Below are 57671 nucleotides of genomic sequence, written 5' to 3'. Positions count from 1 at the left end.
ACCCACAAGCGCGGCGACTCCAGTGCCGCACTGGCGACGGCACCACGCCGCCTGCAAGGCAGCCTGCATATCGGCGGTCAGGAGCACTTCTATCTGGAAACTCAGGTTTCCTCGGTGATGCCGACCGAAGACGGCGGCATGATCGTCTACACCTCCACGCAAAACCCCACCGAGGTGCAGAAGCTGGTCGCTGAAGTGCTGGGCGTCTCGATGAACAAGATCGTCATCGACATGCGCCGCATGGGTGGTGGCTTTGGCGGCAAGGAAACCCAGGCAGCCGGCCCGGCGTGCATGTGCGCAGTGATCGCGCACCTCACCGGCCGCCCGACCAAGATGCGTCTGCCGCGCATGGAAGACATGACCATGACCGGCAAGCGTCACCCGTTCTACGTCGAATACGACGTCGGCTTCGATGACGACGGCCTGCTGCACGGTATCGAGATCGACCTGGCCGGCAACTGCGGCTATTCGCCGGACCTCTCCGGCTCCATCGTCGACCGCGCCATGTTCCACTCCGACAACGCCTACTACCTGGGCGACGCCACCATCAACGGCCATCGCTGCAAGACCAACCTCGCCTCGAATACCGCCTACCGCGGCTTTGGCGGGCCGCAGGGCATGGTCGCCATCGAGGAAATCATGGACGCAGTGGCCCGCGAGTTGGGCAAGGACCCGCTCGAGGTGCGCAAGCGCAACTACTACGGCAAGACCGAGCGTAACGTCACCCACTACTACCAGACCGTCGAGCACAACATGCTCGAGGAGATGACCGCCGAACTGGAAGCCAGCAGCAACTATGCAAAGCGACGCGAAGAGATCCGCGCGTTCAATGCCGCAAGCCCGATCCTGAAGAAGGGCCTGGCGCTGACGCCGGTGAAATTCGGCATCAGCTTCACCGCCAGTTTCCTCAACCAGGGTGGTGCACTGGTGCACGTCTACACCGATGGCAGCATCCACCTGAACCATGGCGGCACCGAGATGGGTCAGGGCCTGAACACCAAGGTCGCCCAGGTGGTGGCCGAGGTGTTCCAGGTCGATATCGACCGCATCCAGATCACCGCGACCAATACCGACAAAGTGCCGAACACTTCGCCGACGGCAGCAAGCAGCGGCACCGACCTCAACGGCAAGGCGGCGCAAAATGCCGCGCAGACCATCAAGCAGCGCCTGGTGGAGTTCGCCGCGCGCAAGTGGCAGATCTTCGAGGAAGATGTCGAGTTCAAGAATGGCCAGGTGCGCCTGCGCGACCAGTACATCAGCTTCGATGAGCTGATCCAGCAGGCCTATTTCGGCCAGGTCTCGCTGTCGTCCACCGGCTTCTACCGCACGCCGAAGATCTACTACGACCGCAGTCAGGCGCGCGGGCGGCCGTTCTACTACTTCGCCTATGGCGCGGCCTGCTCGGAAGTGATCGTCGATACCCTGACCGGCGAATACAGGATGCTGCGCAGCGACATCCTGCATGACGTGGGCGCCTCGCTGAACCCGGCCATCGACATCGGCCAGGTCGAGGGCGGCTTCGTCCAGGGCCTGGGCTGGCTGACCATGGAAGAGCTGGTCTGGAACGACAAGGGCAAGCTGATGACCAACGGCCCGGCCAGCTACAAGATCCCGGCGGTGGCGGACATGCCGCTGGACCTGCGGGTCAAGCTGGTGGAGAACCGCAAGAACCCCGAAGACACCGTGTTCCACTCCAAGGCCGTGGGCGAGCCGCCGTTCATGCTCGGCATTTCGGTCTGGTGCGCGATCAAGGATGCGGTGGCGAGCCTGGCCGACTACCGGGCGCAGCCGCAGATCGATGCTCCGGCGACCCCCGAGCGCGTGCTCTGGGGCGTGGAACAGATGCGCAAGTTGAAGCAGGCGGCGTCCCTACCGGAGCCCGCCGTGGAAACCGCGCACTGACCCGTGGGGTGGACAACGCTCCGCTTGTCCACCATTGGCGCAATACGAACGTATCGGTGGAAGACGCTTCGCGGTCTTCCACGGGGCGGCCACCCGCACTACTAGGGACACAGACATGAGCAACACGGCCTGGATCGAAGCACTCGCCGACCTGCAACACCAAGGCGAACCTTGCGTACTGGTGACTATCATCGAAGAGCGCGGCTCAACGCCGCGCAATGCCGGCTCGAAGATGGTTGTCAGTCGTGAGCGCCTGTACGACACCATCGGCGGCGGCCACCTGGAATACAAGGCCCAGCAGATCGCCCGCGAAATGCTGGAAAGGCGCAGCCATGACACCCGCCTCGAGCGCTTCTCCCTCGGCGCCAGCCTCGGCCAGTGCTGCGGCGGCGCCACTGTGTTGCTATTCGAACCCATGGGTCAACCGCAGGCGCATATTGCGGTTTTCGGTGCCGGTCACGTAGGCCGCGCCCTGGTGCCATTGCTAGCTAGCCTGCCGTGCAAGGTGCGCTGGATCGATTCTCGCGATAACGAATTCCCCGCCGAGATTCCGCACGGCGTGGAAAAGGTGGTCAACGACGATGTGGTCGAGGAAGTGGATAACATGCCCGCCGGCAGCTACTTCATCGTCATGACCCACAATCATCAGCTCGACCTGGAACTGACCGCCGCGATCCTTTCGCGCAACGATTTCACCTACTACGGGCTGATCGGCTCGAAGAGCAAACGCGCCAGGTTCGAACACCGCCTGCGGGACCGTGGCTTCGGGGCCGAAACGGTGCAACGCATGCGCTGCCCGATGGGCATCTCCGAGGTGAAGGGCAAGCTGCCGGTGGAGATCGCCGTGTCCATCGCCGGCGAGGTGATCGCCACCTACAACGCGCATTTCGGTGAAAAGGGCGGCGAGAAAACCGGGGACGGTGAAAAGCCGGTACCGATGCTGGTCCCCGCTTCGCGCCGCGCCCAGACAAACTGACCACCCGACCTTGTGGCAGGCACACCTCCGGCGACGGCCTGCCCATGTCAACGCATCACCTCACACAACGATTTTCGAGAGTCACCATGCCAAGCACCAAAGCCTACCGTGCCGCCCTGCTCCACTGCCTCGCCGACCCGCGGGACGTGGGCATCGAGCAATCCCATGAATATTTCGAGGACGGCCTTCTGGTCGTCGAGGATGGCAAGGTCGCGCGCATCGGCCACGCCGCCGAGCTGCTGCCGACCCTGGCAGCCGGCACAGAGGTTGTCGAATACCCGGACGCGCTGATTACCCCTGGATTCATCGACACCCATATCCACTACCCACAGGTCGGCGTGATCGGCTCCTACGGCGCGCAGCTGCTGGACTGGCTGGAAACCTACACCTTCCCCAACGAGGGCCGCTTCAGCGACATGGCACATGCTCGCGAGCAGGCCGACTTGTTCCTTGGCGAGCTGCTACGCAATGGCACCACCACCGCACTGGTATTCGGCACGGTGCACAAGCAATCGGTAGAGGCCTTCTTCGAAGCGGCGGAAAAGCTCAACCTGCGGATGATCGCCGGCAAGGTGCTGATGGATCGCAACGCGCCGGACTTTCTCACCGACACCGCCGAGTCCGGCTATGCCGACAGCCGCGAGCTGATCGAGCGCTGGCACGGCAAGGGCCGTCTGCACTACGCCGTCACTCCACGCTTCGCCCCGACCAGCACGCCGGAGCAGCTCACCCTGGCCGGCAAGCTGTTCGCCGAATTTCCCGATCTGTACATGCACACCCACATCTCCGAGAACAAGCAGGAGGTCGAATGGGTCAAGGAGCTGTTCCCCGAGCGCAAGGGCTATCTGGACGTCTACGACCACCACGGCCTGATCGGCCCGCGCTCGGTCTTCGCCCACGGCGTTCACCTGTGCGATGACGAGTGCAAACGCCTCGGCGAGACCGGCTCGGCCGTTGCCTTCTGCCCCACCTCCAACCTGTTCCTCGGAAGCGGCCTGTTCGACCTGGCCAAGGTGGAAGGCTATGGCGTGCGCGTCGGTCTGGGTACGGACGTGGGCGGCGGCACCAGCTTCTCGCAGCTTGCCAGCCTTAACGAGGCGTACAAGGTGTTGCAGCTGCAGGGCCAGAAGCTCGATGCGTTCAAAGCGCTGTATCTGGCGACCCTGGGCGGTGCGCGGGCGCTCTATCTGGACGACAAGATCGGCAACCTGCAGCCGGGCAAGGACGCCGACTTCGTGGTGCTCGACTACAAGGCGACGCCGCTGATCAGCTACCGACTGAGCCAGGCCTCGACGCTGCAGGAAAAGCTTTTCGCTCTGATGATCCTCGGCGACGACCGCGCGGTGAAGGAGACCTACGCCGCCGGCGTTTCGGTGCACCGGAAAGCGTAAGCCGAATACCGCTGTGGAAATGGGTTTCGATGTCGCGAGTATTGAGACACGCGAATCTGGTTGGCTAAAGCGGAGCGCCGCCCGGCCCACCTTACGCAGCCCCACAAGTGAAGACCGCGTGCCGCACCGCGGGCTTCGTCCACTGTAGGGTGGGCTTCAGCCCACCGCGACGGGGCCGGAAACGATTGGTGGGCTAAAGCCCACCCTACCTCATGGCAACGGAGTGCCGCCGGTCCACCCTATGCCTGTCCTGGCATGCAGCTCGTAGGGTGGATGTCGCTTTCACATCCACCACCAAGTTGCGCCACGCTCAATGAACAGCGCGATCCGTCTTACGGCTTCAGCGCAGCCATCAGCGTGTCCAGGTTGTGCTCGAACATGCCAAGGTAGGTACTGGCCGGCCCCTCACTGGCCAGTGCGTCCGAATACAGAGTCCCACCGACCTTAGCGCCAGCCTCGTCGGCTATTTGCTGGATCAGTCGCGGGTCGCGAATGTTCTCGACGAAAACCGCCCGTACCCCTTCGCTGCGTATCTGCCGAATCAAGGCCGCGACGTCAGCCGCAGAAGGTTCGTCATGGGTGGATAGCCCTTGCGGTGCGATGAAGGCCAGCTGCCAGGCCTGCCCTAGATAACCAAATGCATCATGGCTGGTGACAACCTTGCGCTGACTTGCGAGCAAACCAGCAATCTGGGCGTCCGCTTTTTTCAGCAGCGCATGCAGACGGGTCAGGTAAGCGTCGCGGCGCTGGTTGTAAGCATCGACATTGGCCGGGTCCAGTTCACCGAGTGCCTTGGCGATGTTGTGCACGTAGATCTTGGCATTGGTCAGGCTCTGCCAGGCGTGCGGATCGGGTACTCGCTCACCGTCCTCATCCAGCATCAGCGGAACGACGCCCGCACTGGCATTGATGCGCTTGCCCTTGGGCTCGCTGCTGGCAAGTACGCGCTCCAGCCACGGCTCGAAACCCAATCCGTTGGCGATGATCAGGTCGGCACGCAGCAGCGCCTTGGCATCGTTCGGGCTGGGCTCGTAGACATGAGCATCGGCATCGGCATCGACCAGGTTGGTGAGTTCGACATGATCGCCACCCACCTCGCGGGTCAGGTCGGCGAGGATGCTGAAGCTCGTCACCACCTGCAGTTTTTCAGCGGCTTGCAGTGAGAGCGGGAGCCACAGGGCCAGCACAAAAAGCAGGTAACGCATGTGAATACCTCAAACGGTGATGGGGAAAGGAGTCGAGCGCAGCAGCCCATTTACCGGGCCTGCCACCAGCGAGAACAGATAGAAGACGCTGGCTAGGAGCACGATGCACGGCCCGCTGGGCAAGCTGGCGTAGAAGGAAAGAACCAGACCGAGCCACACGCACACCGCACCGATCAGCGCGGCAAGCGGTAACAGGACCGGCAGTCGACGACTCCAGAACCGAGCTGCGGCAGCGGGCAGCATCATCAGCCCCACCACCATCAGCGCGCCGATGGCCTGAAAGCCGATCACCAGATTGAGTACCACCAGCGTCAGAAACGCGGCGTGTGCCAGCGGACCGAAACGGCTGATACTTCTCAGAAACAGCGGATCGAGGCTGTCGAGCGCCAAGGCGCGAAAGATCACCAGAAGCACTAACAAGCTGAACCCGGCAGTAGCGAGCATGCCGTACAGCGTGGTCGTATCGACAGCCAGCGCCGAGCCGAACAACAGGTGCAACAGATCCAGCTTTCGCCCGGCCAGCCCGAGTAGCAGTACGCCGCTGGCCAGAGATATGGGATACAGCGCGGCCAGGCTGGCGTCCTCGCGTAGCCCGGTGCGTCGGGTGACCCACGCCGCCGCGCCAGCCATGCCGAGCCCAGCCACCAGACCGCCAGCAGTCAGCGCTGGCAGGCTCAGGCCGAACAGCCAGAATGCCAGCGCTGCACCAGGCAGGATGCCGTGGGCGATGGCATCACCCATCAGGCGTCATTCGACGCAGAATCAGAAAGACGCCCAGCGGCCCGGCGCTGCAAGCCAGCGCAACACTGCCGAACAGCGCCCGGCGCATGAATGCAAATTCGATGAAAAGCGCCCAGAGAATATCCGGTGTCACGCGACCTGCCCGAGCCCTTGGCGCTCGGCTGCGAACTGCCGGATCGGCGCCCTGATGCAGCCGCTGCGAGCGATCAACAACCCGTCACAGTTGTATTGGCTCAACCCGGCGAGGTTATGGCTGACCAGTACCAGCGTCCTTCCTTCGCGCTGCCAACGCTCGATGTGTTGCCAAAGCAGATCCAGGCCAACATCGTCCAGCGCCGCCTCGGGCTCGTCGAGCAACAGCACCTTGGCATCGGTCAGGCTCAGCCTTGCCAGTAATGCGCGCTGCAGCTCGCCGCCGGACAGTGCATGCAGCCCCTGGGTTTGCAGTTCGAGCAGCCCCCAGTCCTTCAGGGTCTGTCGCATCCGCGCCTGCCGCTCGCTACGCCCGAGCCGGCTGCGCCAGAACCCCGCAGCCACCAATTCCGCAAGGCGAATAGGGAACTGCCGATCCACAAGTTGCTGTTGCGGTAGATAAGCCACCCCGCCCATGCGCGGTACGCCCACATCGACCCGCCCAGCCAGCGGACGATCCAACCCGGCCAACACCTTGAGCAGGCTGCTCTTGCCCGAGCCATTGCTGCCGATGACTGCGGTCAGGCTGCCCACAGCCAATTGCAAATCCAAAGGTGGTGTAAGCGGGTGCCTACCTGCACCCCATTGCAGGCGGTGGCATTCGATCATGGTTACCTCGGTGTTCAGCATTCAAGACCGGACAATGCGCACCGCTCGCCTCCGATAAACAGGAACGAGAGACGACAATGCGCAACATGTAATAGTTATAACATAACAATAACAAGATAAACTCAAGCTGACGCACTGAACAGCGCGGCTATGCGCATCGGATCGGAGTCGGGAAGCGCACTGGTGTCGCGATCAGTGCTGAAGCGGGTTGCAGCGTGCGGTCCTGGCGGGCGATCGGCGCTGGAGGCCGTTATGGCTCTGCCGCCACCGCGGCAGGTGATGACTGACGGCGCTGACTCAGGACGAGTCAGCGCGCGGGGGTGACACTATCGAGCCGTGCGGGGTTTCTTCTTGGCCAGGCTCAGGTGCGAAAAGACCGCATGCAGATCACCCGAGGCGCTGTCTTCCTCGAGGTTCAGCTTGCTGTCAATGTGGTCCATGTGGTGCATCATCAGGTGCACCGCCTTGTCGCTGTCGCGGGCGGCGATGGCGTCGATCAGTTCATTGTGTTCGTCGTACGAGCAGTGCGAGCGATTGCCGCTTTCGTACTGGGCGATGATCAGTGAGGTCTGCGAAACCAGGCTGCGCTGGAAGCTAACCAGCGGCGCGTTCTTCGCCGCCTCCGCCAGCTTGAGGTGAAATTCGCCGGACAGGCGGATGCCCGCCCCGCGATCGCCTCGATCGAAGCAGTCACGCTCATCGGTCACCATCTGCCGCAGCTCGGCGAGCTGCGCAACACTGGCGTGCTGCACGGCCAGTTCGGTGATGGCTTTTTCCACCAATCGACGGGCGAAGAAAATCTGTCTTGCCTCCTCGACGCTCGGGCTGGCCACCACCGCGCCGCGATTGGGCCGCAGCAGTACCACGCCCTCATGGGCCAGACGCGACAACGCACGGCGGATGATGGTGCGGCTGACGCCGAATATCTCGCCGAGCGCCTCTTCGCTGAGCTTGGTCCCCGGCGCCAGACGTTGCTCGAGGATGGCATCGAAGATGTGCGCATAAACGATATCGTCCTGCGTCCCGGTGCGAGTCTTGCCTGTCTTGGTCGGCTTCTTCAGGGGCTGCAACTGTTCGTTCATCGATGGCTCGCAAGTGAAGTGTCGGCAAGGCCGAACTTTACTGCGTTCGCGGCTTCACTGGCAGTCGTCGGACGAACAAAACGAGCAAAAACATCGTTGGGCTTGTGCACAATCAATTTCCTACCGTTCTGTCCTCCAATCACCGCCATATCCGCGATGTGCGCCACGCGAGCCAGCTCCCGTGACAAGCGAGGGCGATTTAGTGTTTGCAATTCTTGTATACAAAAGCATAATCCGGACAGCCCTTCCTGACCTTTCGGTCAACTAACAGAACGAAGGGCACACCATCACCCGCCCCTCGGGAGTGTCGTGCTCCGGGTGATCGACAACAAGAACGATGAGGAAAGCCCAGTGGAAAGCATCAAGCGCAAGCCCCAGGCAGCACCCTTGCAACGCACCGCCCCCGGCTGGCTGGACCGCCTGTTCAAGCTAAGCGAACACCGCACCAGCATCCGTACCGAACTGCTCGCCGGCCTGACGACCTTCGTCACCATGGCCTACATCATCTTCGTCAACCCGAACATCATGGCCGACGCCGGCATCGACCACGGCGCCGCCTTCGTCGCGACCTGCATCGGCGCGTCGCTCGGCTGCCTGTTGATGGGCCTGTACGCGAACTGGCCGGTGGGCCTGGCACCAGGCATGGGCCTGAACGCCTTCTTCACCTACACGGTCGTCGGCGAGATGGGCTACAGCTGGCAGATCGCCCTGGGTGCGGTGTTCATCTCCGGCGTGCTGTTCATGATCATGAGCCTGTCGCGCATCCGCGAATGGCTGCTCAACAGCATCCCCATGAGCCTGCGCTTCGCCATGGGCGCCGGGGTCGGCCTGTTTCTCGGTCTGATTGGCCTGAAGACCGCCGGCATCGTGGTCGACAGTCCGGCCACCCTGCTCACCATGGGTTCGTTCGGCGAACCCACCGCCCTGCTCGCCGCGGTGTGCTTTCTGATGATCGCGGTGCTCAGCCACCGCAACGTCTTCGGCGCGATCCTGCTGAGCATGCTGGCGGTCACCGGTGTCGGCTGGGCCTTGGGGCTGGTGGAGTACAACGGCCTGGTATCGATGCCGCCGAGCCTGGCGCCGACCTGGCTGGCGATGGACATCGCCGGCGCGCTCAACGTGGCGATGGTCAGCGTGATCCTGGCCTTCCTCTTCGTGAACATGTTCGACACCGCCGGCACCCTGATGGGCGTCGCCCATCGTGCCAACCTGGTGAACGAGGACGGCAAGATCGAGAACCTGTCCCGCGCGCTGAAGGCCGACAGCAGTTCCAGCGTGGTCGGCGCCTTCGTCGGCTGTCCGCCGGTGACCAGCTACGTGGAAAGCGCCTCGGGCGTCGCCGCCGGCGGCCGCACCGGGCTGACCGCCGTGACCGTCGGCGTGCTGTTCCTGATCGCCATGTTCTTCGCCCCGCTAGCCGGCATGATTCCCGCCTACGCCACCGCCGGCGCGCTGATCTACGTGGCGATGCTGATGATGAGCGGGCTGGCCAACATCGACTGGAAGGACCACACCGACACCATCCCGGCCATCGTGACCGTGGTGATGATGCCGCTGACCTTCTCCATCGCCAACGGCATCGCCCTGGGTTTCTTGACCTACGCAACGCTCAAGCTGTTGACTGGCCAGCGCGACAAGGTCTCCATCAGCCTCTACGTGCTGTGCGTGATCTTCATCGCCAAGTTCGCGTTTCTCTGAACGAGGCGCGCCTCACCGCCCCGTCGCATGCGGCGGGGCTTTTTCATTTCTCAGGAGACTGTGATGAGTCTGGAAACCTGGTTGTTGTATGCGAGTGCCGCGCTGGTGGTGATCCTCATCCCCGGGCCGCTGTCGCTGTTGATGATCAGCAACAGCCTGAACTACGGAGTGCGCCGCTCCTGGCCAGCCTTTCTCGGCGGCGTGACCGCTTCCATCGCCCTGCTCAGCGCCTCGGCATTGGGGCTTGGTGCGCTGTTGATGGCCTCGGAGCGCCTGTTCAGCGCGCTCAAGCTGATCGGTGCGCTGTACCTGTTCTACCTCGCCTGGCAGAGCTGGCAGGCGGCACGTCAGGCACCGGCTGCCCGCGAGATCGAAAGCCCTGCCCTCGCCCCGCGTTTCAGCAGGCTGTTCGGCCGAGCGTTCATTCTGGGGGGCAGCAACCCGAAGGACATGCTCTTCTTCGCCGCCTTCCTGCCGCAGTTTCTCAACGCGGGGCAACCGTTGCTACAGCAGCTGCTGGTGATGACCCTGACCTGGGCCATACTGGATCTCTGCTGCAAGCTGGCCTATGGGCTGGGAGCGCGGGGAGCGGCGCGCTATCTGCGCACCGGGAAAGGGCATGCGTGGTTCAACCGGACCAGCGCGGCACTGTTTGGAGGCGCGGGAGCGGCGTCCTTGATGAGTCGGTGACTCGGCTGGCGTTGGCAGCGCCGGCTCGCGACCTGACGGAGGGCAACACGCCTGCCGCGGTGCAACCTGCAGTCCGTCCCGAGAAACGCGCGGCGCATCCGTACCGCCCCCTTCGCGGTCCACGCCACCCGACGCAGGTGCCGCAGACGGCTCTTGTCACGCGCTTCGACTCTCACCAATAAAAAGCCCGCCATTACGGCGGGCAAAAGGGACTCCAGAAGAGTCAGCACTGAACAAACGTCGCTTCAGCTACCCCGGTAGGTCGAATAGCTGTACGGCGAAATCAGCAACGGCACGTGGTAGTGATCCTGCGCGGCATCGATGCCGAAGCGCAGCACCACCTCGTCGAGGAACGCCGGCGTCCCCAGCGTCACACCGCGACCACGGTAGTAGTCGCCAGCGTGGAAATGCAGCTGATAGACCCCGGACCGGTAGTCCGCGCCGTCCAGCAAGGGGCTGTCGCAGCGGCCATCGGCGTTGGTCTCACGCGTGGCGACCAGCGTCAGGCCCTGATCTTCTACGCGATACAGCTCCACCTTGATTCCGCTGCCCGGGCAACCGTGGGCGGCATCGAGTACGTGTGTGGTCAAACGGCCCACGGGCACCTCCGCTCTGTTGAATGGAAACTGACCCGGAGCATAGCCAGCGCGAACAACAGACTCAAGACAATTTGTAGATATTTTTGTACACAGTTTTAGAGGCACGCTGTTGGCCCGTTCTCTGCAGATACCGTCTGTCGTGGCGGCCTGCTCGAAAACTGCCGACCGCAGCGCTACACGGCAGGCGCTACGAAAAAGCTATTTACAAGCCACGCATCGACTTGTATACAATCTGGCCATCCGGTCGTTACATCACGACCCGCCACACAGGAAGCAGCCCAGTGAGCGCCGACTACCCACGCGACTTGATCGGTTACGCCAGCAACCCGCCCCATCCGCAATGGCCGGGCGACGCCCGTATCGCCCTGTCCTTCGTGCTGAACTACGAGGAAGGCGGCGAGCGCAGCGTGCTGCATGGCGACAAGGAATCCGAAGCCTTTCTCTCCGAGATGGTCGCCGCACAGCCGCTGCAAGGCGTGCGCCACATGAGCATGGAGTCGCTGTACGAATACGGCAGCCGCGCCGGCGTATGGCGCCTGCTCAAGCTGTTCGACAAGCACGACATCCCGCTGACCATCTTCGCCGTCGCCATGGCTGCCCAGCGTCACCCCGAACTGATCAAGGCGATGGCCGGCGCCGGACACGAAATCTGCAGCCACGGTTACCGCTGGATCGACTACCAGTACATGGATGAGGCGCAGGAGCGCGAGCACATGCAGGAAGCCATCCGCATCCTCGGCGAGATCACTGGCGAACGGCCGCTCGGCTGGTACACCGGCCGTACCGGCCCGAACACCCGGCGCCTGGTACGCGAGGAAGGCGGCTTTCTCTACGACTCCGACACCTACGACGACGATCTGCCCTACTGGGACTCCGAGTCGACGCCGGACAAGCCGCATCTGGTGATCCCCTACACGTTGGACACCAACGACATGCGCTTCACCCAGGTGCAGGGCTTCAACAGCGGCGATGACTTCTTCACCTACCTGAAGGATGCCTTCGACGTGCTCTACGCCGAAGGCTGCGAAGGCGCGCCGAAGATGTTGTCCATCGGTATGCACTGCCGGCTGCTCGGGCGCCCGGCGCGCCTGGCGTCGCTGGCCCGCTTCATCGAGTACGTGAAGGGCCATGAGAAGGTCTGGTGCGCCCGTCGTGTCGACATTGCCCGCCACTGGCACGCCACCCACCCTTTTACCGCGGAGCGCAATTGATGACCCCGTTCAAGACGATCAAACCCTCGACGCTGGATCGCGACGCCTTCGTCGCCGCCTTTGCCGATGTCTACGAGCATTCGCCCTGGGTCGCCGAGACGGTCTATGGCGCCGGCGTCGACGAGACGCTGGACGACATTGAGGTGCTGCACACCCGCCTGTCCCAGGCGATGCTCGCCGCCGACCATGACACTCAGCTGGCACTGGTCAATGCGCACCCGGATCTGGCCGGCAAGGCGGCCGTGCGCGGCGAGCTGACTGCCGCCAGCACCTCCGAACAGGCAGGCGCTGGCATCCATGAGTGCACACCGGAAGAGTTCGCCCGCTTCACCGAGCTCAACGAGGCCTACAAGGCCAAGTTCGGCTTCCCCTTCATCATGGCGGTCAAGGGCAGCAACCGGCACCAGATCCTCGCCGCATTCGAAGAACGCATCCACAACAGCCCCGAACAGGAATTCGCCCGGGCGCTGGCGGAAATCAACAAGATTGCCCTGTTCCGCCTGCAGGCGATGTAACGAGCACCAACCGCAACAAAGGCAGTAATGACAGAAACCGCTTCTCATCCAAGGCAGACGAGTCCATGAAAGCTTACGCCGTACCCTTCGAAAAATACGTCAACCTGGCCGATGCCCGCCTGGGCACCCGCGCCATCTCCGTCACCGACGATTGGTTCGCCGACGTCAACCGGTTGTTCCAGCCAACACCGGCCGTATGGAAGGAGGGCGTTTTCGATGACAACGGCAAGTGGATGGATGGCTGGGAGTCGCGCCGCAAGCGCTTCGAAGGTTACGACCATGCGGTGATCCGCCTGGGCGTGCCGGGACAGATCAAGGGCGTGGATATCGACACCAGCCACTTCACCGGCAACTACCCGCCGTCCGCCTCGCTGGAAGCCTGCTTCGTCGCCGACGGCGATCCGAGCGACGACACCGTCTGGACGGAAATCCTCCCGGCCGTCGAGCTCCAGGGCAACAGCCACCACTACCACGAGATCGCCTTCGACAAGCCGGTCAGCCACCTGCGCTTCAACATCTACCCGGACGGCGGCGTGGCGCGTCTGCGCGTGCACGGCATTCCGTTCCGCGACTGGAGCAGCGTCGGCGACAACGAACAGATCGACCTGGCTGCGGCGCTGAATGGCGGTCGCGCCCTGGCCTGCTCGGACGAGCATTTCGGCCGCATGAGCAACATTCTCAACCCGAACCGTGGCGAGAACATGGGCGACGGCTGGGAAACCGCCCGCCGCCGCACCCCGGGCAATGACTGGGTCATCGTCGCCCTCGGCCATCCGGGCGAGATCGAGCGCATCGTCGTCGATACCCTGCATTTCAAGGGCAACTACCCGGACAGCTGCTCGATCCAGGCGGCTTACGTCAAAGGCGGCACCGACAGCCAGATCGAAACCCAGAGCCTGTTCTGGCGCGAGCTGCTGCCGAGCCAGAAGCTGTCGATGCACGCCGAACACGAGTTCAGCGAGCAGATCGCCAAGCTCGGCCCGATCACCCACGTGCGTCTGAACATTTTCCCGGATGGCGGTGTGAGCCGGCTGCGGTTGTTTGGCAAGGTGGCGAAGTAGTAAGCGCCTTTCCCCTCACCCCGGCCCTCTCCCCAAGGGGAGAGGGAGGAACGAGGTCAGCCGTTTCTCCGCGCCAGTTCCCTCTCCCCTTGGGGAGAGGGGGAGCAGCCCCACGCGAACAACGAACCTTCAATAAAGAACGAGCACACCATGCGCACCCTGACCATCGAGCCACTGACCAAGGAAGCCTTCGCCCCCTTCGGCGACGTCATCGAGACCGAAGGCAGCGACTACTTCATGATCAACAACGGCTCGACCCGCCGCTATCACAAGCTGGCCACGGTCGAGACCGCCGCGCCCGAGGACCAGGCGATCATCAGCATCTTCGCCGCCGAGGCGCTGGAGATGCCGCTGGTCATCCGCATGCTCGAACGTCATCCGCTGGGCAGCCAGGCCTTCATTCCGCTGCTCGGCAACCCCTTTCTGGTCGTGGTCGCGCCACTTGGCGATGCGCCTGTACCGGACCATGTCCGCGCCTTCCGCAGCAACGGCAGGCAGGGCGTCAATTACCACCGCGGCGTCTGGCACCACCCGGTGCTGACGATCGAAAAGCGGGATGAATTCCTGGTGGTCGATCGCAGCGGTTCTGGCAACAACTGCGACGAGTACTTCTTCACGGAGGATCAGCAACTCCTCCTCGACCCCCAACGGAAATCGACCTGAGTCCCGTTGCGCTTGCGACGTGTTCAAGCCGACTCCAATAAGAAGAAATGACGGTCGCTAAGGCGGCTGTGCAAAGAGGTAATCAACGTGGACGCACATCTGACCGAATGGCTGAACCTGAGTATTCGCTGGATTCACATGATCGTCGGCATTGCCTGGATCGGCGCTTCCTTCTACTTCGTCTGGCTGGAGAACAACCTCAACCGCGCCAACCCGCGTGAGGGCCTCTCGGGCGACCTCTGGGCCATCCACGGTGGCGGTATCTACCACCTGGAGAAATACAAACTGGCGCCGCCACAGATGCCGGAGAACCTGCACTGGTTCAAGTGGGAGGCCTACACCACCTGGCTGTCCGGTGTGGCCCTGCTGATGGTGGTGTACTACCTCAACCCGAGCCTGTACCTGATCGCACCGGGCAGCGAGCTGTCGCCTGCGGCGGCCATCGCCATCGGCTTCGGCTCGCTGATCGTCGGCTGGTTCGTCTACGACCTGCTCTGCGATTCACCGCTGGGCAAGACCCCCGCCCTGCTCGGCCTGGTGCTGTTCGTGCTGGTGATTGCCGCGTGCTGGGGCTATTCGCAGATATTCAGCGGTCGCGCGGCCTATATCCACACCGGCGCGCTGATCGGCACCATCATGGTCGGCAATGTGTTCCGCATCATCATGCCGGCCCAGCGTGCGCTGGTCGCCGCCATCGAACAGAAGCGCACGCCCGATCCGGTGCTGCCGGCCAAGGGCCTGCTGCGTTCGCGGCACAACAACTATTTCACCCTGCCGGTGCTGTTCATCATGATCAGCAACCACTTCCCGAGCACCTACGGTAGCCAGTACAACTGGCTGATCCTCGCCGCGCTTGGCGCGCTGTCGGTGCTGGCACGCCACTATTTCAACACCCGCCATAACGGCAACCGCTTCGCTTGGGCGCTACCGGCCGCTGCACTGGGCATGATCTGTCTGGCCTACGTCACCGCGCCCAATCGCCAGCCGGCCGCACCGAACCTGGCCGCCACCACGCCGGAACAGGCCAGCCAGGCCGCGCAGCAGCAGCCGCAACAGGCCGTCGAACAACCGGCGGCCGCCGCCAGCGATGGCGTCGCGTTCGCCGAAGTCAGCAACGTGATCCACGAGCGCTGCACCGTCTGTCATTCGGCGCAGCCGACCAGCCCGCTGTTCAGCGCCGCCCCCGCCGGCGTGATGTTCGACACCCCGCAGCAGATGCGCCAGCAGGCGGCCAAGATCCATGCACAGACCGTCGCCAGCCAGATCATGCCGCTGGGCAACATCACCCAGATGACCCCGGAAGAGCGCCAGTTGATCGGCCAGTGGATCGCCCAGGGCGCCCATACCGAATAACGGCCCGCCCCGGAGAAAAGCCGAAGCCCGCTCGATGCGGGCTTCGGCTTTTTCAGACCTCGAGTTCGGTTCTTCGCATTTCATGGGGACATGGGTTGCCTGACACTGGACTGGCAAGGTTGGGTGATGGTGCTGCTGTTCGGTTTGGTCTGGATTTTCGTCGTTAAATCGATTATCGAGTGTGCTGATACTTCTGGTTTCGCCCTGCTGGGCGAGTCCCTTTTTCTTGTTTGGCCAAGAAAAAGGAACCAAAAAGAAGGCCACCCGACATCCGGCCCCGGCTGCGCCGGGGTTCCCTCCTTCCGGTGCCGCTCCGGGGGCCGTCACGATGGGACGTCCCTGCCCCATCGTTCCTCGCTCGGCGTCCATGCCTCGCGTCCCCCTGCGCGACACCTCCACTCGGCCTCCTGACGGGAATAGGAGTCCGAGTCGCCTGGAAGATCGAAAAGCTTGTGGGCTGTTCTGCCTTGGCCTTTCTGGCACGAACTGCCAGGCGACGCCAAACGCCCCATCAGGAGGGTGAGTGGAATCGTTGCACAGAGGGGCGAGCCGCAGGGATGCGGCGAGAGAACTTGGCGCCCCCTCGTAAAGGGCCATGGATGGCCCTTGTACGACGACCCTCGGAGCGACGATGGAGCGTAGCGGAGTAACAGCCACAGGCTGGCCCGAAGGGCGAACGAAGCGAGCAACGAACCCCGGCGCAGCCGGGGCCGGATGCAGGGGCAAGCGTTTTTGGTTACTTTTTCCGCGACTGGAAAAAGTGACTCGCCCAGCAGGGCGAAACCAAGCTATCAGACGGCTCGGCAAAGGCCAATGAAAGCGAAACTTTCATTAAAAACACCCAACCTTGCCAGTCCGGTATCAATCTTTGCCTCTCCAGGAAAGCGCAATGAAACGCCAGTCCCCCTGGCAGGCCTGTACCATCGCAGGACGCACGTCCACGGATCCGCTGCAAGCCAATCGTCCCCCTGCAGTGTTCGGAAACACAACTCTTGCGTTAAATCATGCCGGCCGACGGGTGGTTGGGTAAGCTCGAAGGCGCCAGGCGAATCGGCCTGCCACGAACACGCCGCACCCCATGGACCACCCAGAGGCGCCGGTCATGAACGATCGCTCGACCATCCACCCCAGCGAACATTCGCAATCGAACTGGCACACCCTGCCGGCCGCCGAAGTCGAAACGCAGTTGCAAAGCAGCCCGGGCGGGCTGGCGGACGACGAAGCGGCGCGGCGCATCGCCCAGTACGGTCCCAACCGCCTCGCCCCGCCCAAGCGCCGCGGTGTGCTGACGCGGCTGCTGATGCAGTTCCACAATATCCTGCTCTACGTGATGCTCGGCGCAGCGGTGATCACCGCCATCCTCGGGCACTGGGTCGATACCGGCGTGCTGCTCGCCGCCGTGGTGATCAACGCCATCATCGGCTTCATCCAGGAAGGCAAGGCCGAAGCCGCGCTGGATGCCATCCGCGCCATGCTCTCGCCACACGCCACCGTGGTGCGCGGCGGCGACCGCCGCCAGATAGACACCGCCGACCTGGTTCCTGGCGATCGGGTCTTGCTGGTTTCCGGCGACCGGGTGCCGGCCGACCTGCGCCTGGTGAAGGCGAAGGAACTGCGTGTCGAGGAAGCCGCGCTCACCGGCGAATCCCTGCCGGTGGAGAAAAGCATCGAAGCGGTGGCGGCCGATGCGCCGCTGGGCGATCGCTACGGCATGGCCTATTCCGGCACGCTGGTGGTGTTCGGCCAGGCCACGGGCATCGTCGTCGCCACCGGCGCGGCGACCGAGCTGGGCAAGATCAACCAGATGCTCACCGGCATCCAGAACCTGGCCACGCCGCTGCTGCGCCAGGTGGATCATTTCGGCCGCTGGCTGGCCTTCGCCGTGCTGGCCGCCTCCGCCGCCACCTTCGTCCTCGGCACGCTCTGGCGAGGTCATCCGGCCGCCGACATGTTCATGATGGTGGTGGCCCTGGCCGCTTCGGCGATTCCCGAAGGCCTGCCGGCGATCATGACCGTCACCCTGGCCCTGGGCGTGCAGCGCATGGCCCAGCGCAACGCGATCATCCGACGCCTGCCGGCGGTGGAAACCCTGGGCTCGGTGACGGTGATCTGCTCCGACAAGACCGGCACCCTCACCCGCAACGAGATGACCGTGCAACGGGTGGTCTGCGCCGATCACGTATTCGACGTCTCCGGGGTGGGCTACGAACCGCTGGGCGACTGCCGGCTCGACGACAGGATCGTCGACCCCGAGCACTACCCCGCGCTGGCGCTGGCGATCCGCACCGGCGTGCTCTGCAACGACGCCCACCTCCAGCAACAGGCCCACCAGTGGCGCGTCATGGGCGACCCCACCGAGGGCGCGCTGCTGGTCCTGGGCGGCAAGGTCGGCTTCAGCCAGCACGTCGCCGACGGCGCCTGGCCGCGTCTGGACTCGATTCCCTTCGAGTCGCAGCACCGCTTCATGGCCTCCTACCACCAGGACAGCGACGGCGCGCCCTGGATCTTCGTCAAGGGCGCGCCCGAGCGCATCCTGGAAATGTGCGGCAGCCAGGCCGGGCACGCCGGCGACCAGCCCATCGACCGCGACTACTGGCGGCGCATGGCGACCGACACTGCGGCCAAGGGGCTGCGCCTGCTGGCGCTGGCCTGCAAGCGCAGCGCGCCGGCGAACGACCAGCTGACCTTCGCCGATGTCGAAGCCGGCTACACCCTGCTGGCGCTGGTCGGCATCATCGACCCGCCGCGCGAGGAAGCCATCGTCGCGGTGGACGAATGCCACCGCGCCGGCATCCGCGTGAAGATGATCACCGGCGACCATGCCGAGACCGCGCGGGCCATCGGCGCCCAGCTCGCCATCGGCGTCGGCAAGCCGGCGGTGACCGGCGCCGAAGTGGCGCTGATGGACGATGCCGCCCTGCGCCAGGTCGCCATGGACGTCGACGTGTTCGCCCGCGCCAGCCCGGAACACAAGCTGCGCCTGGTGCAGGCCCTGCAGGACGACGGCCAGGTCGTGGCCATGACCGGCGACGGGGTCAACGATGCCCCCGCGCTCAAGCGCGCCGACGTCGGCGTGGCCATGGGCATGAAAGGCACCGAAGCGGCCAAGGAGGCCTCGGACATGGTGCTGGCCGACGACAACTTCGCCACCATCGCCTCCGCCGTACGCGAAGGTCGCGCGGTCTACGACAACCTGAAGAAGTTCATCCTGTTCATGCTGCCCACCAACGGCGGCGAGGCACTGGTGGTGATCGCGGCGATCCTCTTCGAACTCACCCTGCCGCTGACGCCGGCGCAGGTGCTGTGGATCAACATGGTCACCTCCAGCACCCTGGGCCTGGCGCTGGCCTTCGAACCGGCCGAGCGCGGCATCATGGGCCGGCGGCCGCGGCCGCCGGGCGAGGCCCTGCTGTCGGGCTTCTTCATCTGGCGGGTGCTGATGGTGTCGGTGCTGATGATGAGCGGCGCCCTCGGCCTGTTCCTCTGGGAAATGAACAGCAGCGGCAACGTCGAAGCGGCGCGCACCATGGCGGTCAATGCCGTGGTGATGGCGGAGATGTTCTACCTGCTCAACAGCCGCTCGATCCTCGCCTCGGTCGCCAATCGCCAGGGCCTGACGGGCAACCCCTACGTGCTGCTGGCCATCGCCGCCTGCATTCCCCTGCAACTGGCGTTCACCCACGCGCCGATCATGCAGTCGATCTTCGGTTCGACCTACCTCTCGCCGCTACAATGGGCCCAGGTGGTCTGCGCCGGCCTGCTGGTGTTCTGCGTGGCGGAGCTGGAGAAGCTGGTGATCCGCCGTTCCCCGTTGGCCGCACGGATCGCGCCGACCGCGGTGTCCTGAGCCCGCGGCGTAACCGAATCCAGGCAGAAGCCTCCTGCCTGGATTCGCGGCCGCTGATGGCGCCGCGACCGGTGAGCAATTGGCACAAGCAAATTGTGCACAATATTAAAATTAATTGTTTATCGCCCTGTCTACAGATTGCTATAGTCAGAGCATCCTGAGTGTTCGTCCGTTTTCGTCGCTCAGCGAAGACGAGGCGCCGTGAAGCCTCGCAAGCCCATGACCGAACAACAACAAGATGGCAGGCTTAACCATGACCGCAACCGCCACCAGCAGCGGCATCGCTCCTTCGCGCCCGCACCCCGCTCTTCCAGCCGGACGACCATCCCGCTTCCGCCCTCCCGTTCGCCCCAGCGCCGCCTCGCCTCCGGACGTCGTCACCACTGCCGGCTGAGTCGCCGCGCTCGCACTTCCCGCCGCCAGGCCCTTCGCGGAGAATACGCGCCGGTCGCCGCTCGGCTTCATGAAAGACACCACAGGAAAACCACACCATGCATTCCAAGACTGCCCCGCTCTGCCTCGCCCTCGCCGGCGGCCTGCTCGCCGCCCCGGCCATGGCCGGCGACCTGCTGCACTGGCAGAACAACAGCCTCACCTACCTCTACGGCCAGGACTACAAGGTCGACCCCGACACCCAGCAGACCGTCACCTTCGAGCACGCCAGCGGCTGGGCCTGGGGCGACATGTTCTTTTTCGTCGACAACATCTGGTTCAACGGCGTCAGCGGCAGCGACGGCCACACCTACTACGGCGAATTCAGCCCGCGCCTGTCGCTGGGCAAGGTCAGCGGCCGCGACCTGTCGTTCGGCCCGGTCAAGGACGTGCTGATCGGCGCCACCTACGAACGCGGCGAAAGCTCGGCGGACGGCGTGCCGAACCAGAACTACCTGCTCGGCCCGGCCGTAGACCTCGAGCTGCCCGGCTTCGACCGCTTCGCGCTTAACCTTTACTACCGCAAGCCCGATGGCAGCACCGGCAAGCCGTCCGGGCAGTGGCAGGTCACTCCGACCTGGGCGATGACCTTCCCCGTTGGCAAGTCCGACATCCTTTTCGACGGCTTTATCGACTGGGTAGTCAACGATGCAGGCTCCGAGTCTCGTGGCGACTTCATCTCGAAGAACCTGCATATCGTGCCGCAGATCAAGTACGACCTGGGCAAGGCGCTGGACCACGAGCCGGGCCGGCTCTACGTAGGTATCGAGTACGACTACTGGTCCAACAAGTACGGCATCGAAGACGGTGGATTCGTCAGCCGCAACTTCGTTGGCAAAACCGACCAGAACACCTTCAGCGCCATCGTAAAAGCGCACTTCTGAGTGCTGTCGCGAAGGGGTTCCACGCCCCTTCGCCTCTCCTCCGGCGCTTCGGTTGAGGGGCTTGCGACCGGGGTGCTAGCATGCGGGCGCTTGTTCGTATCGCCGGCAGCCAGCGAAAGGCCCCCATGTCCAGTATCCGTGAGCGCAACAAAGAGCTGATCCTCAAAGCCGCCAGCGAAGAGTTCGCCGAAAAGGGCTTCGCCGCGACCAAGACCAGTGACATCGCGGCCCGAGCCGGGCTGCCCAAGCCCAACGTCTACTACTACTTCAAGTCCAAGGAAAACCTCTACCGCGAGGTGCTGGAGAGCATCGTCGAACCCTTGCTCGAAGCCTCGGCGCCGTTCAACCAGCCTGGCCATCCTGCCGAGGTTCTGCGCGCCTATATCCGCACCAAGATCAGGATTTCCCGCGACCACGCTTGCGCCTCCAAGGTGTTCGCCAACGAGATCATGCACGGCGCCCCGCACCTGTCCCCGGAGCGCACCACGCAGCTCAACACCCAAGCCGCGCACAACATCGCCTGCATCCAGCGCTGGATCGACGATGGCCTTATGGCGAGGGTCGATGCCAATCACCTGCTGTTCAGCATCTGGGCAGCGACCCAGACCTACGCCGATTTCGACTGGCAGATCAGCACCGTCACCGGCAAGGCCCGGCTCGACGACGCCGACTACGACGCGGCCGCCGAAACCATCATCCGCCTGGTGCTCAAGGGCTGCGAGATCGCCGAACCGAGCTGACGCCTTACGGCGACGTGCCATCTGATCCAGCGACTCAACGTCCGCATTGCCGACCCGCCGGGCAAATTGGACGGGCGAAATTCGCCGTGACGCTTGTCCTATGGTGATCGCGCCGCCGTGGCGCCCCGGACCTGCACGCTCACAATGCCCGAATACCTCGCGCCGGTTCCTCGCTGGGAACCCCACGAACGCCCGTCGATGCCCGGCTCGCCGGCGGTCCTGCTGCACAGTCCGCCGCGGCGTCTGGCCTATGCCGCAGTGGCGGTGCTGGTGGGGCTGACCGGCGGGCTCGGCAATGCCCTGTTCATCGCCAACCTGCCGGCGATCCAGGGCGACCTGGGCCTGACACCCGAACAGGGTGCATGGCTGCCCGCCGCCTACTTCATGGTGAATGTCTCGACCAATCTGCTGCTGATCAAGGTGCGCCAGCAATACGGCCTGCGCGTCTTCGCCGAGATCGGCCTGGCCGTGTATGCCTTGCTGACCATCGCCCACGTGTTCGTCGAGGGCCTGGGCATGGCGATGTTCGTGCGCGCCGCCAGCGGCTTCGCTGCCGCCGCCACCACCTCACTCGGGCTATTCTACATGCTGCAGGCCTTCCGCAAGGTGGACCTGCCGCGAGGCGTGATTGTCGCCTTCGGCATGACCCAGGTCGCCACGCCGCTGGCCTGGCTGTTATCGCCACCACTGGTGGATATCGGCCAGTGGCACCGCCTGTATGTGTTCGAAAGCGGCCTGGCCCTGTGCTCGCTGGCTGCTGTGGTGGTGCTCAAGCTCCCGGTGGGCGAGCGCATCAAGGTCTTCGAGCCGCTGGATTTCCTTACCTTTGCCCTTTTCGCCCCCGCCCTGGCGCTTGTTGCAGCAGTGTTCGCCCAGGGCCGCGTGCAGTGGTGGACCGAAGCGCCGTGGCTGGGCTACGCACTGATCGCGGCCCTGCTGCTCAGCTGCCTGACCTTCATGATCGAACATCACCGGCGCAATCCGCTGCTGCAGACGCGCTGGCTGGGCACCGCCGAGATGCTGCGCTTCGCCTTCGGTGCGCTGGCGCTGCGTTTTCTGCTGTCCGAACAAAGCTATGGCGCGGTCGGCCTGCTGCAGACGCTCGGCATGGGGCCGGACCAGCTGCGCCCGCTGTACGCGGTGATCCTGCTGGGGCTGGTGACGGGGATCGCCGCCAGCGCGATGACCTTCAGCCCGAGGACGGCTTCAGCGCAGATCCTGCTCTCGATCGTGCTGATCGGCGTGGCGAGCTTTCTCGACGTGGACGCAACCAGCCAGACCCGCCCTCATGACCTTTTCCTCAGCCAGGGCCTGCTGTCCTTCGCCAGCGGCATGTTCCTCGGCCCGCTGCTGATCACCGGCATCGGCAAGGCGCTGGCCAACGGGCCGAACTACCTGGTCAGCTTCATTGTGTTGTTCTCCATGACCCAGAGCCTGGGCGGGCTGGCCGGCCCGGCCGTGTTCGGCACCTACCAGATCGTCCGCGAGCAGCACCACTCGGCACATCTGTCCGAGCAGATCGTTCCGGCAGACCCGCGTGTCGCCGCCCGTCTCGCCCAGCAGAGCCAGGCGCTGGCCGCGACCCAGCTCGACCCGCAGCTGCGCCAGGCGCTGGGCGGTGCTCGCCTGTCGCAAACCGTCACCCGCGAAGCCAACGTGCTGGCCTTCAACGACGTGTTCCGCCTGATCGGCCTGCTCGCCATCGCCGTGCTCGGCTGGTCACTGTTCCATACCCTGCGCCTGGCGCGACAGAAGAAGGCTTCCGCCCCATGAGCGATGCGCGCACACCCGACGACCAAACCACACCGACCACGGACGCTGGCGGCACCCCACCCGAGCCACCCAAGACCATCCAGCCGAGCCGCCGCTCGGTGCTGCTGATGTCGTTGGTCGCCCTGGTCGGGGTGCTGGCGATTCTTTACGCCTGGCAGCTCTGGCCCTTCTCCGGCAGCCAGGTGACTACCGAGAACGCCTATGTACGTGGTCAGCTCACGGTGCTCGCGCCGCAGGTCGCCGGCTACGTCACCGAGGTGCGTGTACAGGACTTCGAGCAGGTCCGCCAGGGCCAGGTGCTGGTGCGCATCGATGACAGGCAGTACCAGCAACGGGTCGCCCAGCGGCGCGCCGAACGGGACGCCGCACGCTTCGAGCTGGAAAACCTCGACCAGCAGCTGGCCGCCGACCGCGCCACCCTGGCCGTCCGCCGCGCCGACCTGTTCGCCGCCGAAGCCGAACTGGTTCGTGCGCGGACCGATGAGCGCCGTGTCGATGAGTTGGCCGAGCGCGGCTCCGTCTCCATTCGCGAGCGCGATCAGGCCCGCGCCAGCGCCCTCGCAGCCAAGGCAAACGTACAGAAAGCGCGTGCTGCCATCGAGATCGCCGAGCAGACGCTCAAGGCCAGCGATGTCTCCCGTGGCGGCCTGCACGCGCGGGTACAGATCGCCGAGGCCACCCTGCACCAGGCCGAGATCGACCTGGCCAACACCGAAATCGTCGCCCCCACCGCCGGCCGTGTCAGTGAAGTGGGGGTGCGCCTGGGCCAGTACGTTTCAGCCGGGTCCCAGCTGCTCTTCCTGGTTCCGCCCAAGCTCTGGGTGATCGCCAATTACAAGGAAACCCAGACGGCAAACATGCGCGCCGGGCAGCCGGTCATCTTCGAGGTCGACGCGCTGGACGGTGCGCGTCTTACCGGGCGCGTCGAGCGCCTGGCTCCGGCAACTGGTTCCGAGTTCAGTGTCCTGCGCCCGGACAATGCCACCGGCAACTTCACCAAGGTCGTACAGCGCCTCCCGGTGCGCATCGCCATCGATCCCGATCAGCCACTGCTCGAGCGCTTGCGTCCCGGCCTGTCGGTCATCACCCACGTGGACACCGCTGCGCAATGAAGCTGTATGGCCTGTTTGGCGCGCTGACGCTCGGTTTGCTCTGCGCTTGCGTACCGCACCGTGAACCGATACCCCAGCAGGCTCGGCTAGAGGAGATACCTGCTCAGTGGCGCAGCCCTGCCGATGGCACAACCCCCATCGAGCGATGGTGGCAGGGTTTTGGCGACCCCGCGCTGGCGGCGCTGGTCGAGCGGTCGTTGGCGCGCAACACCGACCTGCTGACCGGGGCGGAGCGCCTGAACGCCGCCCGCGAGCAGATCCGACTGTCTCGCGCGGCCCTCTTGCCGAGTTTGGATGCCGTGCTCGGGGCCGAGCGCAGCCAGGATTTCGGCGCAGCCGGCCTGACCACCACCACTGCCGCGCAGCCTGGCCTCCAGCTCAGCTATGAAGCGGACCTGTGGGGACGCCTCGCCCGTCTGCGCCAGGTTGCCGAATTGCAGTACGAGGCTTCGGCGGCCGAACAGCAAAGTCTGCGCCTGGCGGTCGTCGCCACTGTGGCGCAGGGCTATGTGTCCTTGTTGTCGCTGGATCGCCAGCTCGCGCTGACCCACGAAACCGTGGAGTCGCGGCAGGCGGCGCTGCACCTGGCCGAGGATCGGGCGCGGATGGGCTACACCTCGGAGCTGGAGCTGACCCAGGCCCGCGCCGAGTTCGAAGCCGCGGCGCAGCTGGTACCGCAACTGGAACAGGCCATCGTCGAGCAGGAGCATGCACTACGTCGGCTCGCCGGCGACTCACCCGGCCCGGTGGCGCGCGGTACGCTGGATGCGCTGCATCCACCCGCAGTGCCCGGCGCCCTCCCCGCGGCACTGCTGCGCCAACGCCCCGATCTGTACCAGGCCGAACAGCAGCTGGCGGCCAGTGACCTGTTCCTCGACAGCGAACGTGACCGCTTCCTGCCGCAAGTGCAACTTTCCGCGAGCCTCGGGCGCCTCTATGTCAACGCGCTGGATTACGACCCGGTAAAGGTCTGGAACCTGGGCGCCAGCGTGCTCGCCCCGCTGTTCGATGGTGGCCGCCGCGAAGCCGGCGTCGCGGTGGCCACGGCCGAGCGTAATCAGGCGGCCTATGCCTATCGCGCGGCAGTGCTCACCGCCTTCAGTGAAGTGGAGAATGCCCTCTCCGGCCTGGATCGCCTGGCCAGCCAGAGCGACCGCATCGAAGCACGCCGCACGGTACTGACACGCTCACTGGAGATCGCCGAGGACCGCTATCACGGTGGCTATTCGTCCTATCTCGAAGCGCTCGATGCCCAGCGCAACCTGTTCGATACCCAGCTGACGGAAGTGCAACTGCGGGAGGCGCGAATCAACCGCCTGATTCAGCTCTATCGCGCGCTGGGCGGGGGCTGGCAAGCGCCAGAACATGCAGCTGACGGGTCCTGATCGCCTTGTGCAACGGACGGCTGGCAGAAAGGTGAGGCCTGTATAAAAGCAAAAAAAACGCCAGCAGACGCTGGCGTTTTTCATGCCGCTACAAGCGGATGCGCTGACAGTCAGCTGCGGGCGCGCGCCGCGTCGCGCAGTGCCTTGACCTGATCATGGTTGCGCTGCACGCCCTGATACTGGCGTTCCACGACGATCCGCACTTCGGCCGGCAGATCTTTTTCCAATGCCTTGCGGTAGCTCTTCACCGCAACATCTTCACCACGCTCGCACTCGTTGAGGATGGCCTCATCGTCCTTGCCGGTGATCATCGACTTGAGGTCGACCCAACGGCGGTGCATATCGGCCGCCATGCTGGTGCTGGTTTCCGGATCACCGCCCATCGAGCGGACCAGCTGCTGCAGCTCGGCAGCGGCCGTGGCGCAATCGCGCGAACGTTGATTCATGATGCTCTTGAGTTGCGGATCGCGCAGGTCTTCGGCGCATTCGAGGAAGCCTTTTTCGCCATCCTTGCTGGTTTCAATCAGGTCGTTGAGCACTGAAATCGTGTCTTTCGTATCCATCTTGTACCTCCTGACAAGTCGACTCGGAAAGGGCCACATCGCTGCCGCCCGCGTTATAAAGTCGACTGCCCACGCACCACAAAGGTTCAGCGAAACCGCCCGAAGGCAGTGCAGGGCTCAGCCGAATCGCCCCAAAATCGCGCCTCGCAGCGCGGCTCAGCCTGCAGCGACACGAGCATGGAGGGGCATTGGCCGGCCTAACAGGTAACCCTGCGCCTTGTTCACTTCCAAGCGCCGCAACATGGCCAGCTCTTCGCGCGTTTCGACGCCTTCGGCCACCACCTTGCAGCCTGTCTCCTCGGCAAAACGGATCAGTGCAGCAGCCAAGGCGCGGCTGCCAGTGTCGCTATCGATATTACGGATCAGGCTACTATCGAGCTTGATCACATCAGGCTTCAGCTTGAGGATGTGGCGGAAGCTGGCGTAGCCGGCGCCCGCATCATCGACAGCCAGGCGCAGTCCTTTGCTGCGCAGCGGCTCGAGCGCTTCAGCGAGCAATGCATAATCCTGTACGCAAGCGTGCTCGGTGACCTCCAGCATCAGACGCACCATTGGCTGGTGGGCCAGCACATTGTCCAGCGCCCCGGCAAGAATGGTGTCGGGCGAGACGTTCAGCGACAGGTAGCTGTTGGGCGGCAACCGATCCATGCCTTTCAAAGCCGCTTCAATCAGTGCTACCTCCAGCTCTTGCTGCAGGCCCACCTGCCCCGCCTCATCGAACCACTTGTCCGGCGTGCGTTGCGGCTCTGCGCTGAACCGAGCCAGCGCCTCATGGCCAACGATGCGGTTCTCTACAAGATGCACGATTGGCTGATAGACCACGCCATAGGCGCGGTTGGCCAACACCGCTGCGACCCGATTGCGCTTCGCCTCGCGTGCATCCAGTCTTTTCGCCTGGGATTCGAGCAACCGCCCGGCGAATGCTGCAAACAGGCGCAACGTGTTGAGATCGCGCTCGTTCAGGCTACTGTCCGGCCGTGTGCTGAAGCAGCAGAAAGTACCGTAGAGCGCACCATCGCTGAAGCGGATAGGCACGCTCAGATGGGCGCCAACCGGCAGCTCGGCGGTAACCGGCAGGAGCAACGCTTCAGCGAGCTGCGTGGCGTCGTTGATCAGCTCGGGCAGGCGCCCGTCAACAACCCGTTGGCAGTAGCTTTCCTCTAGCGGACCGGAGTCACCAACGCAGAGCGTCAGGTGTTCGGTCCGGCCGTCGACGTGTCGGAAGATGCGGGCACCCTCGCTGAACTCGGCAACGAACGCCACCTCCATTCCCAAGTGGTTGCGCACGGCGTGCAAGGCCTCGCATAGCATCGTGCCGATCGACAGGTTGCCGGCCTCCAGCTTCGCCAGCATCGCTGCGGGGTCCAACACTTCGCGGGTTGAATCTAGGTGTCTGAGCATCCATACCTCCTGCAACAACCGAATCAATATCGATTGGCCACTACCTAGGCCTGTTCGAGACATAGAACAGGCCAGGAACTGGCCAATAGCCAGCACCGGAACATGCCAGCCGACAAGCGGTGGCATGGCAGCTCCAGATGCTCAGGCCGACCGTCGCCAGGCGCGAGCGACCATAGATTTATCAGCCCTCATCGACTGCAAGGCGTACCCATGTCGGGGCATGGTCACTGGCATGTGCCTGGTCGCGCACCCAGCGGTCGACGCCGGCATCCTGCAGCCGCGGCGCGAGGTCCGGGCTGAGCAGCAGATGGTCGATGCGCAGCCCGGAGTTCTTTTGCCAGTGCTGGCGAAAGTAGTCCCAGAAGGTGTAGATGCGCTCGTCCGGGTACGTGGCGCGCAACGCGTCGGTCCAGCCCTGCGCCAGCAGGCGCTCGAAGCATTCGCGGCTTTCCGGCTGCAGCAGCGCGTCCTTCTTCCAGGAGCGCGGGTTGTAGATGTCCTCGTCGGTCGGTACCACGTTGTAGTCGCCGGCCAGCACTACCGGGTGGCCGCTGGCGAGCAGGCCGGCGGCGTGCTCTATGAAGCGCTCGAACCAAGCCAGCTTGTAATCGAACTTCGGCCCCGGTTGCGGGTTGCCATTGGGCAGGTAGAGGCAGGCAACGATCACGCCCTGCACGGCCGCTTCCAGATAGCGGCTGTGGCTGTCATCGGGATCGCCCGGTAGCCCGCGGCGGATCTCCAGCGGCTCGCAATCGCGGGCCAGGATCGCCACGCCATTCCACGACTTCTGCCCCTGCCAGATCGCGCCATAGCCGGCCGCGCGGATGTCATCGATGGGAAAGTCGGCGTCCTGCGCCTTGAGTTCCTGCAGGCAGACCACATCAGGCTGCTCGCGCGCCAGCCATTCGAGCAGATTGGCCCGACGTGCACGGATGCCATTGATGTTGTAGGTAGCGATTTTCAGACTATCCACAAGCGCGTCTCTCACAGGCGGTTATATCCACCTTAGCTGTGACAGCGCAGTGAGGCTTCCCGATCCGGTGCCAGTGATCGGAATCAGGCCGCCGTTTCGGCGAAACGCAGGGTGAATTCGGTCATCTCCGTGTTGCTATGCACAACCACCTCGCCGCCGTGCAGCTGCATGATCGAACGCACAATGGCCAACCCGAGGCCGCCGGAATCGCCCGGCTCGGCGCGTGACGGATCGCAGCGGTAAAAGCGGTCGAACAGCCGCGGCAGATGCTCGGCTGCAATCGCCGGCCCCTGATTGATCACACTGACCGACCGCCAGCCGTCCTCTGAGCCGCTGACGATGCGCACCGGGCTGTCACTGGCGCCGTAGCGCAGCGCATTGGCAATCAGGTTCGCCAGCGCCCGGCGAATCAGTTCGGGGTCGCCACACAGCTCGCCCTCGGTTTCATCGAGCAGCTGAATGCCGCGCTCTTCGGCGACGCCTTCGAAGTAGTCGCACAGTTGCTCGACCAGTGTCGGCAGTGCAAAGCGCTGCCGCTCGATGGCCGCCGCCGGCTGCTCGGCACGGGCGAGAAACAGCATGCTGTCGATCATCCGCGCCAGACGCTCGTACTCTTCCTGATTGGACACCAGCAGCGCGTGATAGGCCTCGGCATCGCGGTCCCTGTGCAACAGCTGCTGGGTCTGCCCCATGAGATTGCCGAGCGGCGTACGCATCTCGTGAGCCAAGTCCTCGCTGAAGCGCGACAGCCTGGCGAAACCCTGCTCCAGTCGGGCCAGCATCTGGTTCAGCGCGGCACGCAGCGGTTCCAGTTCGCTGGGCATCGTCGAGTCGTCGATGCGCAGGTGCAGATGCTGCACGTCGATGGCCAGCGCCTGTCGGGTCAGGTGCCGCACCGGGCGCAATGCGCGCCGGCTGATCAACCAGCCGAGCACGGATGCCAGCATCGCGCCAACGCTCAGTGCCCACCACAGCTTGGCGCGATAGGCACCGAGCATCTGTTCGCGCTCGCTCAGCAGGCGCCCGGCCACCAGCGTCAGCCCCGCCTCGCCCGGAAGCCGACGCCAGGCTAGCCGCGCCCCATCAGCATCGGTCAGCGCCGCAGCGTCGCTGGCCGGCAATGTCGGAATGGGCAGCCGCGCCGGGTTGATCTCGATCAGCGCGCGTCCCTGAGCGTCGAGCAACCAGAGCAGGCTGTCGCGATTGCCCAGCATGTTTTCGTAAAGCTGCGGACGTTGCCGAAGCGCCTCAACGCTGGTGCTGTCCTCGAGCAAGGCCTGCATGCGCTCCAGTCGGCCGAGCAGCGCCTGATCGTCACGCCAACTGATTTCCCGGTCCAGCGAGCGGTACAGATACAGTCCGATGGCACCGAGCAGCACCACCGCCACAAGGGCGAAGGCCAGCGCCAGGCGCAGGCTGAGCGAGCGTGGCAGCAGGCTCATGCCGAGACGTCCAGCACGTAGCCCATGCCGCGCACGGTGTGGATGAGCTTGAGCGGGTACGGATCGTCGACCTTGGCGCGCAGGCGGCGGATCGCGACGTCGACCACGTTGGTGTCACTGTCGAAATTCATCTGCCAGACCTGCGAGGCGATCTGCGCGCGGGACAGCACCTCGCCCTGGCGACTGAGCAACAGGTGTAGCAAGGCGAACTCCTTGTTGGTCAGGCTGATGCGCTCGCCCTGGCGGGTGACGCGGCGGCGCAGCAGGTCCAGCTCCAGATCGGCGACGTGGAAACGTTCGACCTCACGCGGCGGGCCGCGGCGCAGCAGGGTGCGTACCCGCGCCAGCAGCTCCGCGTAGGAGAACGGCTTGACCAGATAGTCGTCAGCGCCCAGCTCCAGCCCGCGCACACGGTCTTCCACCGCATCGCGCGCCGTCAGGAACAGCACCGGCGTATGCGCAGAGCGTTTGCGCACCACCTGCACCAGCTGCCAGCCATCGAGCCCCGGCAGCATGACGTCGAGGATCACCAGGTCGAAGGTCTCCTCCTCGATCAGGTATTTGCCATCGACGCCGTTGCGCGCCACCTCGACGCGATAGCCAGATTCCTCCAGCCCACGCTTGAGGTAGTCGGCCGTCTTGGCCTCGTCCTCCACCACCAGAATTCGCATCGGATCACCTCGCTGATGGCGCATAGGTTATGGGAGTCGCCGCACTGCGAGCCATTACAAAAGCGTAATGCGCAGGCAACGGTTCTGACGGGCAGGCATCGGCACCATGCGCCCCGAAGCTCAGCCACCCAAGGAAAAACCGATATGCGTATCGCCGCCACACTGTCATTGCTGACGCTGGCAGTGCTTACCCCGGCCCTGAGCGCCAACGCCGCCACACCAGCGCCGATCACCCAGCAGAACGTCTCGCTGGCGCTGGCCGACGGGCTGATCCAGGCCACGCTGGACCAGTGCCACGCGGAAAACCGCACGGCGGTGGTCGCTGTGGTCGATCGCGGCGGCAATCTGGTTGCCCTGCGCCGGGACGACAACGTCGGCCCGCACAACACCCTCGCCGCCCAGCGCAAGGCCTACACCGCGCTGTCGAGCAAGACCCCGACCCGTCTGTTCGCCGAGCGCGCCGCCGCTACGCCGGACGCCGCCAACCTCAACACGCTGGATGAGCTGTTGCTGCTCGGCGGTGGCGTGCCGCTGAAGGTCGGCGACGAGGTGATTGGTGCCATCGGCGTGGCCGGTGCCGGCGGTGCCAAGAACGACGAGGCCTGCGCCATGGCCGCCATCGAAAAACTGCTGCCCTCCTCCCACTGAAGAAAAGGAAAACCCCATGAAAGCACTACGTTCAATCGCCGCCGGCTTGATGTTCAGTGGCCTGTCCGGTCTCACCCTCGCAGCTGGCAACCCGCTCAGCGTGCACGTGCTGAACCTGGAAAACGGCCTGCCGTCACCGGACGTACGCGTCACCCTGGAACAACGTCAGGGTGACACCTGGAAATCACTCAACAGCGGCGAGACCAACGCGCAGGGTCGGATCACGGCGCTCTACCCGGAAGGCAAGGCGCTGGAGAAAGGCACCTATCGCGTCACCTTCATGACTGGCGACTGGTTCGCCACGCAGAAGGCCAGCACCTTTTTCCCCGAAGTTCCGGTGATCTTCGAAGCCGATGGCAGCGTCGAGCACTACCACATCCCGCTGCTGCTGAGCCCCTACGGCTTCTCCACCTACCGCGGCAACTGAGCCGCTCAGCGCACTTCCCAATAGCCCGGTGCGTTGTAGATATCCTTCAGGTAGTCGATGAAGAAACGCACCTTGGCCGGCAGATAGCGCTGCTGCGGGTACACCGCCTGGATGTCGTAGGCCGGCAGCGCGTACTCGTCGAGTACCGTGACCAGCTCGCCGCGCTTGAGCTCGGCCTGGATCTCCCAGGTCGAGCGCCAGCCGATGCCCAGGCCCTGCTTGACCCAGTCGAACAGCAGCTCACCGTCATTGCAGTCCAGATTGCCAGCCACGCGGATCGCCACCTGCCTGCCGTCGCGCAGAAAGGTCCAGCCGCGTTGCTGCCCGCCCTGCAGGTTGAAGGCCAGGCAGTTGTGCTCGGTCAGCTCTTCCAATGCCGTCGGCGTACCGTGGCGGGCGAAGTACTCCGGCGAGCCACAGACCACCCGCCTGTTCGGAAACAGCCGCACCGCCACATAGTTGGGGTCGGTCACCTCACCGATGCGAATGCCCATGTCGTAACCGTGGCGCACCAGATCGACCACGCTGTCGGTGAAGTTGAACGACAGTTGCAGGTCCGGGTAGCGCGCCTGGAACGCCGGTGCGTGCGGGCCGATATGCCGTCGCCCGAATGCGGCCGGCGCCGACACCACCAGGTGGCCGCGTACTGAGGTGCGGTCGTGGCTGATGCTGGCGTCCACCTCATCGAAGTCCTTCAGCAGCCCGCGGGCGCGCTCCAGATACTGCTCACCCAGATCGGTCAGCGACAGGCCGCGGGTGGAGCGGTGCATCAGCTTGACGCCCAGATGCCGCTCCAGCGCATCCAGCCGCCGCCCCATCACCACCGGGGTGACGTTCTCCTTGTGCGCGGCGGCGGCGAAGCTGCCGCAGTCGGCCACCAGCACGAAGCTGCGCAGGGTCGTATAGCGATCCATTCGATACTCCTGATATCGACAGAACTGAAGTCTCGGCCAATTCCTCCACGGAATCCAGGGCGGCATGCTTGGGCCACGTATAAAAACTATCGAGTTACCCAGGAGGAACGATCCATGGCCCGAATGAGAGCAATCGATGCCGCCGTCGCGGTGTTGCGCAAGGAAGGCATCGACACCGCCTTCGGCATCCCCGGAGCCGCGATCAATCCGCTGTATTCCGCCCTGCGGGCCGATGGCGGCATCCGTCATATCCTCGCCCGCCACGTCGAGGGTGCCTCGCACATGGCCGAGGGCTATACCCGTGCCAAGCCAGGCAACATCGGCGTGTGCATCGGCACCTCCGGCCCGGCCGGCACCGACATGATCACCGGCCTGTACTCGGCTTCCGCCGACTCCATTCCGATCCTCTGCATCACCGGGCAAGCACCGCGTGCCCGCCTGCACAAGGAAGATTTCCAGGCCGTGGACATCGAGTCCATCGCCAAGCCGGTCACCAAGTGGGCAGTCACCGTACTCGAGCCGGCACTGGTCCCGCGCGTGTTCCAGCAGGCCTTCCACGTGATGCGCTCCGGCCGCCCCGGCCCGGTGCTGATCGACCTGCCGTTCGACGTGCAGATGGCCGAGATCGAGTTCGACGTCGACACCTACGAGCCGCTGCCAGTCTATAAGCCGGCAGCAACCCGCAAACAGATCGAGAAAGCCATCGACATGCTCTGCGCCGCCGAGCGCCCGCTGATCGTCGCCGGTGGCGGCATCTACAACGCCGCGGCCGAGGCCTTGCTGGTGGAATTCGCCGAGACCGTGGGCGTGCCGGTGATCCCGACGCTGATGGGCTGGGGCTCGATCCCCGACGACCATCCGCTGATGGCCGGGATGTGCGGGCTGCAGACCAGCCACCGCTACGGCAACGCGACCCTGCTCGAATCCGACTTCGTGCTCGGCATCGGCAACCGCTGGGCCAACCGTCACACCGGCTCCGTGGAGACCTATACCAAGGGCCGCACCTTCGTCCACGTCGACATCGAGCCGACCCAGATCGGTCGGGTGTTCGCGCCGGACTACGGCATCGTCTCCGATGCCCGCGCCGCGCTGGAGCTGTTCGTCGACGTGGCCAAGGCGCGCAAGGCCGAAGGCCGTCTGCCGGATCGCCGCGCCTGGGCCGCCGACTGCCTGGAACGCAAGCGCACGATGTTGCGCAAGACCAACTTCGACAGCGTGCCGATGAAGCCGCAGCGCGTGTACCAGTGCATGAACAACGCCTTCGGCAAGGACACCTGCTACGTCAGCACCATCGGCCTGTCGCAGATCGCCGCCGCGCAGTTCCTGCACGTCTACCAGCCACGCCACTGGATCAACTGCGGCCAGGCCGGTCCGCTCGGCTGGACCATTCCGGCGGCGCTCGGTGTGGTTGCCGCCGACCCGGCGCGCAAGGTGGTGGCGCTGTCCGGCGACTACGACTTCCAGTTCATGATCGAGGAACTGGCCGTCGGCGCGCAGTTCAAGCTGCCCTACCTGCACATCCTGGTGAACAACGCCTACCTCGGGCTGATCCGCCAGGCGCAGCGCGGCTTCGACATGGATTACTGCGTGCAGCTGGGCTTCGAGAACATCAATGCCGACCAGAGCGGCATGGAAGGCTACGGTGTCGATCACGTCGCGGTGGTCGAGGGCCTGGGCTGCAAGGCGCTGCGCGTGTTCAAGCAGGAAGACCTGCGCCCGGCCATTGAGCAGGCCCAGGCCTGGATGGCCGAACACCGCGTGCCGGTGGTGATCGAGGTGATCATCGAACGGGTGACCAATATCGCCATGGGCACCGAGATCGACGCCATCAACGAGTTCGAGGCGCTGGCCGAAGGCCGGGAAGACGCGCCGACGGCGGTTGGATTGCTGGACTGATTCGCCCGTAACCACAACCGCGTGGAAGACGCTTCACGGTCTTCCACGGGGCGGCCACCCGTCCTACCGGCCGCCGCAGTTATCAGCGACGGGCACCGAAGCAACCGTAGGGTGGATATCGCGAAGCATATCCACCGCAACGCAATACCCAGGGTGGTCACCACACCACCGCAATGCAGAACCGAAATTGATCCCTACAGATCAGGAGAGAGAACCATGCCCCGCTTTGCCGCCAATCTGTCCATGCTGTTCACCGAGGTCGATTTCCTTGACCGCTTTGCCGCCGCTGCCGAAGCCGGCTTTACCGGCGTCGAATACCTGTTCCCCTACGACCACCCGGCCGAGGAGATCAAGGCCCGGCTGGACGCCAACCAGCTGACCCAGGTGCTGTTCAACCTGCCGGCCGGCGACTGGGCTGGTGGCGAGCGCGGCATCGCCATCCTGCCGGAGCGGGTCGAGGAATTTCGCGCCGGCGTGGACCAGGCCATCGCCTACGCCAAGGTGCTGGGCAACACCCAGGTCAACTGCCTGGCCGGCATTGCCCCGCGTGGCGCCGACCTCGGCCAGCTGGAAATCACCTTTATCGAGAACCTGCGCTACGCCGCGCAGAAGCTCGAGGAGGCCGGCATCCGCCTGGTGATGGAGATGATCAACACCCGCGACATCCCGCGCTTCTTCCTCAACAACACCTCCCAGGCGCAGGAGATCCGCGGCAAGGTCGGTCACGCCAACCTGTTCCTGCAGTACGACATCTACCACATGCAGATCATGGAGGGCGACCTGGCGCGCACCATCGAGAACAACCTGGCGGCGATCAACCATATCCAGCTGGCGGACAACCCCGGACGCAACGAGCCAGGCACCGGCGAGATCAACTACCGCTTCCTGTTCGAGCACCTGGATCGCATCGGCTACCAGGGCTGGGTCGGCTGCGAGTACAAGCCGGCCACTACCACCGAAGCCGGCCTTGGCTGGCTGAAAAGCCACAACGCCATCTGACCCGAACTGAATCGAATTGAAGGAGATTACTCATGGCTAAGATCGGATTTATCGGCACCGGCATCATGGGCCTGCCCATGGCTCAGAACCTGCAGAAAGCAGGCCACGACATCTTTCTGTCCACGCATCACGACGCCGCGCCGGCAGCTCTGCTCGAGGCCGGCGCAGTCGCCCTGGCCAACCCGAAGGAAGTCGCCCAGGAAGCCGAGTTCATCATCGTGATGGTGCCGGACACCCCCCATGTCGAGGACGTGCTGTTGCGCGAGAACGGCATTGCCGAAGGCGTCGGGCCGAACAAGCTGGTGATCGACATGAGCTCGATCTCGCCCAGCGCTACCAAGGCGTTTGCCGAGAAGATCAACGCCACCGGAGCCCAGTACCTCGACGCCCCGGTATCCGGCGGTGAAGTCGGCGCCAAGGCGGCCACCCTGTCGATCATGGTCGGCGGCAGCGAAGAAAGCTTCGCCCGTGCCCTGCCGCTGTTCCAGGCGATGGGCAAGAACATCACCCTGGTCGGTGGCAACGGCGATGGCCAGACCGCCAAGGTGGCCAACCAGATCATCGTTGCGCTGAACATTCAGGCGGTGGCCGAAGCCCTGCTGTTCGCCGCACGCAACGGTGCCGACCCGGCCAAGGTGCGCGAGGCGCTGATGGGCGGTTTCGCCGGCTCGAAGATTCTCGAGGTGCACGGCGAGCGCATGATCAAGGGCACCTTCGACCCGGGCTTTCGCATCAGCCTGCACCAGAAGGACCTCAACCTCGCCCTGGCCGGTGCCCGCGAACTGGGCCTGAACCTGCCCAACACCGCCAACGCCCAGCAGGTGTTCAGCACCTGCGCGGCCATCGGCGGCAGCGGCTGGGACCACTCGGCGCTGATCAAGGGCCTGGAGCACATGGCCAACTTCTCGATCCGCAAGGAGTAAAGCCTTCGAGCGCGCGGCAACAGGCCAGCGACCCCACCTTCAGGGACAGACAGACCAGGTGGTGGGTCGTCGTGAAGCCTCACGCAGCGCACTCAAAGGGTCGGGTCACAGGTTCGCCAGGCCGGAATCATCGCGTCTCCCCACGACCAGCATGACCTGCGTACCTCAGCCCGACCGCCGTCACCAGACGGCACCTTTTCGATTCGCCCGGCACAAGGAGTCACGGCCCGACTGCCGGGTGGGTCGATTTCAATTGCAGACCTTAGCGCTTGCATTGGCGAGCCCTAAGGTCTGGAATCGGTTGCAGACCTCATACAAGGAGCTTCAGATGACCCTCGACCCACAAGCCCTGCTGCGCCAGTTGTTCGACAGCGCCATCGAGGCCGCCCACCCGCGCCATGTGCTCGCCGACCATCTGCCCGAAGACCGCAGCGGCCGGGCCATCGTCATCGGCGCCGGCAAGGCGGCCGCGGCCATGGCCGAAGCCATCGAGAGGGTCTGGGAAGGCGAACTGTCCGGGCTGGTGGTGACCCGCTACGAGCACCACGCCGACTGCCGGCGCATCGAAGTGGTGGAGGCCGCACACCCGGTCCCGGACGATGCCGGCGAACGCGTCGCCCGCCGTGTGCTGGAGCTGGTCAGCAACCTCGAGGAAAGCGATCGGGTGATCTTCCTGCTCTCCGGCGGCGGCTCGTCGTTGCTGGCATTGCCGGCCGAGGGCATCTCGCTGGCGGACAAGCAGGCGATCAACAAGGCGCTGCTGCGCTCCGGCGCGCACATCGGCGAGATGAACTGCGTGCGCAAGCACCTTTCGGCGATCAAGGGCGGGCGCCTGGCCAGGGCCTGCTGGCCGGCCAGCGTGTACACCTACGCGATCTCCGACGTGCCCGGCGACGAAGCCACGGTGATCGCCTCCGGGCCGACCGTCGCCGATCCGACCACGTCGGCCGAGGCGCTGGCGATCCTCGAGCGCTATCACATCGAGGTGCCGGCCAACGTGCGTGCCTGGCTCGAAGACCCACGCTCGGAAACCCTCAAGCCGGGCGACCCGATGCTCTCGCGCAGCCATTTCCGGCTGATCGCCACGCCGCAGCAGTCGCTCGATGCCGCTGCCGAGGTGGCCCGTGGCGCCGGTATCACCCCGCTGATCCTCGGTGATCTGGAAGGCGAAGCGCGCGAGGTGGCCAAGGTGCATGCCGGCATCGCCCGGCAGGTGGTGCTGCACGGCCAGCCGATTGCCGCGCCCTGCGTGATCCTCTCCGGCGGCGAAACCACGGTGACCGTGCGCGGCAACGGCCGTGGCGGACGCAACGCCGAATTCCTGCTTGCCCTCACCGAAAGCCTGCAAGGCCTGCCCGACGTTTACGCCCTGGCCGGCGACACCGATGGCATCGACGGTTCCGAGGACAACGCCGGCGCACTGATGGCCCCGGACAGCTTCGCCCGCGCCGAAGCAAAGGGCCTGCGCGCCGCCGATGCGCTGGCCGACAACGACGGCTATGGCTACTTCGCCGCGCTGGACAGCCTGATAGTCACCGGCCCGACGCGCACCAACGTCAACGATTTTCGCGCCATCCTGATCCTGCCGCCGTCCGCTTAGGGCGGCGGCGCTCACCTGTCAGCGAGCCTGCCATGACACCCGACAAGAAGGTCAAGATCCTCGCCACCCTCGGCCCCACCACGCGCAGCGTCGACGATGTGCGTGCCATGGTGCAGGCCGGCGTTAACCTGTTCCGCCTGAACTTCAGCCACGGCGAGCATGCCGACCATGCTGAGCGGTTCGCCTGGATTCGCGAGGTGGAGCGCGAGCTGAACCGGCCGATCGGCATCCTTATGGACCTGCAGGGGCCCAAGCTCCGCGTCGGCCGCTTCGCCGACGGCAAGGTGCGGCTGGATCGCGATCAGGCCTTCCGTCTGGATCTGGACCCGACGCCGGGCGACAACCGACGCGTGAACCTGCCGCACCCGGAGATCATCGCCGCGCTGGAGCCGGGCATGCAGCTGCTGATCGACGATGGACGTCTGCGTCTGACGGTCACCGAACGCCACAGCGATGCCATCGACACCCGCGTGGAAGCCGGTGGCGAACTGTCCGACCGCAAGGGTGTGAATGTGCCGGAAGCGCTGCTGGAGCTGAGCCCGCTGACCGAAAAGGATCGGCGCGACCTGGCCTTCGGCCTGCAACTGGGCGTGGATTGGGTGGCGCTGTCGTTCGTGCAACGTCCGCAGGATATTCACGAGGCGCGCAAGCTGATCGGCGAGCGCGCCTTCCTCATGGCAAAAATCGAGAAACCTTCTGCGGTGCAGCATCTGCGCGAAATCGCCCGGCTGTCCGACGCGATCATGGTCGCACGCGGCGATCTGGGCGTGGAGGTACCGCCGGAGAACGTACCGCGCATCCAGAAGAACATCGTGCGCATCTGCCGTCAGCTCGGCCGCCCGGTAGTGGTGGCGACGCAGATGCTCGAATCCATGCGCTTCGCCCCGGCGCCGACCCGCGCCGAAGTCACCGACGTGGCCAACGCGGTCGCCGAGGGCGCAGACGCGGTGATGCTGTCGGCGGAAACAGCCTCCGGCGATTACCCGCTGGAAGCGGTGAGCATGATGAGCAAGATCATCCGCCAGGTGGAAAGCGGCCCGGACTTCCAGGCCCAACTCGACGTACATCGGCCCAACGCCGAGGCTACGCTGCCGGATGCCATCAGCTGCGCGATCCGCCGTATCAGTGGCATCCTGCCGATTGCCGTGCTGGTCAATTACACCGAATCAGGTCGCTCCAGCCTGCGCGCCTCCCGCGAACGCCCGGCCACGCCGATTCTCAGCCTGACGCCGAGCACCGCCACCGCGCGCAAGCTCACGGTGGCCTGGGGTGTGTACTCGGTAGTGGATGCGCCGATGCGCGACATGGAGCAGGTCTGCGGTCACGCCCTGGAGCTGGCGCGCGCCCAGGGTATGGCGGGCAGTGGCGATACGGTGCTGATCACCGCCGGCGTGCCGCTCGGCCAGCCAGGCACGACCAACTCGCTGCGTATCGAGATACTCGACTAGATTGGCTGCCCGCCCACCTCGCAATGACCAAGTGGCTCAGCCCTTGGTCTCCAGCGGGTTCTGCTCCTGCGGGTAGCGATGTTCCTCCTCGATGCTGCCGTCGTCGCCGTGGACGTTCACCAGCGCGGTACGCAGCTTCATGTAGTCGCGGGTTTCATCGAGAATGTCCTGTCGATTCCCGGCTTCGAGCAACGCGCGCTGGTCGCCTTCTTCGCGTAGCACCCAGCGGTCGTCTTCGTGGGTGATGTGGTAGATCTCCATGGCCCTGTCTCCTGGCAATAAATGAATGCTCTGAACGCCCTTGTAAGAAAGCCGCCGGCGGATGAGGTTCGATTTATTGCAATGTGAATTTAACCCTTATAGGTCCATATGACCCCGTAAAGTCGTGGTTCTTTTTACCATCCTGACTCGGCAAACCTTGATTTCAGTCAAGTTCAGACCTGGAACGATTGTTGAAAGACTCCCCTGCATAACGTTTCGTGCTCGCCCATCGCGAATCACAGAACGACTATCCCACCAGAGGAGTATTCAATGCTTTGCGCTGAACAAATCGCCTTTATCAAGGCCACCGTGCCGCTGCTGGAAAGCGGCGGTGAAGCCCTGACCACCCACTTCTATAAGTTGTTGCTAGACGAGCATCCTGAGGTACAGCCGCTGTTCAACCAGGCTCACCAGGCCAGCGGTGAACAGCCGCGCGCGCTGGCCAACGGCGTGCTGATGTATGCCAAGCACATCGACCGCCTCGAAGCCCTCGGCCCGCTGGTAGGCCAGATCATCAACAAGCACGTAGCCCTGCAGGTGCTACCCGAGCACTACCCGCTGGTAGGCTCCTGCCTGCTGCGCGCCATTCGCGAAGTGCTTGGTGAGGAGATCGCCACCGAGGCGGTGATCGATGCCTGGGGCGCCGCCTACCAGCAGCTCGCCGACATACTCATCGGCCAGGAAGAAAGTCTCTATCGGGCCAAGGCTGCGGCGGAGGGAGGCTGGCGGGGCGCGCGGGGCTTTCGCATTACCCGTAAGGTTGCCGAGAGCGAAGAGATCACTTCCTTTCACCTGCAACCCGAAGATGGCGGCCCGCTGATGGACTTTCTGCCCGGCCAGTACATCGGCCTGCGCCTGGAGGTTGACGGCCAGGAGGTTCGCCGCAACTACTCACTGTCTGCCGCGAGCAATGGCAGCGAATACCGCATCAGCGTCAAGCGCGAGCCCGGTGGCGTCGCCTCGAATGCGCTGCATGCCATGCCCGAAGGTGCCGTACTGGAGCTGTTCGCACCTGCTGGCGAGTTCACCCTCGAGCCGGGCAACAAACCCCTGGTGCTGATCAGTGGTGGCGTCGGCATCACGCCAACCCTGGCGATGCTGGAGCAGGCGCTGGCCAGCACGCGTCCGGTTCACTTCATCCACTGCGCGCGCAATGCTGGCGTGCATGCATTCCGCCGCAGCGTGGATGCGCTGGCCGAGCGTCATGCACAGCTCAAGCGCTTCTACTGCTATGAGGAACACGACGGAGCGGGTGTAGCGCCGGATGCCGTTGGTCGCCTGACCGAGCAACAGCTTGGCGAGTGGCTGCCGGAAGACCGCAACGTGGATGCCTATTTCCTCGGGCCGAAACCCTTCATGGCTGCCGTCCGCCGTCAGCTGAAGTCGCTCGGTGTGCCGGAACAGCAAACCCGCTACGAGTTCTTCGGCCCCGCTTCAGCACTCGATTGATCCACTCGGAGGCTCGTGCGCCGCGAGCCTCTTCTCGAAGGAGACTCAGTCATGCTTTATCACTCCGCTTCCCCGCAACGCCTGATGAGCACAGCCAATGCACTGATGGTCGCAGGCGTGCTGCTTCTGCTGCTCGGCGTCAGCGGCGCCTATCTGTTCGACCGCCACCTGGCGATGGGCAGCATCATCGCATCGCACACACTGGTCATTCTCGGCCCTACAGCCTTGAAGGTCGGTTATGTAATGCGCTTGCTTGCCGAGCGAAGAGAAAAACTTGCTGCCTGATCTTATGCATTACTTTGCCGCTTCGCCTGTAATTTCACTCAGCCATAGTCTTACGCAGAATAAGGAAAACCATTCGTCTGCACTCGTATATAGGGGGAAACTCCTGCAGCCATACCCTCTCTGACACAGGGAAGGCTGATCGACCTCTCTCTTTCAGCCGTTGTGAAAGTCTCTATCCAGTCGAGGAGAAAAAGACATGGCACATAGTAATCCCGGCAATTTTGCCAATGATCGAGAGAAAGCCTCCGCAGCCGGCCGCAAGGGCGGCCACAATAGCGGGGGAAATTTCGCCAATGATCGCGAGAAGGCTTCAGAGGCCGGCCGCAAAGGTGGCCAGAACAGTCATGGCGGTGGTCGCAGCAGCTAATTGACGACAGCTATAAACAAGGCAGGCGCTTCGGCTCCTGCCTTTTTTATTTGTATTAGGTCGCTTTCCTGACCGTAATTTAAGCTTACGCAAATGCCAATAAAAAACTTAGCAACAAATTATCGAAAGCTATATTCGCCATGCAAATGAAACAGCGTGGGATTTATTAAGAACAATTTGAGATATCCGTATAACTGGCTCATCAGCCTGTTTAATGCAATGAAACTCCATCTACCTCGCTCGCCATTTGTAGATATCATCGGGGCTCTTTCCAATCTGGAGTCGTCGATGAACGGCAGCGCATTTTCCGAGCGAATCGTCCAGAGCCTGCTGGATACCGACTTTTACAAGCTCACCATGATGCAGGCAGTGCTGCATCACTATCCCAATGCAGAAGTGGAATGGGCCTTCCGCAGTCGTTCAGACGAAGACCTGGCGGCCTACCTCGGCGAAATCCGCCAGCAGATCGAAGCCCTGGCCGACCTGCAGATGACACTTGAGGAACTCGCCTTCCTCGAACGCATTCCCTACATGCAGCCGGACTTCATCCGCTTCCTCGGGTTGTTTCGCTTCGATCTGCGCTATTTGCGCGTGGACGTCGAGGACGGCGAGCTGGTGATGCATCTGCGCGGCCCCTGGCTGCACGTGATCCTGTTCGAGGTGCCACTGCTGGCCATCGTCAGCGAAGTACGCAACCGCGCACGTTACGCCCAGATCACTCTGGCGCAGGCCAGTGACAGGCTGGATGAGAAGCTGAGCTGGCTTCGCCGCCAGGCCAGTGCCGAGGAGCTGGCTAGCTTCACTCTGGCGGATTTCGGCACACGGCGGCGCTTCTCCTTTGCCGTTCAGGCAATGGTGGTGGAGCGGCTGCAGCATGACTTCCCCGGCCGCTTCGCCGGCACCAGCAACGTGCACCTGGCGCGAACGCTGAATGTGAAACCGATGGGCACCATGGCCCATGAATGGATCATGGCACACCAGCAACTCGGCCCGCGGTTGATCGATAGCCAGGTGGCGGCGCTGGACTGCTGGGTTCGCGAATATCGCGGTGCGCTGGGCATCGCGCTCACCGACTGCATCACCATGGATGCCTTCCTGCAGGATTTCGATCTCTACTTCGCCAAGCTGTTCGACGGCCTGCGCCATGACTCCGGCGATCCGTTGGTCTGGGCTGAGAAGGCCATCACGCACTACCAGCGCCTGGGCATCGATCCGCGGACACGCCAGCTGATTTTTTCCGACGGTCTGGACTTGGCCAAGGCACTGGACATCCATCGCGCTCTGGTCGGACGCAGCAACCCCAGTTTCGGTATCGGAACCGGACTCACCTGCGACATCCCCGGCGTAGAGCCGACCAACATGGTCATCAAGATGACGGCCTGCAACGGTCAGCCGGTGGCGAAGATTTCCGACTCACCGGGCAAGACTATGTGCCGCGACGAAGCCTTCGTGAGCTACATGCGCCACGTGTTCGGTGTTACCAATACCTGATGACGGCCACGATGCGATGACCCGCTTTAAGTACCGGCGCGCGCCTGACGTGCAATGCCCTGATTAACCTCCAAGGGCGAAAGCACCCTGCTGCTGCGATTCGCCCTGCTCAACTGCGCACAGGCGATTGCGCCCACTCGTCTTGGCGTAATACATGCGCTTATCCGCCAGTTCCAGCAGATCTCGATAGTCGCCAACCTGGTCGCAAGTACGCTCTGCCAGACCGATGCTCGCAGTTAGCGCCGTACCGTCTGGCCGGGTGCCGAGGCCCTCACCGACGATGCGTTCCAAGGCGCTGTGCGCCTGCTGCATGTCGGTGTCCGGCATGATCAGCAGAAATTCCTCACCGCCCCAGCGCAGCAGGCTATCGGAGCCACGTAGTTTCACCACCAAGCGCCTGGCAGCCTCGCGTAGCACTTGATCGCCGGCTTCGTGGCCATGGTTGTCGTTGATCGACTTGAAATGGTCGAGATCGATGAAGGCCAGCGCGAGCGCGCCATTCTTGCGCTGCGCGCTATCCCACTGCAGCCGCAGGATTTCCTCGCCGCTGCCACGGGAGAAAACCCCTGTGAGCGGATCACGAATCGCCTGACGTACCAGGGCGAACATGAACGCCAGCTGGCTCATGCTGGCCAGGCTGGCGACGCCGGCAATCAGGATCAGCAGCCAGAATGCACCAGCGAAAGACGGCCAGTTCAGTGTCGCCCAACTGAGGTACCCGGCCAGCGCCTGAGCCAGTAGCAAGAGCACGGATAGCACCAGGTTTTCAATCAGCGTCAGCGGGAAGATGGTCAACCCGGCCATCAGCACGAACGGCAGAAAGGCGTATCCGGCGCCAACCACAGCGGAAAACTGCGCCAGCTGATAACTGCCGAGCAAGGTGTGCGAGGCGATATAGAAGATGGTCGGAATGGCGAACAGAATCGCGATAGCCCGGTAAGCATCCAGCAGATTACCGCTCGGGCGATAAAACAGTAGAAGGCAGGTAAAGGCCAGGCAGGCCATCATCCGGAAACCGAGCAACGCCAGCCATAGCCGGGGCTCGAACACCATCAGGTCGATCAGGCTCCACAATGGGGTCAACACCGCGAACAGGAATGCGAACAGCCGTACGCGATTGACGATCAAGGTCGCGCGGCGCTGGCAGAGCAGCAGCGGATGGCGCCGCGGGCTGAGCAGATGGCGAAGCTCGTTGGGCTTGAGCTCGCTGGGCAGCAGGGAACTCAGACGGTTGCGCAGCAGGTCAAGAAGCGATGGCATTTTATTGTTGTACTCCCAGGGAGGGATGGCTCCAGGCGCAGCGCCTCCGACGATCCGGATGCCAAAGGGCTGGCTCTTCAATTCAAGGCAGATATCTGCCCGCAGATACGGGAGTGGTGTCACCCCAGGCGCGAGCGCGGCGCATGGTATCAGTTGGCCACTAACCAATCTTGAGCCAGGACAATGAAACCCACCACAAACGCCCAGTCCCCCTTAAGAACTAACGACCGTTAACGCCGAATCGCCCTTTCGAGGGCTTATCCGCTAGCGCAGCCGTCATTAGCGTGTCGGGGTCGCCCGCGTATGCGTGAGCGACGTATCCACAACAAAAACAACAAGGAGATACTCCGTGCAGAGCGCTCTCAAACCGCTTGCGGCAATCATTCTGCTCACCTGTGCAACCGGTACGGCAACAGCCAATAGCGGGCCGTTCAGCCAGTTTGTCGTTTTCGGCGACTCGTTGAGTGACGCCGGCAACTTCCCAGACCTACAAAGCCCGACGCTCGGCGGCAACCCCACCGGTGGCCTGCGCTTCACCAACCGTACAGGCCCCACTTATGGTGCGGGCGAATATAGCGGCGAAGTCGGCACGCAACGATTGGCCAGCATGCTCGGACTTCAATCGTTACCCTCCACACCAATCTTGCCGGCACTTCTCACCGGCAACCCGGACGGCACCAACTACGCCGTTGGCGGCTACCGCACCGACCAAATTCTCGATTCGATCAACTTTGAATCCACTGTGTCAGCGGGCGGCGCTACACGCACCCGATCGGGCTATCTGATCGAGAACCCAAGGATCGATAGCAACGCTCTGTATTACCTGAATGGCGGCGGCAATGACATCTTTCAGCTCACTACCAATCCGGTGACGATGGCCGCAGCGGCCGGCAATCTGGTCGCCGGCGTTGGTGCACTGCAAGGCGCCGGTGCCCGCTACATCATCGTCTCCGACCTGCCGGATGTCGGCATCACACCGCTGGGGGCCATCTCAGGCCCGGCAGCAGCCGCCACACTCAACTTCCTGAGCGACCAGTTCAACACCGAACTGGCGAGCCAGCTGCAAGCCCAAGGTGGCAACTACGTGCTGGTAAACAACCGCCTGCTGTTGGCAGAAGTACGTGCGGACCTCGCGGCCTTCGGCTTCGATCCTAACGTTGCGCAGACCGCCGTTTGCTTCGATCCATCGTCCTCGACGTCGCCCTGCCTGCCAGACCCGACCTACAGCCTCGGCGGTACTGCGCCAGACCCAAACCGTTTGCTGTTCAACGACGCTGTCCACCCGACCACCGCAGTCCATCAGATCAGCGCCGACTATCTGTATTCGATCATCTCCGCCCCGTGGGAAATCTCGCTGCTGCCGGAAATGGGCCGGTCGGCATTGCGCGCCCACCTGCAGCAGCTGGACAACGAGCTGTCCGCCCAGCGTGGCGACTGGCAGGCGGTCGGTGCCTGGCGCACCTTCGTCCAAGGCGGTTACAACCGACCTGAGTACGATGGTTACGGTGGCGGTGACGGGCACGGTTTGAGTCTCTCGCTGGGTGTTACCCATCGCCTGAGCGAAACCTGGCTGGCGGGCGTCAGCCTGGGCTTGGCGGAAAACTCGCTGGAGCTGGGTAGAAACGACTCCGACTACGACATGCGCAGCTATCTGGCCACGGCTTTCGCTCGCTACGAACAACAGCGCCTGTTCGCCGACTTCAGCCTCAGCGTCGGCTACCTCGACTACCACAACCTCAAGCGCACGTTCGCCCTTGGCGTCACCGAGCGCACGGAAAAAGGCGATACGGAAGGCACGCTCTGGGGGGCGGCAGCCAAGGTCGGATTCAACCTGATGCAACCAGGCGACCAACTGCAGTTCGGCCCCTTCGTCGGTGCCAGTTATCAGAAGGTCGAGGTCGACGGCTATAGCGAGCAAGGCGAGCGCTCCACTGCGTTGAGCTACCACGATCAGGAGCTGGACTCACTGCGCCTGTCGCTTGGCCTGTTTGGCGACTATGCGCTTAGCGAGCGCACGCGAATTTTCGGCGAGGTCGCGCGGGAGGTGGAGCGTGAGGACGACGACCGCCGTGATTTGCGCATGTCGCTGAACAGCGTATCGGGCAACAGCTTCGAGTTGCCGGGCGCGGTGCCGACTGGCGACCAGACGCGCTTTAGCGTTGGCCTGGCGCACCGCTTGACGCCAGGCCTAGCCCTGCGCGCCAACTACCATTATCGGGGTAACGACAACCGCGACCATGGACTTGGACTGTCTCTGGCCTGGGACTTGTAACGGTTCTAGAGGATGAAGCCGCCGCGATTGGGCGCGGCGGCTGGTCAAAACTGCAGGGCTCAGCGACCGTCGATCTGACCCTGCAGATTGGCAATCTGCCCCTGCATGGCGTTGATGGTGCGAGTGACCTGGGCGCGGAAGGAGTCGAACTCGGCCGTATTGGTGGCGCTCGGTGCCGGACGGTTGTCCACTTCGCTGCGCAGTACCAGGATGTCCTGCTCCAGCCGGCTGATCGCCTGGCTCTGGTTACCGCTCTGCTTCAACGCCGCCACATCCTTGCTCAGGCTGTCGATGCGACCCGCCAGCTTGGCCTGCTCGTCCAATGCCGACTTCAGCGAGGCCTGCTCGCTGCCAAGTGTCTTGACGCTCTCCGCGAGAGTTGCAGTGGTGCTCTGCTGAGCCTGCACGTCAGTCCCTAAGCGCTCAAGGCGCTTGCCCTGCTCGTCCATGCGCTGATCCTGATTGCCCTGCTTGCCGGCCAGGCTTTGCTGCTCGGTGGCAAAGGCCTGCTGCTTGCGGGCGAGGTCCACTGTCTGCTGCTCCAACTGCTTGATGCGCAGTTTCACCGCCTCGCTTTCAGTGGTCACGTTGGACTCTGTCGCCACAACCTTGCCGGAGATGTCCTGCAGACGCCCCGCGGCATCCTCACTGATACGCGCGAAGCTCTCCTGAGTGGCAACAAGCTGCATCTCCAGCATGGCAATCTTCTGATAGCTCCACCAGCCCAGTGCACCGAGGCTGATCAGCAGCGCCAGCACCATGACCCACAGCGGCGCCGTGCTCGCCTTGCTGCTGCCACCACTGCCCGCGCGGCGCTTCTGCCGCGAGCGTCCGTCGTCGCCGTGTTCAGCAGAGGTTTTCGGGACCGGGTCCAGATCCGGCGCGGGATAGGGTTCCACACGATCACGGCCTGCGGTCAGGCTAGGGATGTTGTCCAGTTCGTCACGGGCGTCGTTGCGCATGGGTTACCTTCAATGGCGCGGAGCAAAAAACAGCGCGCAGTATAGCGATTCGGGAAGCAGCCATCAGCGACGGCACGCATGCCGAGCAGATGCACCGCCGTAGAGCATTGCGCCGGCTGTGACGCGCATCACGGTGCATTAAAAATCAACGCCGATCCGCAGCGAAACGCCTTACGAACCTCGTGCGCGACACGACGGCAGACCGCTACACCACAGCAGCCGGGCACTTCGTCCAACAAACATGGAGGACACAGCGCCATTTGAAAAACCTGGTACGCCGATTGCTCTGTCTTCTATGCCAGCGGATAGACACTTCCGACAGGGATGTTGGGCCTTAGGGCAATTTACGAGGAACAAAGCATGGAGCTGAACAAGGCGGTTATCGACTGCATGCGCAGCCTGCGGCGCAGATTGCGCGATGAGCAGCAACTCGACATTCATCTCAATCAACCGGACGCGGTATCGGCCATGCTAACCGGCTGCATGCGTTCCAACGACGAGCTGACCCGCGAACTCGGGCGCCAGCTTGCCGGTTTCACTGACCAATTGCCGACACCTGTGCCGCCACCATCACGCTCCTCGACCAGCAGCGCCAGCGTGCGTATCTACCGAGGCCAGCGCGTTCTCGCCTGAGCGTCTCACTCGACCAGCAGCCAATCGCTGGCGCAACGCACCAGGTGTCGCGTCAGCTCATCGAGCAGTTGCCCGCCGTTGCGCCAATGGTGCCAGTACAACGGCACGTCTATCGGCGGCCCGGACAGCACATCGACCAATTCCCCGCGCGCAAGTTCGCCACGCACCTGTAACTCCGGCACCAATCCCCAGCCAAGGCCGCTTTGCAGCAGGTGCACAAAGCCCTCGGACGACGGGCATAGATGGTGAATGAACGCCTCTGCCCCACCGACTGCCGCCATATAACGGTGCTGCAACTGATCATCGGGACCGAAGACAACGGCTGGTACCCGTGCCAGATCTGCAGCGACTGCCGGCCGCTGAAAATGACGGCTGACGAATGACGGACTGGCCAGCGCCCGATAGCGCATCGCCCCCAGAAACTGGCTGCGTGCACCTGCCAACGGCCGCTCGGCGGCGCAAACGCAGGCTGCCACTTCGCCGGCGCGCATGCGCTTGAGCCCCACCGCCTGATCCTCAACCACATGATCAAGCAGTACCCGGTGCTCAGCGCAGAACGGTGCTACCGCGCCGGCCCACCAGGTCGCCAGGCTGTCGGCATTCAGCGCGATGCGCAGTCGCTCGGGCAGGCGGTTCTCATCCAGCGCCGGAACCTGCCCTTGCAGGTCACGCTCGAGCAACCGCACCTGCTGCACATGGTTGAGCAGGCGCTGCCCCAGCTCGGTTGGCCTGGGGGGCACGTCACGCAATAGCACAGGCTGGCCAACACGAGCTTCGAGCAATTTGATTCGCTGTGATATCGCCGACTGGGAAAGCCCGAGAGCCTGTGCGGCGCGCTCGAAACCACCCTGCTCGACCACCGCCGCAAGCGCCGCCAACAACTTGTAATCGAACATCAGTTTTCCTAATGCTACCGAAGCAAAATTTGTTTCTCTTATAGCTCAGCGATACGCAGACTCGCCAGCAGAAACCAACGAGGCGTGCGACATGAATGCGATCTGGCAGAGTTATATCAATGGTTTGGCAGTGGCGGCGGGGCTGATCATGGCGATTGGTGCACAGAACGCCTTCGTGCTGGCCCAGAGCCTGCGTCGCGAGCATCACCTGCCAGTGGCGGCGCTTTGCATCGTCTGCGATGTGCTGCTGGTAAGTCTTGGTGTTTTCGGCTTGGCCGCTCTGCTGGCAAGCAATCCAGTGCTGCTGGAAGTCACTCGCTGGGGCGGTGTGATCTTTCTGCTGTGGTATGGCTCGCTCGCCCTGCGGCGCGCAGCCAGGCCAAAGAGTCTGCAGAGCGCCGATGCGCAGCCCCGTCCGCTACGTGCGGTGCTGCTGGCAGCACTGGCCGTGACCTTGCTCAATCCGCACGTCTATCTCGACACCGTCGTACTGATCGGTACGCTCGGTGCACAGCAACCGGAACCTGGGGCCTATACGCTAGGTGCTGCCAGCGCATCGACATTATGGTTCATGACGTTGGCGCTTGGCGGCGCCTGGCTTGCACCCTGGCTGGCCCGCCCGCTCACCTGGCGCCTGATCGACCTCGGCGTGGCGGCCATGATGTTCGCCATTGCCGCGCATTTGGCCTTCGCTGGCTAGACCAGTGCGACCTTCCACCTCGCGTCTTTTCGCATCCGGCAAGGAACGCCCTGCCCCGCGCCGCGGTCCACGCAAGGCGCAGCCAATTGTCTGCCGCCCGGGGCATGCACCCGGCAACCGCTCTGGAACCTATATTCCATACAGTTGCCGCGTGGTTTTGCCGCAGGTCGGGTGCTATGATCGTTGGCTCGCAGACATGGAGCGGAACGCTTCAGTCTGCCTGTTCGGCCGACCGTGAACGGCCAGAGATTGCGCAAGCATGTAGCGAGCGAAGGGAACGACAGGGGGTCAAAAGCAGGACGCGCACGCATTTGCACCTGCTCGCCGGGATAGCCGGCACCACCCTCATACGCCCCTCCGAGCTGGCCGCATCAATCCTCGACACCTGAGTAGGAGATACATCATGGCTTTCGAATTGCCGCCGCTGCCATACGAAAAGAATGCTCTCGAGCCGCACATGTCCGCCGAGACGCTCGAGTTCCACCACGACAAGCATCACGCTACCTACGTCACCAACCTGAACAACCTGGTCCCGGGCACCGAGTTCGAAGGCAAGGACCTGGAAAGCATCATCAAGACCTCCTCCGGCGGCATCTTCAACAACGCCGCTCAGGTCTGGAACCACACCTTCTTCTGGAATTGCCTGGCGCCGAACGCCGGCGGCCAGCCGACTGGTGCGCTGGCTGATGCCATCAACGCGTCTTTCGGCTCCTTCGACAAGTTCAAGGAAGAGTTCACCAAGACCGCTATCGGTACCTTCGGCTCCGGCTGGGCGTGGCTGGTCAAGAAGTCCGACGGCAGCCTCGGTCTGGCGAGCACCATCGGTGCCGGCAACCCGATGACTGCAGGCGACAAGCCGCTGCTGACCTGTGACGTTTGGGAGCACGCCTATTACATCGATTACCGCAACGCTCGTCCGAAATTCGTCGAAGCGTTCTGGAACCTGGTGAACTGGGACTTCGTCGCGAAGAACTTCGCAGGCTAAGCCGCTCAGACCGCAGTAAATGAAATGCCCGCCTTCAACGCGGGCATTTTTCATTTAAGGCTTGAAGATTCTTTGCCGCTATACAGGTAAGTCGGGACGGCGTTACGCGCCTTACGGAATTGATCGACGACACGCAATGTTGCTTTCGGATTAACAGCCTGCGCTTGCATCCTGCGCCTTACTGACTGCACAGTCGGGGCTGCTGACTTTCCCGATGTTAATTGTCCCTTTGACGATTGCCGAATGACTATCAATACTTCCGCAACCGAGCGTGGGCACGGAGAAGGACCTTCATTTGAAGTTGGAAATGCGCAATAGCCTGTCGCGGAAGCTCCTGCGTGTCGTCCTGCTATCGGCTCTGGCGGTAGGGCTGGTGCTCAGCTGCGCGCAGATCATCTTCGGCGCCTATAAAACGCGCCACCTGATCGAAGCCGACGCCCAACGCATACTGCGCATGACGCGCGACCCGTCGACCCAGGCCATCTACAGCCTCGACCGCGAGATGGGCGCCCAGGTAATGGAAGGTCTGTTCCAGCACGAGTCGATTCGCATGGCCTCCATCGGTCATCCTGACGAAGGCATGCTGGCCCTGAAGATCCGACCTCCGATCAATCTGCCCACCCGCTGGCTGACCGATCCAATTCTCGGTCGTGACCAGCAGTTTTCGATTCGCCTGTTTGGCAAACCACCCTATAACGAGTACTACGGCGAGCTGCGCATCACCCTGGATACCGCTCAGTACGGCCAGGAGTTCGTCAACGATTCCATCGTAATCTTCATCGTCGGCATCCTGCGTGCGCTGACGCTGGGCTTCGTGCTCTTTCTGATCTACCAGTGGCTGCTGACGCGTCCGCTGACCAAGCTCATCGAGCATTTGGCGCAGATCAACCCCGACCGGCCCGGCGAGCACAAGCTGCCGATGATCAAGGGCCACGAACGCAACGAGCTGGGGCTGTGGGTGGAAACCGCCAATGGCCTGCTCGCCTCCATCGAACACAACATGCATTTGCGCCAGGAAGCAGAAAGCAGCCTGCATCGCATGACGCAATACGATTCACTGACCGGCCTACCCAACCGTCAGCAGCTACAACACCAGCTCGACCACATCCTCGACGAAGCGCGACGGCTGCAACGGCGCATCGCCGTGCTTTGCCTTGGGCTCGACGACTTCAAGGGAATCAACGAGCAGTACAGCTACCAAACCGGAGACTGTCTGCTTCAAGCCCTGGCCGATCGTTTGCGAAGCTCGGGTGCCCGCCTGGGTGCACTTGCCCGCCTGGGCGGCGACCAGTTCGTACTGGTGCTGAGCGGCGTCGAACAACCTTACGAGGCTGCGGAGCTGGCGCAGGCACTACTCGACGAACTGGAAAACCCGATAGAGCTCGACGGCCACCAGATTCGCCTGCGCGCCACCATCGGGATCACGCTATACCCCGAAGATGGCGACAACACGGAGAAGCTGCTACAGAAGGCCGAGCAGACCATGACGCTGGCCAAGAGTCGCTCGCGCAATCGCTACCAGTTCTACGTCGCCAGCATCGATAGCGAGATGCGCGCCCGTCGAGAGCTGGAAAAAGACCTCAGCGAAGCCCTCAAACGTAACGAATTTCATCTGGTCTACCAGCCGCAGGTGGACTATCGGCAAAACCGCATCACCGGAGTCGAGGCCCTGATTCGCTGGAAGCATCCGCAGGGCAAGCTGGTGCCGCCGGATCTGTTCATTCCGCTGGCAGAGCAAAATGGCAGCATCATCGAGATCGGCAAGTGGGTACTCGATCAGGCCTGTAGCCAGTTGCGTCAATGGCACGCCCAGGGCTATACCGGGCTGCGCGTGGCGGTGAATCTGTCTACCGTACAACTGCGCCATCCAGATCTTCCGGCTATGATCGGCGAGTTGCTGCAGACCCATCACCTGCCCGCCGAAACCCTGGAACTGGAAGTCACCGAAACGGGGTTGATGGAGGACATCGACGCTGCAGCCTATAACCTGCACAGCTTGCGCCGCTCCGGTGCGCTCATCGCAATCGATGACTTCGGTACCGGTTACTCTTCCCTCAGTTACCTGAAAAGTCTGCCGCTGGACAAGATCAAGATCGACAAGAGCTTTGTGCAGGACATCGGTCAGGACGAAGGAGCAACCATCGTGCGGGCGATCATTCAGCTCAGCAAGAGCCTTGGCATGACGGTCATCGCTGAAGGGGTCGAAACGCCGGAGCAGGAGGCGTACCTGATTGCCGAAGGTTGTCAGGAAGGCCAGGGTTACTACTACAGCAAACCGCTTTCCGCCCGTGATATCGATCTGCTGCTGCGCCAGTCACAGCCGTTCGATCAAGCAGTCAATTCGGAGCTCCGCTAGAACACGTCAACGCAACGTTTTAGCACTTTCGTCCGAGTGCGATACCCGCCTACCTGTAGAGCGCCTGGCCAGTCACTGCAGCATAGGCCACACTCCGCCTTTTCCGGTCGCTGCGACCTACGATGAGTCCCGCATGAAACGCTTCGTACTACTTGATACCGCCGCCATCCCAGGCAATGGCGGCGCCCTGTGCTTGTTTGAATACGGCGATGATTTCGTCATCAAGATACAAGGCGGCAACGGCAATCAGCTGATGAACACGCGCACTCACGGCTCAGAGGATGCGCTGGCCGAAATCCCCTGCAAACGGGTCGCCGCACGCCCCCAGGTACGTGTGCTGATTGGCGGCCTGGGCATGGGCTTCACACTCGCCTCGGCGCTGCGCCAGCTTGACCAGGACGCCGAGGTGTTAGTCGCCGAACTGGTGCCCGGCGTTATCGAGTGGAATCGCGGGGCGCTTGGCGCCAAGTCCGGGCACCCCTTGAACGATCCACGCGCGCAGGTGCTGAATCAGGATGTCGCCGAGCTGCTGCAGAACCAGCCCCGAGGCTTCGATGCAATCATGCTGGATGTCGATAACGGGCCGGAGGGCCTGACGCAAAAGAGCAACAGCTGGCTCTATTCGCTCGAAGGGCTCAAAGCCTGCGCCAGCGCATTGCGCCCGGCCGGCTTACTTGCCGTATGGTCGGCCAGCGCCGACCGTGCTTTCTCCGAGAAACTCGCCAAGGCGGGGTTCAAAGCCGAAGAAGTTCAGGTGTTTGCCCATGGCAATCGCGGCACCCGGCATACCATCTGGATCGCCGAGAAACGCAAGCGCTAAGCATCCACGCCGTCTACCAGGCGGTCACACCCAGTAGCGTCGCCAACCACACGGCTCCTATCAGGCACATGACCGCCCCACCCGCTGCCTGCCAGTAGAAGCGCCGCGTGAGGACCTCCTCACCGTGACTGGAGAGCACGAAAGGCAGCGCTTCGACGGGACGGCCCAATCGATGCTGTTCCGGATCGGCGCTGCGCTGCCGATGCCGGTCCTCGGCCTCGAGCCGCGCAGCCAGACGCACGCGATTCCATTCCTGATCGTCGAGCTGGCCATCGCCATTACTGTCGAAACGCTGCAGCAGCCCGGCAAAGTCGCCTTTCCACTGGCGGATCACCTCACGCTTGGCGCTTTGCAGATCGAGACCCTGCCGCCCGCCGCCGCTGGTACGGAAGTCGCCAATCGCATAAAGCGGCTCACCCTCGTGCAGGCGCTCCTCGGTATAACGGTAGCGTCTACCGCTGGTGAGCAGTCCCAACCAGCCACTCGGTGCGATACCACGGGGGTGACGCAGACTGCCGGTCCAGACCCGGCGAAACGCCGGATGAACCTCGGCACCACGTGGGTCGATCAGGCATTCACCGGTGGCATCGGCCAGGCGTAGCCAGGCTTCGCTGGTGCCCCGCTCCAGGACGTTCCAACTGCTGCGCTTGCCGTTGGAGCGGTACTCCTCGATGCAGTAACGCCACCACAGGCAGCTTTCCCCGGTCAGCGGCGCTACAGGCTGCGGTACGGACAGCTCGCGCAACATCCCGACCAGTTCGACATAGCCCTGAGCGGCCGAGCGGATGCGCGACGTCGGGGTATCGAGCAGATGACGTGCACGCGACCAACGGCCGATGCACAGCCAGGCACCGCCGATGCAGAGCCCGGCGGCCATCACGAAGGTGAAAAGCTGGCCCAGATTCATCTCAGCCGAACAGCGATTTCAGATCGACATCGGCTTTCTCCGCCTCGCTGAACTGCAGCAAGGCGGCTTCCTTGAAGCCGAACGCTCGGGCAAGCAGCACATCAGGGAATTGCTCGATGCGCACGTTGTTCAGATTGACTGCTTCGTTGTACAGCTCACGGCGATCGGCGATGCCGCTTTCCAGCCCGCTGATACGCTGCTGCAGGTGACGGAAGCTTTCGTTGGCTTTGAGCTCCGGGTAGTTCTCCGCCAGAGCGAACAGCCGTCCAAGGCCGGCACGCAGCCCGGTCTCGGCCTGCCCCAGTGCGCTGACGTCGCCTTGCTCCCGTGCGCTGGACACCGCGTTGCGGGCGCTGATCACCTGCTCCAGGGTGTTGCGCTCGTGCTGCATGTACTGACGGCAGGTTTCCACCAGCTTGGGCAACTCTTCATGACGCTGGCGCAACAGCACGTCGATATTCGCCCAGGCCTTGCTGACGCCATGCTTCAGACGCACCAGGCCGTTATAGAGAATCACCGCATAGGCAGCGACGAGAAACAGCACCACCAACACAACCACCGAGCTAAGACTCATCAGCTTCTCCAGGAACACGGGCCGTTAAAACGCCAGCATTCTACCGGGTGCACAGCGACGGGAGAGAGAGCTCGCGCACGCATTGGCTTTGCACAAAATGAAAATCTTTCGCATTATTGACCGCTTCCGAGCTGGCCTCGGCTTCGTTCACTCGCACGCAAAGGAACCCGCACATGCTACGCACCCCCATTTGGGCAACCGCCAGCCTCCTCGCTGTGGCCATCTCGCTCGCCGGTTGCGGCGAAGACAAGACGCCAACGAACCAGACTGCCGCGCCGCAGAGCACGACCGAAAGCGTGCCGGCCGCACAGGCGCAGAGCCCCGACGAGCAGGCAGCCAAGGCTGTCGTCAGCCACTATGCCGATCTGGCGCTGGCTGTATTCAGCGACGCCCACAGCACCGGCGTGGAACTTCAAAAGGCGGTCGAAGCGCTGCTCGCCAACCCCAGCGAAGAAACCCTGCAGGCCGCGCGTCAGGCTTGGCTGGCTGCCCGCGTTCCCTACATGCAGACCGAGGTGTTCCGCTTCGGCAACCCGGTGGTCGATGAGTGGGAGGGCCAGTTGAACGCCTGGCCGCTGGACGAAGGCCTGATCGATTACGTCGAAGGTGATTACCAGCACGCGCTGGGCAACCCCGGCGCCAACGCCAACATCATTGCCAATACCGAACTGCAGATCGGTGAAGACAAGATCGACACCAGCGAAATCACCGCTGAGCTGTTGGCCAGCCTCAATGAACTGGCCGGCTCCGAGGCCAACGTCGCCACCGGCTACCACGCGATCGAGTTCCTGCTCTGGGGCCAGGATCTCAACGGCACCGGTCCAGGCGCGGGTGAGCGTCCGTATACCGACTACGTCGAAGGCGAAGGCTGCACTGGCGACAACTGCGACCGTCGGCGCACCTACCTGAAAGTTGCAACCGACCTGCTGGTCAGCGACCTGCAGGAGATGGTCGAGCAGTGGCAGCCGGGCGCCGAGAACTACCGTGCAAGCCTGGAAGCCGAATCGGCCGAGAACGGCCTGCGCAAGATGCAGTTCGGCATGGGCAGCCTGTCGCTCGGCGAGCTGGCTGGCGAGCGCATGAAGGTCGCGCTGGAGGCCAACTCCACTGAGGACGAGCACGACTGCTTCAGCGACAACACCCACAACTCGCATTTCTTCAATGCCCGCGGCATCCGCAACGTCTATCTGGGCGAGTACAAGCGCGCTGACGGCAGCACTCTGACTGGTCCAAGTCTCGCGTCCCTGGTTCAGGGCGTCAGCCCCGAAGTGGACAGCACGCTGAAAACCGATCTGGAGACCACCGAAGCCAAGCTGCAGGTACTGGTGGAAAGCGCCAACAACGGCGAAGCCTTCGATCAGCTGATCGCTCCAGACAATGCCGAAGGGCAGGAGAAGGTGCGCAACGCCATCGCCGCACTGGTCAAGCAGACCACCTCCATCGAGCAGGCTGCCGCAGCACTTGGCATCACCGACCTCAACCCCGAC

The 57671-nt window shown here is 63.5% G+C and carries 49 protein-coding genes and 2 pseudogenes (2 of these 51 only partly in view); 34 read left to right on the top strand and 17 right to left on the bottom strand.

Annotated features, from left to right (window positions below; translation table 11 throughout):
- The 3 genes from xdhB to guaD form a co-directional block, all read left to right on the top strand.
- Positions 1-1902, top strand: the 3' portion of a protein-coding gene (gene xdhB / locus AAEZ08_RS13745) for a xanthine dehydrogenase molybdopterin binding subunit (protein ID WP_500124546.1). Its footprint begins 495 nt before the window's first position; only the last 1902 of its 2397 coding nucleotides appear in the window; its start codon lies beyond the left edge, outside the window; its stop codon occupies positions 1900-1902.
- 115 nt (positions 1903-2017) lie between these two features.
- Positions 2018-2878 carry a xanthine dehydrogenase accessory protein XdhC gene (gene xdhC / locus AAEZ08_RS13740; RefSeq protein WP_500124545.1) on the top strand — a complete coding sequence of 287 codons (861 nt, stop codon included), beginning with the start codon at positions 2018-2020 and terminating at the stop codon, positions 2876-2878.
- Positions 2879-2964: 86 nt separating this feature from the next.
- Positions 2965-4269, top strand: coding sequence for a guanine deaminase (guaD, locus tag AAEZ08_RS13735; RefSeq protein WP_500124544.1), 1305 nt, complete (start codon positions 2965-2967; stop codon positions 4267-4269).
- Positions 4270-4601: 332 nt separating this feature from the next.
- Here the strand turns inward: guaD and AAEZ08_RS13730 are convergent, their stop codons facing one another.
- The 4 genes and pseudogenes from AAEZ08_RS13730 to AAEZ08_RS13715 all read right to left on the bottom strand — a co-directional run bounded on the left by AAEZ08_RS13730 (position 4602) and on the right by AAEZ08_RS13715 (position 8098).
- On the bottom strand, positions 4602-5474 hold the full coding sequence (locus tag AAEZ08_RS13730) for a metal ABC transporter substrate-binding protein (protein ID WP_102820232.1): 873 nt from the start codon (positions 5472-5474) through the stop codon (positions 4602-4604).
- 9 nt (positions 5475-5483) lie between these two features.
- Positions 5484-6303: pseudogene (locus tag AAEZ08_RS13725) on the bottom strand (metal ABC transporter permease).
- Positions 6304-6344: 41 nt separating this feature from the next.
- The gene (locus AAEZ08_RS13720) at positions 6345-7016 is read right to left on the bottom strand and encodes a metal ABC transporter ATP-binding protein (RefSeq protein ID WP_102820291.1); all 672 of its coding nucleotides are present in this window, start codon (positions 7014-7016) and stop codon (positions 6345-6347) included.
- A 326-nt stretch (positions 7017-7342) separates the two neighbouring features.
- A complete protein-coding gene (locus AAEZ08_RS13715; RefSeq protein ID WP_102820234.1) occupies positions 7343-8098 on the bottom strand; it encodes a GntR family transcriptional regulator in 756 nt (251 codons plus the stop codon).
- A 351-nt stretch (positions 8099-8449) separates the two neighbouring features.
- Between AAEZ08_RS13715 and AAEZ08_RS13710 the strand changes: the two genes are divergently transcribed.
- The gene (locus tag AAEZ08_RS13710; RefSeq protein WP_500124592.1) at positions 8450-9796 is read left to right on the top strand and encodes an NCS2 family permease; all 1347 of its coding nucleotides are present in this window, start codon (positions 8450-8452) and stop codon (positions 9794-9796) included.
- Positions 9797-9859: 63 nt separating this feature from the next.
- Positions 9860-10486, top strand: a complete 627-nt coding sequence (locus AAEZ08_RS13705; RefSeq protein WP_500124543.1) for a LysE family translocator — start codon at positions 9860-9862, stop codon at positions 10484-10486.
- Positions 10487-10731: 245 nt separating this feature from the next.
- On the opposite strand, the gene uraH (AAEZ08_RS13700) is transcribed toward AAEZ08_RS13705, so the two are convergent.
- Positions 10732-11085: a hydroxyisourate hydrolase gene (uraH, locus tag AAEZ08_RS13700; protein ID WP_500124542.1), complete on the bottom strand. Its 354-nt coding sequence runs from the start codon at positions 11083-11085 to the stop codon at positions 10732-10734.
- 281 nt (positions 11086-11366) lie between these two features.
- Between uraH (AAEZ08_RS13700) and puuE the strand changes: the two genes are divergently transcribed.
- The 11 genes from puuE (at position 11367) to AAEZ08_RS13645 (ending at position 26061) form a co-directional block, all read left to right on the top strand.
- Entirely contained in the window at positions 11367-12296 is a 930-nt protein-coding gene (gene puuE / locus AAEZ08_RS13695; protein WP_500124541.1) for an allantoinase PuuE, read from the top strand.
- The gene (gene uraD / locus AAEZ08_RS13690) at positions 12296-12811 is read left to right on the top strand and encodes a 2-oxo-4-hydroxy-4-carboxy-5-ureidoimidazoline decarboxylase (protein ID WP_500124540.1); all 516 of its coding nucleotides are present in this window, start codon (positions 12296-12298) and stop codon (positions 12809-12811) included. The genes puuE and uraD overlap by 1 nt, the downstream gene beginning before the upstream one ends.
- A 65-nt stretch (positions 12812-12876) precedes the next feature.
- Complete coding sequence (gene alc / locus AAEZ08_RS13685; RefSeq protein ID WP_003284733.1) at positions 12877-13872, top strand: allantoicase; 996 nt, start codon at positions 12877-12879, stop codon at positions 13870-13872.
- 150 nt (positions 13873-14022) lie between these two features.
- The gene (locus AAEZ08_RS13680) at positions 14023-14535 is read left to right on the top strand and encodes an ureidoglycolate lyase (RefSeq protein ID WP_483031773.1); all 513 of its coding nucleotides are present in this window, start codon (positions 14023-14025) and stop codon (positions 14533-14535) included.
- Between the two features lie 87 nt (positions 14536-14622).
- Positions 14623-15888 carry a urate hydroxylase PuuD gene (locus AAEZ08_RS13675; protein WP_058065222.1) on the top strand — a complete coding sequence of 422 codons (1266 nt, stop codon included), beginning with the start codon at positions 14623-14625 and terminating at the stop codon, positions 15886-15888.
- A gap of 1102 nt (positions 15889-16990) precedes the next feature.
- Complete coding sequence (locus AAEZ08_RS13670) at positions 16991-19735, top strand: cation-transporting P-type ATPase (protein ID WP_500124539.1); 2745 nt, start codon at positions 16991-16993, stop codon at positions 19733-19735.
- Positions 19736-20226: 491 nt separating this feature from the next.
- Positions 20227-21051, top strand: coding sequence for an outer membrane protein OmpK (locus AAEZ08_RS13665; protein ID WP_427703254.1), 825 nt, complete (start codon positions 20227-20229; stop codon positions 21049-21051).
- A 125-nt stretch (positions 21052-21176) separates the two neighbouring features.
- The gene (locus AAEZ08_RS13660) at positions 21177-21791 is read left to right on the top strand and encodes a TetR/AcrR family transcriptional regulator (protein WP_036991958.1); all 615 of its coding nucleotides are present in this window, start codon (positions 21177-21179) and stop codon (positions 21789-21791) included.
- 198 nt (positions 21792-21989) lie between these two features.
- A complete protein-coding gene (locus tag AAEZ08_RS13655) occupies positions 21990-23564 on the top strand; it encodes an MFS transporter (protein ID WP_500124591.1) in 1575 nt (524 codons plus the stop codon).
- Positions 23561-24676 carry an HlyD family secretion protein gene (locus AAEZ08_RS13650; protein ID WP_003284746.1) on the top strand — a complete coding sequence of 372 codons (1116 nt, stop codon included), beginning with the start codon at positions 23561-23563 and terminating at the stop codon, positions 24674-24676. The genes AAEZ08_RS13655 and AAEZ08_RS13650 overlap by 4 nt, the downstream gene beginning before the upstream one ends.
- Positions 24673-26061: an efflux transporter outer membrane subunit gene (locus AAEZ08_RS13645; RefSeq protein WP_500124538.1), complete on the top strand. Its 1389-nt coding sequence runs from the start codon at positions 24673-24675 to the stop codon at positions 26059-26061. The genes AAEZ08_RS13650 and AAEZ08_RS13645 overlap by 4 nt, the downstream gene beginning before the upstream one ends.
- A 110-nt stretch (positions 26062-26171) precedes the next feature.
- On the opposite strand, the gene AAEZ08_RS13640 is transcribed toward AAEZ08_RS13645, so the two are convergent.
- The 5 genes from AAEZ08_RS13640 to AAEZ08_RS13620 all read right to left on the bottom strand — a co-directional run bounded on the left by AAEZ08_RS13640 (position 26172) and on the right by AAEZ08_RS13620 (position 31111).
- A complete protein-coding gene (locus AAEZ08_RS13640) occupies positions 26172-26624 on the bottom strand; it encodes a PA2169 family four-helix-bundle protein (RefSeq protein ID WP_500124537.1) in 453 nt (150 codons plus the stop codon).
- Positions 26625-26780: 156 nt separating this feature from the next.
- Positions 26781-28025, bottom strand: coding sequence for a sensor domain-containing phosphodiesterase (locus AAEZ08_RS13635; protein WP_500124536.1), 1245 nt, complete (start codon positions 28023-28025; stop codon positions 26781-26783).
- Between the two features lie 181 nt (positions 28026-28206).
- Positions 28207-28998, bottom strand: a complete 792-nt coding sequence (xth, locus tag AAEZ08_RS13630; protein ID WP_102820247.1) for an exodeoxyribonuclease III — start codon at positions 28996-28998, stop codon at positions 28207-28209.
- Between the two features lie 83 nt (positions 28999-29081).
- Positions 29082-30440 (bottom strand): heavy metal sensor histidine kinase, encoded by a 1359-nt coding sequence (locus tag AAEZ08_RS13625; protein ID WP_500124535.1) that lies wholly within the window; start codon positions 30438-30440, stop codon positions 29082-29084.
- Positions 30437-31111 carry a heavy metal response regulator transcription factor gene (locus AAEZ08_RS13620; RefSeq protein ID WP_102820249.1) on the bottom strand — a complete coding sequence of 225 codons (675 nt, stop codon included), beginning with the start codon at positions 31109-31111 and terminating at the stop codon, positions 30437-30439. Before AAEZ08_RS13620 ends, AAEZ08_RS13625 begins: the two co-directional genes overlap by 4 nt.
- A 144-nt stretch (positions 31112-31255) precedes the next feature.
- Here AAEZ08_RS13620 and AAEZ08_RS13615 point away from each other — a divergent pair, with 144 nt between their 5' ends.
- Positions 31256-31759: a GlcG/HbpS family heme-binding protein gene (locus AAEZ08_RS13615; protein WP_500124534.1), complete on the top strand. Its 504-nt coding sequence runs from the start codon at positions 31256-31258 to the stop codon at positions 31757-31759.
- Between the two features lie 16 nt (positions 31760-31775).
- Positions 31776-32186, top strand: coding sequence for a hydroxyisourate hydrolase (gene uraH / locus AAEZ08_RS13610; RefSeq protein WP_500124533.1), 411 nt, complete (start codon positions 31776-31778; stop codon positions 32184-32186).
- 5 nt (positions 32187-32191) lie between these two features.
- Here the strand turns inward: uraH (AAEZ08_RS13610) and AAEZ08_RS13605 are convergent, their stop codons facing one another.
- Positions 32192-33100, bottom strand: coding sequence for a LysR family transcriptional regulator (locus AAEZ08_RS13605; protein WP_003285095.1), 909 nt, complete (start codon positions 33098-33100; stop codon positions 32192-32194).
- A gap of 114 nt (positions 33101-33214) precedes the next feature.
- On the opposite strand from AAEZ08_RS13605, the gene gcl reads away from it, so the two are divergent.
- From gcl to pyk, 5 genes are all read left to right on the top strand, one after another.
- Entirely contained in the window at positions 33215-34996 is a 1782-nt protein-coding gene (gene gcl, locus AAEZ08_RS13600; protein ID WP_500124532.1) for a glyoxylate carboligase, read from the top strand.
- Positions 34997-35212: 216 nt separating this feature from the next.
- Positions 35213-35995: a hydroxypyruvate isomerase gene (gene hyi, locus AAEZ08_RS13595; protein WP_500124531.1), complete on the top strand. Its 783-nt coding sequence runs from the start codon at positions 35213-35215 to the stop codon at positions 35993-35995.
- 32 nt (positions 35996-36027) lie between these two features.
- Positions 36028-36918, top strand: coding sequence for a 2-hydroxy-3-oxopropionate reductase (locus tag AAEZ08_RS13590; RefSeq protein WP_106157874.1), 891 nt, complete (start codon positions 36028-36030; stop codon positions 36916-36918).
- Between the two features lie 328 nt (positions 36919-37246).
- Complete coding sequence (locus AAEZ08_RS13585; protein WP_500124530.1) at positions 37247-38518, top strand: glycerate kinase type-2 family protein; 1272 nt, start codon at positions 37247-37249, stop codon at positions 38516-38518.
- Between the two features lie 32 nt (positions 38519-38550).
- On the top strand, positions 38551-39966 hold the full coding sequence (gene pyk / locus AAEZ08_RS13580; protein WP_500124529.1) for a pyruvate kinase: 1416 nt from the start codon (positions 38551-38553) through the stop codon (positions 39964-39966).
- A gap of 36 nt (positions 39967-40002) precedes the next feature.
- On the opposite strand, the gene AAEZ08_RS13575 is transcribed toward pyk, so the two are convergent.
- Positions 40003-40227: a DUF2188 domain-containing protein gene (locus AAEZ08_RS13575; protein WP_003285107.1), complete on the bottom strand. Its 225-nt coding sequence runs from the start codon at positions 40225-40227 to the stop codon at positions 40003-40005.
- Positions 40228-40497: 270 nt separating this feature from the next.
- On the opposite strand from AAEZ08_RS13575, the gene hmpA reads away from it, so the two are divergent.
- From hmpA to pncB, 4 genes and pseudogenes are all read left to right on the top strand, one after another.
- Positions 40498-41676 (top strand): NO-inducible flavohemoprotein, encoded by a 1179-nt coding sequence (gene hmpA, locus AAEZ08_RS13570; protein WP_500124526.1) that lies wholly within the window; start codon positions 40498-40500, stop codon positions 41674-41676.
- Between the two features lie 51 nt (positions 41677-41727).
- Positions 41728-41961 carry a hypothetical protein gene (locus tag AAEZ08_RS13565; RefSeq protein ID WP_482693930.1) on the top strand — a complete coding sequence of 78 codons (234 nt, stop codon included), beginning with the start codon at positions 41728-41730 and terminating at the stop codon, positions 41959-41961.
- A gap of 214 nt (positions 41962-42175) precedes the next feature.
- Positions 42176-42328: pseudogene (locus AAEZ08_RS13560) on the top strand (con-10 family general stress protein); the annotation flags it as partial.
- A 288-nt stretch (positions 42329-42616) separates the two neighbouring features.
- Entirely contained in the window at positions 42617-43819 is a 1203-nt protein-coding gene (pncB, locus tag AAEZ08_RS13555; RefSeq protein ID WP_500124524.1) for a nicotinate phosphoribosyltransferase, read from the top strand.
- A 63-nt stretch (positions 43820-43882) separates the two neighbouring features.
- Here pncB and AAEZ08_RS13550 read toward each other — a convergent pair whose 3' ends face one another.
- Positions 43883-45079, bottom strand: a complete 1197-nt coding sequence (locus AAEZ08_RS13550; protein ID WP_500124522.1) for a GGDEF domain-containing protein — start codon at positions 45077-45079, stop codon at positions 43883-43885.
- A gap of 349 nt (positions 45080-45428) precedes the next feature.
- On the opposite strand from AAEZ08_RS13550, the gene AAEZ08_RS13545 reads away from it, so the two are divergent.
- Positions 45429-47351: an autotransporter domain-containing protein gene (locus AAEZ08_RS13545; RefSeq protein ID WP_500124520.1), complete on the top strand. Its 1923-nt coding sequence runs from the start codon at positions 45429-45431 to the stop codon at positions 47349-47351.
- A gap of 59 nt (positions 47352-47410) precedes the next feature.
- Here the strand turns inward: AAEZ08_RS13545 and AAEZ08_RS13540 are convergent, their stop codons facing one another.
- Positions 47411-48313: a hypothetical protein gene (locus AAEZ08_RS13540; protein ID WP_003284206.1), complete on the bottom strand. Its 903-nt coding sequence runs from the start codon at positions 48311-48313 to the stop codon at positions 47411-47413.
- Positions 48314-48673: 360 nt separating this feature from the next.
- On the opposite strand from AAEZ08_RS13540, the gene AAEZ08_RS13535 reads away from it, so the two are divergent.
- Positions 48674-48946, top strand: a complete 273-nt coding sequence (locus AAEZ08_RS13535; RefSeq protein WP_500124518.1) for a hypothetical protein — start codon at positions 48674-48676, stop codon at positions 48944-48946.
- Between the two features lie 5 nt (positions 48947-48951).
- Here AAEZ08_RS13535 and AAEZ08_RS13530 read toward each other — a convergent pair whose 3' ends face one another.
- Complete coding sequence (locus AAEZ08_RS13530; RefSeq protein WP_500124516.1) at positions 48952-49842, bottom strand: LysR family transcriptional regulator ArgP; 891 nt, start codon at positions 49840-49842, stop codon at positions 48952-48954.
- A gap of 91 nt (positions 49843-49933) precedes the next feature.
- Here AAEZ08_RS13530 and AAEZ08_RS13525 point away from each other — a divergent pair, with 91 nt between their 5' ends.
- From AAEZ08_RS13525 to AAEZ08_RS13510, 4 genes are all read left to right on the top strand, one after another.
- Positions 49934-50542, top strand: coding sequence for a LysE/ArgO family amino acid transporter (locus AAEZ08_RS13525; protein WP_003284209.1), 609 nt, complete (start codon positions 49934-49936; stop codon positions 50540-50542).
- A gap of 403 nt (positions 50543-50945) precedes the next feature.
- Complete coding sequence (locus tag AAEZ08_RS13520; RefSeq protein WP_003284211.1) at positions 50946-51527, top strand: superoxide dismutase; 582 nt, start codon at positions 50946-50948, stop codon at positions 51525-51527.
- Positions 51528-51822: 295 nt separating this feature from the next.
- Positions 51823-53883: a putative bifunctional diguanylate cyclase/phosphodiesterase gene (locus tag AAEZ08_RS13515; RefSeq protein ID WP_003284213.1), complete on the top strand. Its 2061-nt coding sequence runs from the start codon at positions 51823-51825 to the stop codon at positions 53881-53883.
- A gap of 133 nt (positions 53884-54016) precedes the next feature.
- Complete coding sequence (locus AAEZ08_RS13510; protein WP_058065201.1) at positions 54017-54703, top strand: spermidine synthase; 687 nt, start codon at positions 54017-54019, stop codon at positions 54701-54703.
- 13 nt (positions 54704-54716) lie between these two features.
- On the opposite strand, the gene AAEZ08_RS13505 is transcribed toward AAEZ08_RS13510, so the two are convergent.
- Both AAEZ08_RS13505 and AAEZ08_RS13500 read right to left on the bottom strand, forming a co-directional pair.
- Positions 54717-55610 (bottom strand): GIDE domain-containing protein, encoded by an 894-nt coding sequence (locus AAEZ08_RS13505; protein ID WP_500124512.1) that lies wholly within the window; start codon positions 55608-55610, stop codon positions 54717-54719.
- Position 55611: 1 nt separating this feature from the next.
- Positions 55612-56184, bottom strand: a complete 573-nt coding sequence (locus tag AAEZ08_RS13500; protein WP_058065199.1) for a LemA family protein — start codon at positions 56182-56184, stop codon at positions 55612-55614.
- Positions 56185-56357: 173 nt separating this feature from the next.
- Here AAEZ08_RS13500 and AAEZ08_RS13495 point away from each other — a divergent pair, with 173 nt between their 5' ends.
- Positions 56358-57671: the 5' portion of an imelysin family protein gene (locus tag AAEZ08_RS13495; protein ID WP_500124510.1), read on the top strand. It continues 21 nt past the right edge of the window; the window shows 1314 of its 1335 coding nt (coding positions 1-1314); it begins with the start codon at positions 56358-56360; its stop codon lies off the right edge, out of view.

Origin of the sequence: Pseudomonas sp. E45-MNA-CIBAN-0222, assembly GCF_040310405.1 — a bacterium.
Lineage (GTDB): Bacteria > Pseudomonadota > Gammaproteobacteria > Pseudomonadales > Pseudomonadaceae > Stutzerimonas > Stutzerimonas stutzeri_AC.
The sequence above is the reverse complement of the archived record's forward strand: the minus strand, read 5'-3'. Positions and strand labels throughout refer to the sequence as shown.

Bases quoted from the DNA above. Each gene is read 5' to 3' on its own strand.
- pncB (WP_500124524.1), top strand. From the start codon at position 42,617: ATGAACGGCAGCGCATTTTCCGAGCGAATCGTCCAGAGCCTGCTGGAT.
- AAEZ08_RS13670 (WP_500124539.1), top strand. From the start codon at position 16,991: ATGAACGATCGCTCGACCATCCACCCCAGCGAACATTCGCAATCGAAC.
- AAEZ08_RS13620 (WP_102820249.1), bottom strand. From the start codon at position 31,111: ATGCGAATTCTGGTGGTGGAGGACGAGGCCAAGACGGCCGACTACCTC.
- AAEZ08_RS13500 (WP_058065199.1), bottom strand. From the start codon at position 56,184: ATGAGTCTTAGCTCGGTGGTTGTGTTGGTGGTGCTGTTTCTCGTCGCT.
- AAEZ08_RS13575 (WP_003285107.1), bottom strand. From the start codon at position 40,227: ATGGAGATCTACCACATCACCCACGAAGACGACCGCTGGGTGCTACGC.
- AAEZ08_RS13635 (WP_500124536.1), bottom strand. From the start codon at position 28,025: ATGCTCAGACACCTAGATTCAACCCGCGAAGTGTTGGACCCCGCAGCG.
- AAEZ08_RS13680 (WP_483031773.1), top strand. From the start codon at position 14,023: ATGCGCACCCTGACCATCGAGCCACTGACCAAGGAAGCCTTCGCCCCC.
- gcl (WP_500124532.1), top strand. From the start codon at position 33,215: ATGGCCCGAATGAGAGCAATCGATGCCGCCGTCGCGGTGTTGCGCAAG.
- AAEZ08_RS13530 (WP_500124516.1), bottom strand. From the start codon at position 49,842: ATGTTCGATTACAAGTTGTTGGCGGCGCTTGCGGCGGTGGTCGAGCAG.
- AAEZ08_RS13660 (WP_036991958.1), top strand. From the start codon at position 21,177: ATGTCCAGTATCCGTGAGCGCAACAAAGAGCTGATCCTCAAAGCCGCC.
- AAEZ08_RS13585 (WP_500124530.1), top strand. From the start codon at position 37,247: ATGACCCTCGACCCACAAGCCCTGCTGCGCCAGTTGTTCGACAGCGCC.
- AAEZ08_RS13665 (WP_427703254.1), top strand. From the start codon at position 20,227: ATGCATTCCAAGACTGCCCCGCTCTGCCTCGCCCTCGCCGGCGGCCTG.
- AAEZ08_RS13505 (WP_500124512.1), bottom strand. From the start codon at position 55,610: ATGAATCTGGGCCAGCTTTTCACCTTCGTGATGGCCGCCGGGCTCTGC.
- AAEZ08_RS13590 (WP_106157874.1), top strand. From the start codon at position 36,028: ATGGCTAAGATCGGATTTATCGGCACCGGCATCATGGGCCTGCCCATG.
- hmpA (WP_500124526.1), top strand. From the start codon at position 40,498: ATGCTTTGCGCTGAACAAATCGCCTTTATCAAGGCCACCGTGCCGCTG.
- AAEZ08_RS13510 (WP_058065201.1), top strand. From the start codon at position 54,017: ATGAAACGCTTCGTACTACTTGATACCGCCGCCATCCCAGGCAATGGC.
- AAEZ08_RS13525 (WP_003284209.1), top strand. From the start codon at position 49,934: ATGAATGCGATCTGGCAGAGTTATATCAATGGTTTGGCAGTGGCGGCG.
- AAEZ08_RS13540 (WP_003284206.1), bottom strand. From the start codon at position 48,313: ATGCGCAACGACGCCCGTGACGAACTGGACAACATCCCTAGCCTGACC.
- alc (WP_003284733.1), top strand. From the start codon at position 12,877: ATGAAAGCTTACGCCGTACCCTTCGAAAAATACGTCAACCTGGCCGAT.
- AAEZ08_RS13705 (WP_500124543.1), top strand. From the start codon at position 9,860: ATGAGTCTGGAAACCTGGTTGTTGTATGCGAGTGCCGCGCTGGTGGTG.
- guaD (WP_500124544.1), top strand. From the start codon at position 2,965: ATGCCAAGCACCAAAGCCTACCGTGCCGCCCTGCTCCACTGCCTCGCC.
- xdhC (WP_500124545.1), top strand. From the start codon at position 2,018: ATGAGCAACACGGCCTGGATCGAAGCACTCGCCGACCTGCAACACCAA.
- uraD (WP_500124540.1), top strand. From the start codon at position 12,296: ATGACCCCGTTCAAGACGATCAAACCCTCGACGCTGGATCGCGACGCC.
- AAEZ08_RS13730 (WP_102820232.1), bottom strand. From the start codon at position 5,474: ATGCGTTACCTGCTTTTTGTGCTGGCCCTGTGGCTCCCGCTCTCACTG.
- AAEZ08_RS13520 (WP_003284211.1), top strand. From the start codon at position 50,946: ATGGCTTTCGAATTGCCGCCGCTGCCATACGAAAAGAATGCTCTCGAG.
- pyk (WP_500124529.1), top strand. From the start codon at position 38,551: ATGACACCCGACAAGAAGGTCAAGATCCTCGCCACCCTCGGCCCCACC.
- uraH (WP_500124533.1), top strand. From the start codon at position 31,776: ATGAAAGCACTACGTTCAATCGCCGCCGGCTTGATGTTCAGTGGCCTG.
- AAEZ08_RS13715 (WP_102820234.1), bottom strand. From the start codon at position 8,098: ATGAACGAACAGTTGCAGCCCCTGAAGAAGCCGACCAAGACAGGCAAG.
- AAEZ08_RS13625 (WP_500124535.1), bottom strand. From the start codon at position 30,440: ATGAGCCTGCTGCCACGCTCGCTCAGCCTGCGCCTGGCGCTGGCCTTC.
- AAEZ08_RS13615 (WP_500124534.1), top strand. From the start codon at position 31,256: ATGCGTATCGCCGCCACACTGTCATTGCTGACGCTGGCAGTGCTTACC.
- AAEZ08_RS13645 (WP_500124538.1), top strand. From the start codon at position 24,673: ATGAAGCTGTATGGCCTGTTTGGCGCGCTGACGCTCGGTTTGCTCTGC.
- AAEZ08_RS13605 (WP_003285095.1), bottom strand. From the start codon at position 33,100: ATGGATCGCTATACGACCCTGCGCAGCTTCGTGCTGGTGGCCGACTGC.
- hyi (WP_500124531.1), top strand. From the start codon at position 35,213: ATGCCCCGCTTTGCCGCCAATCTGTCCATGCTGTTCACCGAGGTCGAT.
- AAEZ08_RS13720 (WP_102820291.1), bottom strand. From the start codon at position 7,016: ATGATCGAATGCCACCGCCTGCAATGGGGTGCAGGTAGGCACCCGCTT.
- AAEZ08_RS13640 (WP_500124537.1), bottom strand. From the start codon at position 26,624: ATGGATACGAAAGACACGATTTCAGTGCTCAACGACCTGATTGAAACC.
- AAEZ08_RS13550 (WP_500124522.1), bottom strand. From the start codon at position 45,079: ATGCCATCGCTTCTTGACCTGCTGCGCAACCGTCTGAGTTCCCTGCTG.
- AAEZ08_RS13565 (WP_482693930.1), top strand. From the start codon at position 41,728: ATGCTTTATCACTCCGCTTCCCCGCAACGCCTGATGAGCACAGCCAAT.
- AAEZ08_RS13535 (WP_500124518.1), top strand. From the start codon at position 48,674: ATGGAGCTGAACAAGGCGGTTATCGACTGCATGCGCAGCCTGCGGCGC.
- AAEZ08_RS13650 (WP_003284746.1), top strand. From the start codon at position 23,561: ATGAGCGATGCGCGCACACCCGACGACCAAACCACACCGACCACGGAC.
- AAEZ08_RS13655 (WP_500124591.1), top strand. From the start codon at position 21,990: ATGCCCGGCTCGCCGGCGGTCCTGCTGCACAGTCCGCCGCGGCGTCTG.